A 54,731-nucleotide genomic window follows, 5' to 3' on the forward strand; every position below is an offset into this window, starting at 1 on the left:
GCACCTTCGGGGATCCCAGCAGCGCCTGCGCGAAGCCGAGCCGCTGGCGCATGCCCTTGCTGTACTCGCGCACGGCGCGGCCGGCGGCGTGGGTGAGGCCCACGAGTTCCAGCGCGGCGGCGCAATCTCCCAGCGGCGCGCCCTTCAGCCGCGCGAAGTAGTGCAGCGTTTCCGTGCCCGTGAGGTTGTCGTAGAGAACGACGTTTTCCGGCAGGTAGCCGATGCCGCGCCGTACGGCGCGGAAGCCGCGCCCCTGCACCGACGCGCCGTGGATGCGGATCTCGCCGTCGGTGGCGCGCACCAGCCCCAGCATCATCTTGAACAGGGTGCTCTTGCCGGCGCCGTTGTGGCCAATCAGGCCGAACACCTCGCCGTTGCCGATCTCCAGGTCCACCCCGTTGACGGCGTACACGGGGCCGTACAGCTTGACGGCGCCGCGCACGCTGATCGCGGGCGCCTCAGTGCGGGAGGGGCCGCTCTTTTCCATTCCAGTCGCTCCAGGTCTTGTGGGTGGGCTTCATGCGCGGCTTGGGCTCCACCACGCTCGGCACGCGCAGCAGCGGGAACTGCTGGCTCACCAGCCGCAGTGCCTGCACCGCGGGGCTGGCCAGCAGCAGGCGCGCCGCGGGGTGGCGCCAGATCATCCGGTCCACCAGGTCGTTGGCTTCGTAGGGGACGTCGCCACGGCCGTTGCCGTCGCGGTCCCAGCCCAGGTAGTTGCTCCAGTAGTTGCCCTGCTCGCCGCCCCAGGTCTCGTCGCGCGAACCGACGTAGCGCACCTGCTCGCGGTTGCCGATGAAGTCGTTGCCGTCCACCTTGTTGCGCGTGGACCCGGCGGCCAGGTGCACGCCCACCTGGTTGTTCACGACCAGGTTGCCCGCCAGGCTGGCGTACTCCACGTCGTAGATGAAGAAGCCGCGTGCGTTGCCGGCGACGACGTTGTTCTCGACCCGCGAGTCCTGCAGGGTGCGCAGCATGATGCCGTGGTCGGTGTTGCCCCAGGCGCGGTTGTTGCGCACCACCTGGTCGCGCACTTCCATGAGGGCCAGGCCGCCGCGGTTCAGGTAGCTGTCGTTGTCCTCCCAGAGGTTGCGGTAGGAGTTCATGTAGTGCGTGCCGTAGCGGCTGTGGTGCAGCCGGTTGCCGCGGAAGATGGCGTCGTGCGACACGTCCACGTAGAGCGCGTCGCGCACGAAGCTGATGTGGTTGCGCTCGATGCGCGCGCCGGTCGTGTTGTACAGCTGCACGCCGTTGCCCCGCTGCGAGGAGGCGTAGTCGCGCTTGCCGACGATGATGTTGTCCTCCACCCGCACGTCGTTGGCCTTCTCGATCCACAGGCCGAACAGGTTGTAGACCAGGTCGTTGCGGCGGACCACGGTGCGGTGCGCACCGGGTTCGACGTAGATGCCGGCGTTCTGCGCCAGCAGGCTGTCGCCCGAGTCGCGCACGATCAGGCCCTCGATCGTCACGTCGGCCGACTTGATGCGGATGGTGTCGCCCTGCATGCCGCCGCTGAGGGTGGGCTTGCCGATGCCGCGCAGGGTCAGCGGTTTGGAGATCACCAGGTTGCCCTCGTACCGTCCCGGCTGCACTTCGACCACGTCGCCGGCGGCGGCCCGGTCCAGCGCGGGCTGGATGGCCTCGCCGGCGCGCACCGGCCACGTCGCCGCCTGCGCGGCGCCGGCCAGGGCCAGGAGCAACAGGGCGAGGAGGCGCTTCATCCCGCCACCGGCCAGCCGAGCGCCTTCAAGGCCAGGAACAGCGAGGCGCCGATCAGCAGGTTCTTGAACGCCACGTAGCAGAGCATGTCCATCACCGACGCGACCCGGTAGCGGCGGCCCCACCAGGGACCGTCCTTCACGTAGCGCTTGGCGCGCAGGCGCACCAGCACCTCGTAGACGCTCCAGCCGAACCACCAGCCGATGATGCCGCCGGCGCGCAGCTCGCCCAGCGCGGCACCCACCCAGGCCAGCGTCACGGCCAGCGCCAGGGCGATGCCGGCGGCGCGCAGCAGTGTGTGCGGGGCGCCGACGCCGCGGCGCCAGGGCCACACGTGATCCCAGATCTCGGCGCAGATCCAGCCGCACAGGCCGGGCTGGCCGGCGGCGTACGCCGGCTGCGCGGGATCGGTGGGCATGCGGGGATCGACCATCAGAGCTTCTCCACCGGAATGATGGGGATGAAGTAGCCATCCCGATTGATCCTCGTCAGCGGCAGCCCGGCGACCTCGCGGCGCTTGCGTTCCTTTACCAGGGGCGGGCAGGCATGCGTGTCCGTGTACAGGACCATGCAGTCCAGGCAGTGCAGGCACTCGCGGTGGTCGATGCGCCCGTCGGCGTCGATCGCCTGGGCGCCGCAACCCTTGGCGCAGGCCTTGCACGTGCTGCACTCCTGCTTGCGGCGCAGGCCGAACCAGCGGAAGGTCGAGGGCATCGCCAGCGAGGCGCCCAGCGGGCAGAGGTACTTGCAGAAGGGCCGCTCGACGAAGATCGACAGGGCCAGCAGCCCCGCGGCGAACAGCGTGTAGGGCCAGGAACGCTGGAACCAGCCGACCAGGAAGGTGGTCTTGAACGGTTCCACCTCGGCGAGCATCTCCGCCGTGGTCATGGAGAACATCGAGACCGCCAGCAGGCCGAAGAACACGCCGTACTTGACCCACTTCAGCTTGTCGTGCAGCCGCTTGGGCAGCGCACGCTGGAAGCGCCTGAGCCCGATCGCGCCGGCCGCCTTGTAGATCAGCTCCGAGAGCGAGCCGAAGGGGCACAGCCAGCCGCAGAACAGGCCGCGGCCCCACACGAACACCGTGAGGATGATGAACACCCAGAACAGGAAGATGAACGGATCGCTCAGGAAAAGCGCCCACTCCCACTTGAACAGCAGCGCATGGAACCAGGTGAGCACCTGGGTGATGGAGGGCTGCGCCATCACGCCGAAGCCCACGAAGGCGATGCTCAGGATCCAGGCGGAATACTTGAAGATGTTGACCGGCCACTTGTTCTTGCGGGTCGCGCGCTTCGTCATCTGGTCGCGGAAGGCGTAGGCCGTCGCCACCAGCGCCAGCAGCAGGCCGAACAGCGCGATCTCCGGTGCCTTGGCCTTCCACACCTTCAGCCAGGCCGGCGGCGGCTCCTGCACTTCCGGCCGGCCGCCTTGCAGCGACCAGGCGGGTACCCAGTACTTCGCCTCGAAGCTGGCGAAGCTGCGCGTGCCGGTGGCGCGGTCGACCCGGTTGCCCAGCATCACCAGCTTCCAGGGATAGGCACCGGAAAAGGCGCCGGAGCGCACGATGAAGATCGCGGATTCGTTGTACGCGGGCGCGCCGGTGGCTTCCAGCCCGTACAGGTTCTGGTAGTCCAGGTCGCGGAAGGTGAAGGTGTCCAGGCCCTGGCGCAGCTGCACCCGGTCGTAGATGCCGCCGCGCACGAAGCCGGAGCCCTTGAAGGACTCCTTGCCTCCCGTGCGGATCACGAAGATGGCCTGCTCGTTCGGCTTGAGCTGGGACATCAGGCTCTCCCAGGCGGTCTTGCCCAGGAGCGAGCGGCCGATGTCCGGCGCGTTGAGCGCGCCGAACCACAGTTCGATGAAGGGCTCGGAGGAGCGCGGCAGCCCCACCTGCTCGGGCGCGACGGCCAGGCGCTGCACCGCGCCTTCCTTCGCCAGCGCGGCCCAGTCCAGCGTGCGGCCGGTGTCGGCGAACTTCGCCGGCTCGCGCACCGTGGGCGCGAGGATGCCGGTCTGGCGCGCGACGGCGCCGCCGGAGGTCATCATGACCTGGTTCTGCGCGATCACCGTGACGGTGGCGCCGGAAATTGCGTCGAGGCCCACCACGTCCTCCTCGGGACGGGAGCGGCCGATTTCCACCTTGTCGCCGACGAACTTCCCGAGGTATTGCTCGTTGAACTTCACCAGCGCGGATTCGGGAATGCCCAGCAGCAGGATGGGCTCCGAGTGCTTCAGGACCTTCACGCCGACGAAGCGGCCCTTGAGGTCCATGCCGATCAGCGTCACCACCGGCTTGCCGGAATAGGCCGGCGTGTCGGTGATGTCGGTGGACAGCATCACGTACCCCAGCAGCGCGGGCTTGCCCTGCGTGTCCTCGCCGTAAGCCTCCACGTAGGGCGGCTGGCCCTTGCGCTCGGAGAACGTCTTCGCGCCAGGGAACACCTGGGTGCAGGGGACCAGGTCGCACAGCCGCCGCGCGGTGTGGAGGTCCTCCGGCAGCTTGGCCTCGTAGGCATCGGCCCAGGCGAACCCCGGGACGAGCAATGCGGCAGCCAGCGCCCACAGGCGCATGAGATACGAGAACAGGGTCATGGTACGGCGGGAGCCCCGCGCGCCGGGCGCGGGGCTCGGGCGAGGCGTTACGCCTCGACGATCATGCGGGTGCGCATCTCCAAGTGGAGCGCGTGGCAGAAGTGCGTGCAGTAGCACCAGAACACGCCGGGCTTGTCGGCCACGAAGGTGACCGACTTCGTCTCCTGCGGGTTCACGATGAAGTTGACGTTGTGCTGCGGGATCGCGAAGCCGTGCGTGAGGTCCTCCACCTTGTCCAGGTTGGTCAGGATCAGCGTGACCTCGTCACCCTTCTTCACCTTGAACTCGCGCATGCTGAAGGCCGGCGCCTGCGACGTCATCTTCACGGTGACCTTCCGGCCGTTGCGCGTGACGCTGCTTTCCTTCGGGTCCTTCACCGCGATGGGCGAATCGTCCAGGTTGTAGACCTGCTTCGGCTTGACCAGCTCGCGCTTGAAGATGATGAAGTCGTGCGGCTCGCCGCGCACCGGGTGGTCGGCCATCAGCACCATCTTGTCGCCCGAGATGTCGATCAGCTGCTCGTTCTCGGGGTGCAGCGGGCCGGCGGGCAGGAAGCGGTCCTTGGAGAACTTGCAGCCCACGGCCAGGTACTTGCCGTCGGCGGCCCTGGTCTCGGACTGGCTCGCGTTCAGGTGGCCCGGCTGGTACTGCACGTCGATGCGGTCGACCACGTACTTGGCGTTCTTGTCGCCCTTGTGGAAGGCGATGGCCTTCTCGACGTTCCACTTGACCACCTGGCTGTCCAGGAAGAGCGTGGTGTAGGCATTGCCGCGGCCGTCGAAGGCGGTGTGCAGCGGGCCCAGGCCCAGCTCCACTTCGGCGACGATCGCCTCGTCGGCCTTGGCCAGCTTGCCGTCGAAGTACTCCAGCACCTTGGCCAGCTCGATCACGGTGCCCGTGGGCGACAGCTTGCCGGCGCAGATGAAGTACTTGCCGTCCGGGCTGGCGTTCACGCCGTGCGGGTTCTTCGGCACGGACACGTAGGCGGTGAGCGCCGTCTTGGGGTCCTTGTTGGCTTCGCGCGTGCCGTCCACGACCGGCACCTTGGAGGTGCCGATGGTCTTGAACTTGCCGGCCTTGACGGCTTCCTCGATGCGGGCGATGTTGAAGAACAGGCAGGCGTCGCGCTCGGCGGACATCATGTCCTCGTACTTGACGCCCATCTCCGTGTTGTACTGGTTGGTCGCGGCCAGCTTGCCGTCGTAGGACGTGGCCGTGAGGTCGCAGTTGCCGTCGATCAGGACCTGCCAGCGCACTTCCATCGTCTCGGCGTCCACGCAGGTGAACATCGAGCGGTACTTGGTGCCGTCCTCGATGCCGGCGTTGGGCAGGGGGACCGAGAACTCGGCGCCGCAGAACACGCGGGTCGTGTAGTTGATGTTGGCGTCGACCGGGTCGCGCTTGTCCGGGAAAATGCCGTGGAAGCCCTGCACGTTGGGCAGTTCGGTGATCTTGTCGCAGACGAAGTAGTCGAGGCGGATGCGCGCGATGCGGCTGTTGATCTTGTCGTTGATCCAGGCATAGCGGCCGTCGTAGTTGCCGTCCTTGTAGGAAGCGTGCACGTGGTGGGTGTCGGCCACGGTGTACTTCAGGCTGCCGTCGGCCTTCGTACCCATGATCTGCTTGGACTCGTTGGTGATGCCCCAGCCGACCAGCGCGTCGGGCACGAACACCGGGATGCGCATGATTTCGCGGCCCGAAGGCAGGCCCAGCACGCGCATGTCGCCGGTGTGGCCGCCACTCCAGAGACCGTAGTACGTATCCAGCTCACCCGGCTTCAGGTGCGCCGCATTGGCGTGCTCGCCGGGATTGGCGAGCGCCGGTGCAGAAGCCGCCTTGGCGGCCGGCGCGGTCGCCGGCTTCTCGGAGCAGGCCGCGAGGCCGACGCCGGCCAGGCCCGCCGCCGCAGCGGTGCCCAGGAAGCGACGGCGCGCGGGGGTGGGCTCGGGGTGCGAAAGATCTTTCGCTCGGTTCATGGATCAAGGTCCTCTGGTTACAAAATCGTTCGCGCACCGTGCATCGGCGCGCCTGTCTTTCTCGTCCCATGCGAATCATCGGCAGCTACGCAAAAGGTGTATTTGAGATGCATCAATCAAGGCCCATCTATTTCTCCACGCATGGGTCGCCCTCTCTAGAATCACCGCGCACTCCTTCGAAACGACGAGACCCCGAGATGAAATACCTGACCATTGCACTCCTCTTTGCGGCGGCCCTCGCCGGCTGCAGCAAGCAGGAGGCTCCCGCGCCCGCGGCGGCACCTGCCGCTCCGGCGGCTGCGCCCACACCGGCCGCAGCGCCTGCTGCAGCGACCACCACTGCAGCGGCCGACAACGCCGTCGGCAAGTCCCTGTATGGCAAGACCTGCGCGCTGTGCCATGCGGCCGGCGTGGCGGGCGCACCGAAGCCCGGCGACAAGGAAGACTGGGCGCCGCGCATCGCCCAGGGCATGGACGTCCTGGAGAAGCACGCCATCGAGGGCTTCACCGGCAAGAAGGGCCAGATGCCCCCGCGCGGCGGCTCCACTGCCTCCGACGACGAGATGAAGGCCGCGGTGCGTTACATCGTGGACCAGTCGCGCTGATGACTCCCGCCGATCCTGCGCGGCGCCGCCTGCTGCTGGCAGGCGCGTGTCTCGCTGCGTGGCCACTCGCCGCGAGCGCCGCGCGGGCGCCGCAGCGCGTGCGCGACTCGCGCGCCCTCATGGGCACGCGCTTGGACGTGGCGGCGCAGGGGCCGGACGCGGAAGCGCTGCAGCGCGCAATCGATGCGGCCTTCGCCCGCATGACGGCGCTGAGCGCGCTCATGAGCCACTACGCGCCTGCGAGCCAGGTCTCCGCGATCGGGCTCGCCGCCGGCCTGCAGCCGGTGGAGGTCGCGCCCGAACTGATGCAGGTGCTGCACATGGCGCGCGACGTGGCGCGCCGCACCGACGGCGCCTTCGATCCCACCGTCGGCGCGCTGGGCCTGTGGCATTTCGATGCGCCGCAGTCCTCGATCCCCACGGCGTCGGAAATCCGGCGCAGGATTTCCAGCGTCGACTGGCGCCATCTCGTGCTCGACGAGCGCCGGCAGACCGCGTACCTCACCGAGCGCGGCATGCGGCTGGACCTGGGCGGCATCGCCAAGCTCTCCATCCTGCAGTCCGGGCTGGACACCCTGCAGGCGCACGGCGTGGGCACGGCCCTGGTCAACGGCGGCGGCGACGTGGTCGCCTGCTCGCAGAGAGGGGATGCACCCTGGCGGGTCGGCATCCGCGATCCGCGCGCGCCGCAGCGGCTGCTCGCGACCCTCGAAGTCCGCAGCGGCTTCGTCGCTTCCTCGGGCGACTACGAACGTTTCTTCGTGCAGGACGGCCGGCGGTGGCACCACGTGCTGGATCCGCGCACCGGCCGGCCCACCGAGGGCGTGCGCGGCATCACGCTGGTGGCCGACTCGCTGGAGGCAGTGAACGGGCTGGGCACGGCCGGAATGGTGCTCGGCGCGCGCGCCGGGCGGGAACTGCTGCGGCGTGGCGAGGGCGTGGAAGCGCTCATCGCCTCGGCGGATGGCGGCCTCTGGATGACGGACCGCCTGCGCGCGCGGCTTGTGCCCGTGGCGGGTTGATCCTACGCGCGCCTCGCGGCCCGGCGCCACTGCAGCGTCTCGCCCAGCAACGCGCCCCAGGCCAGGTGGTCCGCGAACTGCGGCCAGAACGGCAGCGCTGCCACCGAAGGGAACAGCAGCGGCGCGATCACCCGCAGGTCCAGCCAGGCGACCGCCGCCGATCCCGCGAGCGCCCACAGGGCCACGCGGCGGCGCGGCAGCAGGCACGCGAACACCAGCGTCCAGAGCGCCGACACCGCGGGGTGCACCACCGCCGCAGCCGCGAACAGCACGGGGGTGGCGTTCGCGCCGGGCAGCAGCATGCGCCCGGCGGCGCGCGTCGCCTCGAGCGGGTCCGCCCCCGTGAGCAAGGCGTACAGCGTCGACGGCAGGCCGCTGAAGACCGTGGCCACCAGCCACGCCAGCGCCAGGTCGCGCAGGGGAAAGCGCAGGCTCAAGGCTGGATCAGGCCCCAGCTCAGCCCGATCAGCGTCAGCTCCGCCTGGTTGGCCACGCCCAGCTTCTGCTTGATGTTGTACAGGTGCGTGCCGACCGTGCTGCTGGCCAGCTTCAGCTGCTCCGCGATCTGGGGCACCGTGAAGCCCTGCGCCAGCTGGATGAACACGGCGAATTCGCGCTCGGACAGGACGTCCGACGGACTCGCCTCCCCTTCGACCTGGGCCTGCGCCATGCGGTGGGCGATGTCGGGATCGACGTAGCGCTCGCCCCGGGCGACGGTGCGCACCGCCTCGATCAGCGCATCCGGGGCGCTGCGCTTGGAGAGGTAGCCCAGCGCACCGCCATTGAGGGCGCGCTGCGCGTACGCGACCGCGTCGTGCGCCGACAGCGCCAGCACGCGCGCATCGGGCCGGTGCGCCAGCAGGCGGCGCAGCGCCTCCAGGCCGCCCATGCCGGGCATGGAGATGTCCATCACCACCACGTCCGCCAGCACCCGCGGATCGTCGCGGCAGGCCTGCTCCCCGCTCTCGGCCTCGGCCACCACCTCCATCTGCGCGGTCGCCAGCAGCATGCGGAAGCCCATGCGCACGACGGCGTGGTCGTCGACCAGCATCACGCGGATCATGCGGCCTCCGCCAGCGCCGGCGCCAGCGGCAGCCGCGCGCACAGTTCGGCGCCGCCTTCGGGCCGCCGCGACAAGCCCAGTTCGCCGCCCACGGCATCGGCCCGTTCGCCCAGCCAGCGCAGGCCGAAATGGCCGGGCCGGGACCAGTCGGCGGGCGGCCCCACGCCGTCGTCCTGCACCCGCACCACGAGGAAGTCGCGCTCGCGCGCCAGCTGCACGCGCACCCGGCGCGCGGACGCGTGCTGCAGCGCATTCGTGAGCCCTTCCTGCACGATGCGGTAGGCGGCCAGCGTCGTGGCCGGGGCCAGCTCCGGCGGCAGGTCCCGCAGGTCGTGCTCGATGGCCACCGCAGGGTGCGCGGAGCGCGCCCGCTCCAGCAGTTCGGCCACCGCCTCGCCCAGGCCCAGGGACTCCAGTTCCATCGGCGCCAGCCGCGGGATCATGCGGTGCATGGCGTCGTAGAGGCGGCCGGCCTCGTCGGCGATCACGCCCGCGGCCTGCGCCGCCTCGGCGTCGGCGTCCCCGCATCGGCGCGCGACCGACAGCGCCAGGCTGCGGATCGCCGTGACCGACTGCCCCAGCTCGTCGTGCAGGGCCCGCGCGATCTCGCGCCGTTCCGTTTCGATGTGGGTCTCGATCAGCCCGGCCAGCTCGCGCGAATCGGACAGCCGTCGTTCCGCCTCGAAGGCGCGCTGGCCGCTGGCGATGTTCTCCTGCAGCACGGCGGCCATGCGGTTGAAGGCGCCGCCGATGGCGGCCGCCTCCCGCCCCGGCAGCGCCGGCAGGGTCACGCCGAAGTCGCCGGCCTTCAGGCGGTCGAGCGCCGCCACGATCTGCGAGAAGGGGCGCAAGGCCCGGCCCACGGCCCAGAACACCAGCACGTTGATCACGAGCAGCCCGCCGGCGCCGATGGCCGCGAGCGTCACCACCTCGTCCCAGCCGTCGAGCACGGCGCGCGAGGGTTCGGCGTCGATGGTCATGCGCCCGCCGGGCAGCTCGATGATCTGGTGCGACGGCTGCGGGACGACCAGCGCCGCGAACCAGTCGGGCGCCTCCCGCCCCACCTTGTAGGTCGAGGGCGGTGAACGGTAGAGCACCTTGCCGGTGGAGTCGGTCAGGGTGATGTCGTTGGCGCGCACGCGCCCGAGCTGCTCGAGGAAGCGCACCAGCCCGAGGGGGCCGCCCTCGGCGTAGACCCGGCCCACCCGGTTCAGCAACTGCGTGGTCACGCGGTTGGCGGCCACGATCTCCTCGCGCACCGCGCTGCGCAGCGACACGAGCTGCAGGGCGATCATCGACGCGACCAGCACGGTGATCACGCCGGCCACGATGAGGTTGATGCGCAGGCTGAGGCTCACCGATGCGGTCCTTTCGCGGCATTCGGCCTGAAAGCGCGGCCGTTGGCAATCGGGCGGATTCATGAAAATCTGGAAGACGGTGGCGGGCCGCAGCCCCTAAGCTCGGGTCGGAACAAGGGGCGCTCAAGGCGCTCAGCGCCGATTCGCCGGGACGGCGCCTCCAATCCCGGCACCACCCCACGAGGAGACCTTGATGACCTGGACGACACCGCAAGCCATCGATTTCCGCTTCGGTTTCGAAATCACGATGTACGTCGCGGCCCGCTGACGGGCGCCAGCGGCACCGCGCCGCAACGCGCGGTGCCGCGCACCGACTGCCCATGCGCGTGCATGTCCTGGGGGCTGCTGCCGGCGGCGGCTTCCCGCAGTGGAACTGCAACTGCCCCAACTGCACGCGACTGCGTGCCGGCCGGCTGAACGGGCGAGCGCGCACGCAATCCTCGATCTGCGTGCAGGGGCTGCCGGGGCCGGACTGGGCCCTCGTGAACGCGTCGCCGGACATCCTTGCGCAGATCCGCGCCGCGGCCGTCCTGCAACCCAACCGCGCCGCGCGCGACAGCGGCATCGCCGCCGTGCTGCTCAGCGACGCGCAGGTGGACCACTCCACCGGCCTGCTGATGCTGCGCGAGAGCACCCGGCCGCTGCCGCTGTGGTGCACCGACCCCGTGTACGAGGACCTGACGCGCGGCAACCCGATCCTGGGCGTGCTGGGGCACTTCTGCGGCGTCGAACGCCGGGCCGTGCCCCTGGACGGCAGCCCGTTCACGATCGACGGGGTGCCGGGCCTGCAGGTTTCCGCGATGCCGCTGGCGAGCAAGGCGGCGCCCTACTCGCCGCATCGCGAGCACCCGGTGCCGGGCGACAACATCGGCCTCACCTTCATCGACACGGCCAGCGGCCGGCGCCTGTTCTATGCGCCCGGCCTCGGCGAGCGCACGGACGCGGTGGATGCCGCGATGCGCGCCGCGCAGTGCGTGCTGGTCGACGGCACCTTCTGGACCGACGACGAGATGATCGCCATGGGCCTGAGCCGCAAGACCGGCCGCAGCATCGGCCACCTGCCGCAGTCCGGCCCCGGCGGCATGCTCGAGTGGCTGGCGGAACTGCCGCAGTCCACGCGCAAGGTGCTGATCCACGTGAACAACACCAATCCCATCCTCGACGAGGACTCGCCCCAGCGCGCGGAGCTCCGGCAGCGCGGCGTCGAGGTGGCCTGGGACGGCCTGGAAATCGAACCATGACAACCGCACCGGGAGACCTTGCATGAGCGCCCTGATCGACTCCGCCCTCGCCCCGCCCCGCGCGCCCGACACGGAGCCGGGGTGGAGCCGCGAGGAATTCGAGGCCCGCCTGCGCGACAAGGGCGCCGGCTACCACATCCGGCATCCCTTCAACGTGATGCTCAATACCGGCAAGGCCTCGCGCGAACAGGTGCGCGGCTGGGTCGCCAACCGCTTCTACTACCAGATCGCCATCCCGGTGAAGGACGCCGCGGTGCTCTCGAACTGCCCCGACCGCGAGGTGCGGCGCGCCTGGGTGCAGCGCATCCTGGACCACGACGGCAGCGGCGACGACCCGGGCGGCATCGAGGCCTGGATCCGGCTGGGCATCGCCGCCGGCCTCGCGCGCGAGGAGATCACCGACCTGCGCCACGTGCTGCCGGCGCTGCGCTTCGCGGTCGACGCCTACGTGAACTTCGCGCGCCGGGCGCCGTGGCAGGAGGCCGTGTGTTCCTCGCTCACCGAGCTGTTCGCGCCGGACATCCACAAGCAGCGCCTGGCCGGCTGGCCCGAGTACTACCCCTGGATCGAAAGCGCCGGCCTGCAGTACTTCCGCAACCGCGTGAGCCAGGCCCGGCGCGACGTGGAGCAGGCGCTGGCGCTGACGCTGGACCACTTCACCACGCGCGGCCAGCAGCAGCGCGCACTGGACATCCTGCAGTTCAAGCTGGACATCCTGTGGGCCATGAACGACGCGATGGGGAAGCACTACGGGGTGGCGGCGTGAGCGCCGCACGGCCGCCCGAAGGCGCTCGCCCCCTCCGCTCGCGGAGGGGGGAGGCGAAGCACGCAGTGCGGAGCCTGGGGGAGGTTGCCCTATGAACCCGCCCGCCGTCGAAAGCCGCCCGCGCGTGGCGGCCGGGTTCCGGCTCCAATGGGAGCCGGCGCAGGAGTGCCACGTGCTGCTCTATCCCGAGGGCATGGTGAAGCTGAACCAGAGCGCGGGCGAGATCCTCAAGCGTTGCGACGGCGCGAAGGACGTGAACGCGATCGTCTCCGACCTCGAGGACAGCTTCGGGACCACCGGCCTGCGCGACGACGTGCTGGCCTTCCTGGCCATCGCGATGCAACAACGCTGGGTGGAGCTGGCATGAAGCCCGGTCCGCCCCTGTGGCTGCTGGCGGAGCTGACCTACCGCTGCCCGCTGCATTGCGCCTTCTGCTACAACCCGCTGGACTTCGCCAAGCACGAGGACGAACTGCCCACCGCGGACTGGCTGCGCATCCTGCGCGAGGCGCGCGCGCTGGGCTCGGTGCAGTGCGGCTTTTCCGGCGGCGAGCCGCTGGTGCGCGACGACCTCGAGGAACTGGTGGCCGAGGCCCACGCCCTGGGCTACTACACCAACCTGCTCACCTCGGGGGTGGGCCTCACCGAAGCGCGGGCGGCGGCGCTGAAGGCGGCGGGCCTCGACCACGTGCAGTTGTCCTTCCAGGACTCCACCCGCGAGGTGAACGACTTCCTGTCGCACACGCGCACCTTCGACCTGAAGCAGAAGGTCGCCCGCATCATCAAGGCGCAGGGCTGGCCCATGGTGATGAACTGCGTGATCCACCGCCTCAACATAGACCACGTCGACCGCATCATCGCGATGGCCGACGAGATCGGCGCCGAATACCTGGAGCTGGCCAACACGCAGTACTACTCCTGGGCCTTCGAGAACCGCGAGCACCTGCTGCCCACGCGGGAGCAGCTGCGGCAGGCCGAGGAGGTGACGGACCAGTGGCGCGTGCGCCTGGCCGGGCGCATGCGCCTGTTCTTCGTCGCCCCCGACTACCACGACGGCAAGCCGAAGCGCTGTGTCAACGGCTGGGGGACGACGCTGCTGACGGTGGCGCCCGACGGCGTCGCCCTGCCCTGCCACACGGCGCGCATGCTGCCGGGACTGCGCTTCCCCAGCCTGCGCGACACCAGCGTGAGCGCCGCCTGGTACGAATCGGAAGGTTTCGAACGCTACCGCGGCACCGGTTGGATGAAGGAGCCCTGCAGCAGCTGCGAATTCCGCGAACAGGACCTGGGCGGCTGCCGCTGCCAGGCCTTCCTGCTGGCCGGGGATGCGGCGGCGGCGGACCCGGTCTGCCCCAAGAGCCCGGAGCACGGGCGGGTGCAAGAGGCGCTTCAGCGGGCGGAGCGCGGCGAGCCGCCCGAGCGGCCGCTGGTGTTCCGCGACCGGCGCAGCCGCGTCACGACCTGAATCCCGTTCGGCTTCGGCCGCTTCCCGGCCAAGCCCGCCAGTCGGGGATCAGGGCGCGGCCAGTCCGTTCGCCTTGAAGGTCGCCTGCGTGTCCTCGCTCGCCAGCAGGATCAGCAGCGAGAGGGCGGCGTTCGAATTGGACGCCATGGTCGACACCGCTCCCGCGTAGACGCCGGCATTCGTCCGGCCCGGCAGGTCCCTGGCGAGCAGGATGATGGAGCCGTCGGACACGGCGCCGTCCTTCGCCAGCGCCTCCAGCAGCGCCGGCGGCAGCACCGCGAGGTCGAACTCCTCGCCCCGGCGGAGGCGCTCGGCCAGCGCGTCGACGCCCTCGCTGACCACCACCACCTTGTGGCCGGTGCGTTTCTCGAAGGCGGGGGCCACGGCCGTGACGACCGGCTGGAATGCCTTGGCGGCGAAGACCTTCACGTCGTCCGCCGCAGCGGCCAGCGAGAAGCTCCAGCCGAAGGCGAACGCGGCCAGCAGGACGGCCCGGCGCGGGAAAGCAGTGGGGATGCGCATGGTGCGATTCTAGAGACGCGTGCCGCCGGCATCGCGCACGGTCCCGTCGCCCCTCGTCCTCGCCTTGACCGAAAGCAACAAGCGTCACGCCGACGCGCCGCCCGTGGTGCGCCGACCGCAGCCGGGCCCGGGGCTCAGCCCTGCCCCTTCTCCTGCACCAGCAGGCCCAGCGCGGCCCAATCCAGCTCGCCGCGGCCGCTTTCGCACAACTCGTCGACGAGGCGTTCGGCCAGCACGGCGCCCTGCAGGCCGGCGCCGGCGCTGCGCGCGGTGGCCAGCGCGATGCGCAGGTCCTTGCGCATCAGGCGCGCCCGGAAACCGGGCTGGTAGTCGCCGTCGATCACGCGCTGGCCGTGCTTCTCCAGCACGAAACTGCGCGCAGTCCCACCGAGCAGGACCTCGCGCATCACCTTCGGGTCCACGCCCTGCGAGCGCGCCAGCGCGATCGCGTCGGCGACGCCCAGCAGTGCGCCGGCCACGGCGACCTGGTTGCAGGACTTCACCGTCTGGCCCGCGCCGACCTCGCCCACGTGCGTGATCGCCTTGCAGAAGGCGCCCATCACCTCGCGCAGCGCCGCCACCGCGTCGGCCGGGCCGCCGATCATGCAGGCCAGCGTGCCGGTCTCGGCGCCCTGCTGGCCGCCGCTGATGGGCGCGTCGAGGAAGGTGACGCCCCGCGGCGCCAGCCGCTGCGCGAAGGCGCGCGCCGAGCTCGCGGCGATGGTGCTGGTGTCGACCACGCAGCTGCCGGCGGCGAGCCCCTGGGCGAGGCCGGCTTCGCCGAACAGGACCTGCTCCACCGCCGCGTCGTCCGACAGGCACAGGAACACCAGCCGGCAGTCCCGCGCCAGCGCAGCCGGCGAAGGGGCGCGCTGCGCCCCGGCGTCGACCACCGGGCGCGCCGCCTCGTCGCGGCGCGCGAACACCTGCAGCTTCCATCCCTGGCGCAGCAGGCACTGCGCCATGCCGCCGCCCATCACGCCGAGGCCGATGAAGCCCACCGGCTGCTGCCTGTCGAAAACCTGGTCCATGACGTCTCCTCCGGCGGGCGGTGCGTCCGCCGCCGCCCCGGCATCATGCCTCGTCGAGGCCTGCCACCACGTCCTGCGTCACCTTGCGGAAGGAGCGGATCGCCGGCGTCTCGTGGCCCCGGCGCCACGCCAGGGCCACGTGCACCGGCTCGGCCTTGTCGGCGATCTGCACGAAGCGCACCTGGCGCGGATGCAGGTTGCGCCCGCTGGCCGGGACCACCGCCACCCCGAGCCCCGCGCCCACCAGGCCCACCACGGTGTGGATCTGGGTCGCATGCTGCACCACGTCGGGCGTGAAGCCCGCCTGCCGGCACATCGCCTGCACGCGGTCGCTCAGGAGGGGCGCGCTCTGCTCCGCGAACATCACGAAGGGATCGTCCGCCACGCTGCGCAGGCGCACGAGGCGGCGGTCCGCCAGCGGATGGGCGGCCGGCAGCGCCAGCACGAAAGGGTCCGACAGGATGGTGAGCACCTCCAGCTCCGCCGGCGCGTGCTGCACGCGCAGCAGGCCGACGTCGATGGTCCCGCGCAGCAAGGCCGTGTGCTGCACCGTGATCGGCATCTCGTGCAGTTCCAGCTCGATGCCCGGATAGAGCTGGCGGAAGCGCCCGATGATCGAGGGCAGCAGCCCGTAGGTGGCGGAGTGGATGAAGCCCAGCGAGAGCCGCCCCAGCTCCCCCGCGCCCGTGCGGCGGACGTCGTTGAGCGTCCGCGCCAGTTCCTGCTGGATGGCGCGGCTGCGTTCCAGCAGCAGCGCGCCGGCCGGCAGCAGTTCCACCCGCCGCTGCGTGCGCCGCAGCAGGGGCGTGCCCAGCTCCTCCTCGATCTGCTGGATCTGGCGCGACAGGGCGGGCTGGGCGATGGCCAGCCGCGCCGCGGCGCGGCCGAAGTGCAGTTCCTCGGCCACCGCCTGGAAGTAGCGCAGCTGGCGCAGGTCGATCATTGGCAATGCCGCACGGGTATCAATCTGCGCTCAATTATGTATTGGACGCCCAACTGCCCCGGCCCGACACTCGCGGGATGCCGATCGAGTCTTCCGCCGCCGGCGCCGCCGCGGCGCCACCGGCCTCCCCCCGGACCGCCGCTGCCGCACCCGCCCTCGCGCTGCCCGTGCGCCTGGGCCACCTCCTGTCCCTCGACGACTTCGAGGAGGCCGCGCGCCGCCACCTGCCGCGCCCGGTCTTCGCCTACATCTCGGGCGCCGTCGAACGCAACCAGTCGCTGGCGGCCAACCGCGACTCCTACGCCCAGTACGAGTTCGTTCCCCGCGTGCTGGTCGACATCTCGCGCCGCTCCACCGCGGCCCCGCTGCTGGGCCGGCGCTACGCGGCGCCCTTCGGCATCGCGCCCATGGGCATCAGCGCCCTCTCCGCCTACCGCGGCGACCTGGTGCAGGCGCAGGCCGCGGCCGCCGGGAACGTGCCCATGGTCATGAGCGGCTCCTCCCTGATCCGCATGGAGGAAGTGGCCCGCGCCAACCCCGACGCCTGGTTCCAGGCCTACCTGCCGGGCGACGAGCCGAACATCGTGGCGCTGATCGAGCGGGTGCGCGCGGCGGGCTTCCGCACGCTGGTGATCACGGTGGACACGCCGGTCAGCTCCAACCGCGAGAACAACGTCCGCGCCGGCTTCTCCACGCCGCTGCGGCCCAGCCTGCGCCTGGCCTGGGACGGCCTCAGCCACCCGCGCTGGCTGTTCGGCACCTTCCTGAAGACGATCGCGCTGCACGGCATGCCGCACTTCGAGAACAACTTCGCGCACCGCGGCGCGCCCATCCTGTCGCAGGACGTGGTGCGCGACCTGTCCGAGCGCGGCCACCTGGACTGGCAGCACTTCCGCACCATCCGCCGCATGTGGCCGGGCCAGATCGTGGTCAAGGGCATCCTCGATGCGCGCGACGCCCGCCTCGCGGTGGACCACGGCGCCGACGGCATCATCGTCTCCAACCATGGCGGCCGCCAGCTCGATGGCGCCGTGGCGCCGCTGCGCGTGCTGCCGCAGGTGGTGGCCGCCTGCCCCGACGTGCCAGTGATGATCGACAGCGGCATCCGCCGCGGCAGCGACGTGCTCAAGGCGCTGGCGCTGGGCGCGAAGTTCGTCTTCGTGGGGCGGCCCTTCAACTACGCCGCCGCCGTGGCGGGGGAGGCCGGCGTGCGCCACGCGATCGCCCTGCTGCAGCAGGAGGTCTCGCGCAACATGGCCATGCTGGGCGTGAACTCGCTGTCCGAGCTCGATGCCAGCTACCTGCGCAAGGCGGGCGCCTGAGCATCCGCCGTACATTCCGCATTCTTCCCCGAGAGAGAGACTCCAGAACATGGTCGGATTCCAGATCCTCAAGCGCCACCGCCAGGTGGACCCGCGCCACGTCCAGGCCTTCGCCGACATCCCGGTGGCGAACGTCAGCGACTGCATGACGCGCCTGACCGCTGGCGGACCGCGCCTGCGCCCCATGCACAAGGGCGGCCGCCTGGGCGGCCCCGCCCTCACCGTGAAGTGCCGGCCCGGCGACAACCTGATGATCCACAAGGCGCTGGACCTGGCCGTGCCGGGCGACGTCGTCGTGGTCGACGCCGGCGGCGACCTGACCAACTCGCTGTTCGGCGAACTGATGCTGTCCTATGCGATGCAGCGGCGCCTGGGCGGCATCGTCCTGAACGGCGCGGTGCGCGACATCGACGTGATCGCCGCGGGCAGCTTCCCGCTCTATGCCGCGGGCGTCACCCACCGCGGCCCCTACAAGGACGGCCCCGGCGAGATCAACGTGCCGATCGCCATCGACGGCATGGTGATCCATCCCGGCGACCTGGTGCTCGGCGACGCCGACGGCCTGCTGTGCGTGCCCTACGACGACGTGGAGCAGGTGCTGGCCGCCTCGCGCGAGAAGGTCGCGCTGGAGCAGAAGACCATCGCCAACATCCGCGGCGGCACGCACGACACCTCCTGGGTCGACGCGCGCCTGAAGGCCCTCGGCTGCGACCCGGTCCCGCGATGAGCAGCGGCATGGCGCACGGCAAGCACGTGGTCCGGTCGGACCTCTGGCTCAATCCGGTCTTCGACGCGCGGCTGGCGCGGGAAAAGGACATCTCCCTCGGCGTCTTCCCGGTGCGCGGCAACGCCGCCGCGGCCTGGGAGATCCTCGCCGGCGCGAACGTGTACCACGTCTCCGCGGCCAAGGACGAACTGCCGCACGAGTGGTTCGCGACGAAGGAGTTGATCGCGCGCTGCCCGCGGCTCTTCTGCGTCTCCTCCAGCGGCGCCGGCTACGACACGGTGGACGTGCCGGCCTGCACCGCCGCGGGGATCGCGGTGGTCAACCAGGCCGGCGGCAACGCCGACTCGGTGGCGGAGCACACGCTGGCGATGCTGCTCTCGCTGTCGCGGCACATGCTGCAGTGCGACCGCCGCATGCGCCGCGAGACCGGCTTCACGCGCGAGGACATCATGGGCCACGAGGCGCGCGGCCGCACGGTGGGTGTGGTGGGCATCGGCAACGTGGGCACGCGGGTGGCGCGGCTGGCCCGGGCCTTCGGCATGGAGGTGGTCGGCACCGACCCCTACGTGGACGCGGCGGAGATCGAGCGCCGCGGCGCCCGCCCGGTGAGCCTGCAGCAGTTGCTGGAGCAATCCGACTTCGTCTCGCTGCACTGCCCGCGCGACGCCAGCACGCTGAAGATGATCGACGACGCGGCCTTCGCCCGCATGAAGAAGGGCGCGATCTTCATCAGCACGGCGCGCGGCGGCATCCACGACGAATCGGCCCTGGTGCGGGCGCTGCAGTCGGGGCATCTTGCAGGCGCAGGTGTCGACGTGTGGGACCGCGAGCCGCCGCCACTGGACCACCCGCTGCTGGCCATGGACAACGTGTACTGCACCTTCCACAACGCCGGCGTGACGCACGAGGCGCGGCGCAACGTGGCGCAGATCGCGGCCGACCAGATCGTGGAACTGCTGGGCGGCGCCCGGCCGCCGCGGCTGGTCAACCCGGAGGTCTGGCCGGCCTACCTGGAACGGCGCGCCCGCGCGCTGGCTTGAGGCCCCGGAAGAACGAACCAAGACGGAGACAAAGTAGTCATGCAACGCATTCCCTCCCTCCTGCGCCGGCTGCTGCCGACGCTGCTGCTGGCGGCCGCGGCCGCCGCGCCCGGCCTGGCGCGCGCCGCCTATCCCGAGCAGCCGATCAAGATGGTGGTGGCCTACGCCGCCGGCGGCGGCACCGACATCATCGCCCGCGTGATGGCGCCCTACATCGGCAAGTACCTGGGCCCCGGCGCGAGCATCGTCGTGATCAACCGTCCGGGCGCGGGCGGCGGCATCGGCTTCGCGGAAGTCGCCAACGCGCCGCCGGACGGCTACACCATCGGCTTCATCAACACGCCCAACGTGCTGACGATCCCGATCGAGCGCAAGGCGCCCTTCACCTGGCAGAGCTTCGACCTGCTGGGAAACGTGATCGACGACCCGGGCAACTTCTCGGTGCACGCGGACAGCCCGGTGAAGAACCTGGCCGAACTGGTGGCCTACGCCAAGGCCAACCCGGGCGCGGTGAGCTACGGCACCACCGGCATCGGCTCGGACGACCACCTCGCCGCCATGATGTTCGAGCGCGCGGCCGGCGTGAAGCTGACGCACGTGCCTTTCAAGGGCGCGGCCGAAGTGCACAACGCGATCGCCAGCAAGCAGATCTACATGGCCTCCATGAACATCGGCGAGGCCCTGCAGTACCAGAAGGGCGGCACGCCGCTGCGGCACCTGGGCCAGATGAGCGCGAGCCGCACCAACCTGGCGCCCGGTGTCCCCACCTTCAGCGAGCAGGGCTACAGGATCGTGATGGCCTCCCTGCGCGGCATCGCCGCGCCCAAGGGCCTGCCGCCGGCCGTGCGCGAGCAGCTGGTGAACGCGGTCCAGAAGGCCGCCGCCGACCCCGAGTTCCAGGCCAAGGCCGCCGGCTACTTCGCGCCGCTGCGCTACCTGCCGCCGGCGAAGTACGAGGCGGAACTGCGCGAGGCGGAGATGGGCTTCCGGCAGATGTGGAAGGAAATGCCCTGGGGGGAGAACAAGTAGCTTGCGTCGTCACTCCCGCGCACGCGGGAATGGCGCAGTCGCGATTCAGCGACCGAACAAGGCCGCGATGGAGCCGCCGGCCTTTTCCAGGCGCTTGCGCGCGGCTTCCGCATCGAGGGACAGGCGCGACATCACGATCGCGGTCTTCACGTGGCCGCCCGACGCATCGAGCAGCTGCGCGGCCTCGTCGCGGGAAACGCCCAGCGTCTCCATCAGGATCCGCTCGCCCCGGTCCTGCAGCTTCTGGCAGGTCACCTGCAGGTCCACCATCAGGTTGCCGTACACCTTGCCGGTCTTCACCATGGCGGCGGTGCTGATCATGTTCAGCACCATCTTGGTCGCGGTCCCCGCCTTCATGCGCGTGGACCCCGTGATCACCTCGGGCCCCACCAGCGGCGCGATCACCACGTCATGGGCCTGCAGCAGTTCCTCGGTGGGGTAGGTGCAGAGCAGGAATCCGGTGCGGGCGCCCCGCTCGCGCGCGCGCTGCAAGGCGCCGTGCACGAAGGGCGTGGTGCCCGAGGCCGCGATGCCCAGCACGAAGTCGCGGCCGTCCACCTCGCGGTCGTCCATCGCTTGGGCCCCATCCTCGGGGATGTCCTCGGCGCCCTCCTGCGCGCGCAGCAGCGCCTCGTAGCCGCCGGCCATGACGCCCTGCACCAACTCCGGCTCGATGCGGTAGGTGGGCGGCATCTCGGAGGCGTCCAGCACCCCCAGGCGACCGGACGTGCCGGCGCCGACGTAGATCAGCCGGCCACCCTGGCGGAAGGATTCGACGACCAGGTCGATCGCGCGCGCGATGTGCTCGCGCTCGTCGCTCACGGCCGCGGCCACCAGCCGGTCCTCGCCGTTGACCAGGTCGACGATCTCCAGCGACGACATCTGGTCGACGCGCAGGCTGCGCGGATTGCGCTGCTCGGTCAGGCGCGCATCCAGCGGCGGCTGGGCGGGCGGGTTCGGCTTGCGCGCGGCGTCCATGGCGGTGGGGGCGGGCTCCAGCTTCAGGTCAGGCATGCGGATGTCCCATGGTAGAGGTGATCCCATCCTCGCGCCACCACGCCCGCCAGGCTGTAGGAGCTCCGGCCCAATCCGTGTCCCCTCCCAGTGGCGGCACGGCTACAAGGCGTCGGGCAGGAGGCAAGACCCCATGCCCAGCACCAGCGCGGGCGTGCGCATGAGCGTGCCGCCCGGGAACGGCAGGGGGCGGATCCGCGCCAGCACGTCGAAATGCTCGACCTAGCGAACGGCGGCCCACAGCAAGGTGAGGCCCGAGCACAGCATGAGCCCGTCGACCAGCGTCCGGTACGCGCCCGGCGTGAGCGCGAGCACGATCGCCCGGCCGACGAAGGAACCCGCCATCAGCGAGGAGCCGACGATCAGCCCGTCCAGCACCACCGGCGCCGGCAGTGCGCCCAGCGCCTGGAACGTCGCCACCTTGGAGGCGTACATGCCGATGGAGGCGGCCGCCTCGGTCCCCAGCAGGCCGCCCCGCTCCAGGCCGTAGAAGGTGAAGAGCGGCACGGTCATCGGCCCGGTCGACACGACCAGCCCGGTCAGCACGCCCATCGGCCCTCCGAGCAGCGCGAGGTGCAGGCGGGTCAGGCGGAACGAGCGCCGCGCCAGCCAGCGCCGCAGCGGGATCAGCGACAGGAAGAACACGCCCAGCGCGAGTTCGGCCACGCCCGGCGGGATGGCCAGCAGCAGGCTGGCCCCGAGCACCGCGCCGGGAACGGCCGTCGCGCAATAGGCCAGGCAGGCGCGCCAGTCGATGTCGCGGCGCCAGGCGATCACGCGGCCGGCGTTGCCCATGATCGCGGCGATCGCCATGATCGGCACCGCCTGCCGGGCGCCGAACAGGAGCACCAGCACCGGCATCAGCACGATCGACGAGCCGGTGCCGACGACGCCGCCGAGCGTGCCCGCCGCCAGCCCCACCACGAGAACGAAGAGGTATTCCACGGCCGCGCATTCTGGGGCCGGGCGGCCGGGGCCGCAAGGCACGCCGTGGCCGCGTCGCACTTGACTTTTCTCAAGCGCACCCCGGCCGCCCTCTGCATCATCTCGGCGATGAAATATTCCGCACTCGCGTGCCTGCTCGCGATGGGGCTCGCCTGCGCCGCCTCGGCGCAGCCGACCGCGGCCACTCCGGCGCAGCCGGCGGCGTCCCATCCGGCGGCCGTCCTCCCGCAGTGGGCGCAGGACAAGCTGGCCGCGGCCAAGGCAGACCCGAAGCTCCAGGAGCAGGCCTACCGGCAGGGCGCCAAGCTCGCCACCTTCTGTGCCAACTGCCACGGCCCCTCCGGCCAGAGCGTGCGGCCCGACGTGCCCAACCTGGCCGGGCAGAACACGATCTACGTGCTGAACCAGCTGAACAAGTTCCACGACGGCCGCCGCAAGGGCGCCTTCTTCATGGAAGGCCTGGTGAAGGCGATGAGCAACGAGGAGCGCTTCGCCGTCGCCGTCTATTACACGAACCAGGAAGCGCCCGCGGCGCGGCCGTCGGGCGACGCGAAGCTGGCCGCCCAGGGCAAGGCGGTGTACGAGAACGGCTGCAGGAAGTGCCACGGCGAGTCCGGCGCCGGCAGCGAGAAGAACTCGCGCCTCGCCGGCCAGCAGCCGAACTACCTGGAAACGGCGATCCGGCGCTACCGCGACAACGACGTGCGCACCGACGAGAAGATGTTCAAGTACACCAAGGGCCTGACGGATGCCGAGATCAAGGCCCTGGTCGCCTACATCGGCGCCCTGAGGTGAGCGCCGTGTGGAATCAGCCTTCGGCCCCCATGCAGCGCGCGTAGTCGGCCGCCGTGAACGACCACGCCTGCGCGAAGCCCCCCACCACGCGTAGCGAGCGCGGTTCGATCAGGAACAGCGAGAAGTCGGCGAAGCCGAACATCTCCTGGCTGTTCGGGAAGCGCGAGAGGTAGGCCTCCTTCGCCGCCGCGTACAGCGGCGCCTCGGGCGGGCAAGGCCGCGCGTCGCCCTGCACCGTGACGCGCGCCAGCGCCTGCGGGGGCACCTCGGGCGCGCGCTCGTCCATCACGAGCAGGCTGACGCCGGGGTGCTGCTCCATGTCCTTCGTGTGCGTGGCCAGCCGGCTCACGTGGATCACGAAGCCGCGACCCTGCGGCGCCAGCGCATAGGGCACCATGGAGACGAAGGGTTCGCCGTTGTGCAGCGTGCCGAGCGCGGCGATCTCCTGCCGTTCCAGCAGCTGGCGCAGGGCCCCCGCCTGGATTGCGTTCATGCCTGCTCCTTGCGTGCGGCGTCAGCCATTGGCTCTGGGCCGCAATGCGGCGCATTGTCGCGCGAGGGATTCGAGGCCGGCCTGGTCGGTGCGCAGCCAGGCGCCGCCGCGCAGGGCAGCGTCGACCGCGAGGCCCTTGCCGTCGGCCACCGCCTTCGGGAGGGTGGCGAACAGGGGCGGCCGGGCCGGCTCGCAAGCGGGCGCGGGCTTGCCGGCCAGCGCATGGCAGCCGCGCAGCACCAGGTTGCCCTCCTTGTCCTTTTGCGCCTGGCCTGCGGCCGCGTCCGCGCGGCCCCAGCTCGCCTCCCAGGCGCGCTCGCCCTTGCGCACGTCGACCAGCAGGTAGTTCTTCTCCGCCGTCCACCGCGGCTGGCACTGGAACCAGAGGCCGGCATACGCGGCGTGCGCGGACTGCGCCAGCACCGCCAGCGCAAGCATCCCCAGCCCACGGACCCTGTCTTTCATTCGCACCCGTCCTTCCATTCGCGCGCCGGAGATTACACGAGGCGCGCCCCGCGCGATGCGACACCGCGCAAGCTTCGCGTTGATGGGCATGCCCTCGTCCATTAGACTCGCGAAGGTGAGGAAGTACCGGATTCCCGGCGGCGACGAGCCGCCTTCGCCAAGGAGGCGAGCATGAGGCTGCGCCCCCTGCTCGCTTCGTGGCGGCCTGCCCTCCCCGGCCCCTCGGCGGAGAGTGGCCGCCCCTTCCAGCTGACCCGCTACTTCACCGCCACCAGCCTGATGGCGTTCGTCGTGCTGGCGATCGCGCTGTACCTGCTGGAGCTGGGCGAGCAGCGCTTCTTCGCCGCGACCCAGCGCGAACAGGGCAACTTCCTCGCCACCGTGCAGGCGCAGCTGCTGCAGGAACAAAAGGAAGCGGGCCGCAGCAACCTGGTCTCGGTCCACGAAGCCGGCCACGTCACGCTGGCGCACGTGTTCGCCAATGCGCTGTGGGAGTCGCACTTCGCCCCGCTGGTCGCCCGCGCCCAGGCGGTGCCGGTGGAGCGTTGCCGCGCATCGGCCCCGGACGTCCAGCGCGGCCCCGTCGCGGACGCGAAGGCCTGCACCGCGGAGCTGCGGCGGCAGGTGGCCGCCCTGCCCGGCTTCCCCGACGTCGACGCGCCGGTGCGCGCGCTCATGCGCCGCACCAGCGTGTTCAAGATCAAGGTCTACGACCTGCGCGGCCTCACCGTCTATTCCTCCGAGCTGGCGCAGGTCGGCGAGGACAAGGCCGAGAACCGGGGCTGGCGCTCCGCCGCGGACGGCCACCCGGCCAGCGAGCTGGTCCACCGCAATCGCTTCAGCGCCTTCGAGGGGGAAGTCGAGCACCGCGACCTGATCCAGAGCTACATCCCGGTGGACCTGCCGCGCGGCGGGGTGGGCGGCGTCTTCGAGATCTACTCGGACGTCACCCCGCTGCTGCAGCAGCTCGATTCCGCCGGCCTGCGGCTGGGCGACGTGACGAAGCGCAACCAGGAGCGCGTGCAGCAGGCCGCCGAGCGCAACCAGGCGACGATGGAGCGGTCCTCCACGCGACTGCTGCTGGTGAGCGCGGCGCTGCTCGTGATGGTGTACCTCGCGCTGCTCTATCTGGTGCGCAACGCCCAGCGCATCATCGACGCCGAGGCGCGCGCCCGCGAGCAGATGGCCGTGCGCGAGCACGAGTGGCACCAGGACAAGATGGCCACCATGGCGACCATGGCGGCCCACATCTCGCACGAGGTGGGCAACCCGCTGGCGATCATCTCCGGCATGGCGGAGGAGATCGAGCACTGGCGCACGCCGGCCGACATCCAGCCGGAGATGGCCAGGACCATCGTGCAGCAGACCGCCCGCATCTCCGGCATGACGCGCCGCATCAGCGACTTCGCCACGGCCGGCAGCGACACCCCCGAAGTGGTGAACATCAACCAGGCGGTGAGCTCGGTGTGCGATTTCCTGCGTTTCGACCGCCGCTTCCGCGGCACGCCGATCGAGCAGCGCCGCGGCGAGGGGCTGCTGGCCTGCGAGGCGATCCCGGACCAGCTCACCGAGGTGCTGATGGGGCTGCTGCACGCCCTGGAAGAGAACTGCGAGCGCTGCGGCGGCGCCGGCGGCACCCGGCTGGTGGTGAGCACGGAGGCGCTGCAGGACACGGTGCGCCTCCACATCGCCTGCCAATGCGGCCCGCACCAGCTGGCCTGCCGCATCCCGCCCGACGAGGGCCGCATGGCCGCGGCCCGCCGTCGCATCGAGGGCATGGGGGGCGATCTGGAACTTTCGCTGACCGGCGTCGAGATCCGGTTGCCGGCCTGGAAGCCGCCGTCCGTGTCCTGAGGCGCCGCGGAAGCCAGCGGCTCAGGCCAGCCCGCACCACTCGGCGATGCGATGGGCCAGGTCCATCCACAGCGCCCAGGCGGCGGTGGCGGCCAGCAGGCCGCCGGCGATGCGGGTGCCCCAGTCCTTGCGCAGGCGGTTGCCCAGGTCCTGCAGCTTGCGGAAGGCGGCCGGGGCGAGCCCCAGCGCGATGCCGCTGCCCAGGGCGAACAGGGCCATGCTCAGCGCGCCCTCCAGCGGGCCGCCGGAGAGCGATGCCACCAGCAACGCCGAATAGAGCAGCCCGCAGGGCATGAAGGTCCACAGCGCGCCGGTCACGACGAGCCCGCCGCGGCGCTGCGCCAGCGGCCGCACGCGCTGCCAGATCCCGCGGCCGGCGGACTCCACCCACTGCGGCTGGCGGGCCTGCGCCAGCAGCATCACGCCCCAGACGAGCACGGCGACGTGGAACAGCGTCCAGGCCGGGCGCAGGGCGGCGGTGTGGGAGGAGAGCCAGGCGAAGCTCTGCACGGCCAGTCCGGCCGCGGCGCCCGCCAGGCTGTAACCCAGCAGGCGGCCGGCCTGGAAGGTCCACATGCCGCGGGCCGGCTTCGCGCCGACGCCGCGGATCACGCCGCCGCAGGCGGCGCCGCACATGGCCAGGCAGTGGGGTCCCCCGACCAGCCCCATCAGAAAGGCGGTGCCGGCGAGGGTGAGCGTCATCAGATGATCCGGGAGAAGCGCGTCCGGTTGCGGTCGGCCTGCAGGTACTTGTCGAACTGCATGGCGACGGCGCGGACGAAGAACCAGCCCTGCGCGGTGACCTGGATGCCCTCGTCGTCGACGACGACCATGCCCTGCTCCTGCAGCTGGCGCATCTGTTCCATCTCGGCGGCGAAGTAGCTCTTGAAGTCCAGCAGCCAGGCCAGCTCGATCGACTCGAACACCACCTGCCCCTGGCACATCAGGGCCATGATCACCGCCCGCCGCGCCAGGTCGTCGCGCGACAGCGCCAGCCCGCGCACGACCGGCAGCCTGCCCTGGTCGAGCGAGTCGCAATATTCGTCCATGGTCTTGGCGTTCTGGCTGTAGGTGGCGCCCACCTTGCCGATCGCCGAGACGCCCAGGCCGATCAGGTCGCAGTCGGCCTGCGTGCTGTAGCCCTGGAAGTTGCGATGCAGGCGGCCCTGGCGCTTGGCTACGGCCAGCGCGTCGCCGGGCAGCGCGAAGTGGTCCATGCCGATGTAGACGTAGCCGGCGCTGATGAAGGCGGCCAGCGCCTGCGACAGCATGGAGACCTTGTTGGCCGCGCCGGGCAGTTCGGCCGCGATGATGCGCCGCTGCGGCTTGAAGCGCTCCGGCAGGTGCGCGTACGCGTACAGGGCGATACGGTCCGGCCGCAGGGTGGAGACCTGCTGCAGCGTGCGGGTGAAGGACTCGGGCGTCTGGCGCGGCAGGCCGTAGATCAGGTCCACGTTGACGGAGTCGAAGCCGATGCGGCGGGCATCTTCCATCAGGGCGGCGACCTGCTCGTAGGGCTGCACGCGGTGCACGGCCTTCTGCACGTCGGGGTCGAAGTCCTGCACGCCGTAGCTGATGCGGTTGAAACCCAGGTCGTACAGGAACTGCAGGCGCTCGGTGGTGACGGTGCGCGGGTCGATCTCGATCGAGGACTCGGCGCCGGGCGCGATCGCGAAGTTGCGGCGCAGCATGGCCATCAGCTGGCGCAGTTCGTCGTCGGTCAGGAAGGTCGGCGAGCCGCCGCCCAGGTGGAGCTGGCTGACCGGCTGCCCGGTGCCCAGCACCTCGGCGTGCAGTTCCACCTCGCGGGTCAGGTAGCGCAGGTAGGGCGCGGCCCGCTCGTGGTGCTTGGTGATGATCTTGTTGCAGGCGCAGTAGTAGCACAGCGATTCGCAGAACGGAATGTGCACGTACAGCGACAGCGGCAGGGCCATGGCCGCAGGGCCCTCCCGGCGCTGGGCCAGGGCCTGCTCGTAGTCGGCCGGTCCGAACGCCTCGACGAAACGGTCCGCGGTCGGATAGGAGGTATACCGGGGACCGGGAACGTCGTACTTGCGCAGCAGATCGGGGGAGATGGTGGTCGTCATTGGGGGGTCTTCTCTGGCGGTGAATCGTGCGCCCGGCCACTCCGGGCCCAGTTGATCTGAGTCAACCGGGGGGGAAACCCGCCCCTGACAATTTACCTGTCGATACGAGCACCCTTACGCCCGGAAAGTGCCCACCCTCATGTCCCCAGTTGCGAGAGAAGACGCGCCCAAGCTGAGCCCCACCACCATCAAGGTGGCGTGCTCGAACTGCAACCTGCGCGAACTATGCATGCCGATCGGCCTGAGCGACGAGGACCTGGCCCGCCTCGACGAGGTGATCACCTCGCGGCGCAAGGTACGGCGCAAGACGGCGTTGTTCCGCAATGGCGAGAAGTTCCACGCGCTCTACGCCATCCGCACCGGCGTGTTCAAGACCTGCGTGACGGCCGAGGACGGCCGCGACCAGGTGACGGGCTTCCAGATGGCGGGCGAGATCGTCGGCCTCGACGGCATCGTCAACGACCACCACACCTGCGACGCCGTGGCCCTGGAGGACGCCGAGGTGTGCGTCCTGCCCTTCGACCGCATCGGCGAGCTGTCGCGCGAAGTCGGCGCGCTGCAGCACCACCTGCACCGCGTGATGAGCCGCGAGATCGTGCGCGAGCACGGCGTGATGCTGCTGCTCGGGACCATGCGCGCCGAGGAGCGCCTCGCGGCCTTCCTGCTGAACCTCGTGCAGCGCCTGCAGGCCCGCGGCTTCTCGCGCTCCGAGCTGGTGCTGCGCATGACCCGGCAGGAGATCGGCAGCTACCTCGGCCTCAAGTTGGAGACGGTGAGCCGCACCTTCTCACGCTTCGCCGAAGAAAACATGATCGAGGTGCACCAGCGCCACGTGCGCATCGTGGACGTCGATCGCCTGCGCGGCCTGCTGGCCCAGCCGGGCACCGGCTTCTGACGGCCGCGCCGCCGGCGAGCCCTCTGCTGTAGGAGCGGGCGGACCCGCATTGCCGCGTTGCGCCCCTGTCGCGGCCACGCCTGCGCCCCAAGATGGTAAGCATCAACCATCCCAAGGAGGCCAGATGAACAAGCAGCAGATCAAGGGTGTCGCCAACCAGGTGACGGGCGAGATCAAGCAGAAGGTCGGGCGCCTGACCGGCGACAGCAGCACCACGGCGAGCGGCCACGCCCGCGAGATCAAGGGCCGCGTGCAGCAGGGCATCGGCAACGCGCGCGAGGACGTGCGGCAGGAGCGCGAACTGAAACGCGACATCGAGCGCGAGCGGCTGGACCGGCGTTGAGGTCCTGACGCATCCCATGAAAAAAGCCGGGACTGTCCCGGCTTTTTTTTTGCGCCGATCTCCCGGGGGGGTGATGGTCGGGGTTCATTTCCGCCGGATGAGGGAATCGCAGGTGCGCGCAGCGGCCTTCTTGCCGGACCAGAGCGGGGCTGTCCGTCTCTGCGACTGTCCCCCGGCGCGGGTGAGACGCGCGGCCCGGGGTGAGCGCCGCGCCCGCGCCTCCTCCTTTATGTCGCCGAGCCGGACAGCCCCGCTCTGGCCCTGCGCCGCGCCAGGTTCGTGCGCAGCGGCTTCGTTGACGCGTGCCGTATGCCGTCCCCCGCAAGAACCAGGTGCGCGAGGGAAGCTGCCGAATCGCGCGCTGCGCAGGACCAGGGCGGGCCTGTCCGCCTCGGCGACATAAAGGAGGGTGCGCGGGCGCGGCGAGCTTACGGGCCTGGACTCTCATCCGCGCCGGGGGACAGTCGCCGAGGCGGACAGGTCCGTCCTGGTCCGGGCCACTGGCAACGAAGCGAGTCAGCGTATGACCGCGCCAATTCGAACGACAGTGCCTCTCCGCCGAACACCCTTCACCCCTTTGCCCCGCCAAGGCCATTCACTCGCTGGGCGCCGACACGCTGCCGCTCGCCTGTCCCGCCGGTGCAGGGCTCGGGCTCGCATCGGCGCCCGACGGAACAGGCCCATTCGACTCGATCCGCGTGCTGCTGCCCGGCGACGTCCCCAGCGTGTCCGGGCGGCTGCCTCCGCCCGTAGTGGCCGTGGTATCGGGCCGGCTGCTCCCGCTCGGGGTGGAGGTCGTGGTCGTGTCCGGACGGTTGCTGCCGGCGGTGCCGCCGCGCATCGCCGTGCCGTCCGACCGCCCGTCCAGGTTCGTCGCCGGTTCCCGGCTGGTGGCGGGACCGCCGATACGGTCGTCCGCCCGGCTCGAGGGCCCGCCCAGCGTCGCCGTGGAGGAGCCGGTGCCCGCCGGTGGCGCCGTCCGCGCCGTCTGAGGAGGCGCCCGCACCACGTCCGGCGGCAGCGTCGGGTCGGGCGCATTCCGCGGCGTGTCGGGCATGCGGTAGACCTGCGTTCCCGGGATGGTGTCGATCGGCCGCGCGGGGGCGGGCTGCTCCAGCGGGCGCGGGAAGGCCGGGATGCGACGCGGCAGGTTGTCCGCGATCACCGGCGCATCCGGGGTCACCGCGGGCAGGGGCGCCGTCTCGGGCAGCGGCAGCGGCGGGGGCGCCACGGTGATCTGCTGCGGCGGCGGCTCGAGCACCGGCGGCTCCAGGTTGACCGGGGGCAGCGAGGCCACTTCCGGCTCGGACGCCGGCTCCGTGGGGATGTTGAACACGCTGTTCCACCAGTCGCCCATGCGATCCAGCAGGGGCTTCTCCTGGTCCCTCAGGCGCGGCGCGGCGAAGGCCGCCTTGGCATCGACCAGGTTCGCCTTGGTGGTCTGCTGCATGAAGTCGCCCACCAGCAGCAGCGCGTTGTGCGCGCCCTGCCCCCAGTAGGAACTGCGCATGGTCACGCGGTTGTCGTTGAAGCCGACCCAGGCGCCGGCCACCAGCTGCGGGTGCATCAGGATGAACCAGCCGTCGGTGTTGTCCTGGGTGGTGCCGGTCTTGCCGGCGAGGTCGCCGCTGAGGCCGAAGCGCGGCCGCAGGCCGGCGGCCGTGCCGTACTCGATCGTGCCGCGCAGCACGTCCAGCAGCGTCAGCGCGGCCTGGTTCTGCAGGGCCGGCTCGGGCGTGCGGGGCGCGAAGCTTTCCAGCACGTTGTGCTGGCGATCCTCCACCGCCGTCACGATCTGCGGCTCGATGTAGTTGCCGCCGTTGGCGATGGTGCCGAAGGACGCCACCATCTCCTTCAGCGTGACCGGGCTGGTGCCCAGGGCCAGCGAAGGCACTTCGTCCAGCTTGCTCTGGCGCACGCCCATCGCCCGCGCCAGGCCCGCCACGCGGGAGGGGCCGACCTGCATCATGAGCTGCGCGGTGATGGTGTTCTTGGACTTGGCGAGGCCGTCGCGCAGCGTCACGGGCAGGCCGGTCGGGGAGCCTTCGATGTCGCCCGGACGCCAGACCTTGTTGCGGTCGATCTGGATCTCCACCGGCTGGTCCATGAGGGTCTCGTTCGGCTGGTGCCCCATCTCGAAGGCGGCGCCGTACACGAAGGGCTTGAACGTGGAACCGGCCTGGCGCCGGGCCTGCTGCACGTGGTCGAACTTGTCCTCGGCGTAGTCGCGGCTGCCGACCCAGGCCTTCACGGCGCCGGTCTGCGGCTCGATCGCCAGGAAGCCGGCCTGCAGCAGGGTCTTCTGCCGCCGCAGCGCGCGCATGAATTCGGCGTTGGCCTGCAGGTCCTTGAGGGCCTGGGCCTCGCCCTGGCCCTGCTCGCGCGCCGCCTTGTACTCCTGCGAGTCCTTGATCCAGGCCTTCACCAGGTTCGGGTTGCTGTTCCAGAAGAATTCGAAGGGCGCGTACTTGCCGCGCGCCGCCGCGTAGTTGTTCGGATCGGACCCCAGCGCGACCAGCGCGCTGCGGCTCCACTCGACGTCCGCCACGGCCTGCAGCGCCCGGGTCTGGCGCTCCACCGCCTTCGTGGCCATCTCCTGCAGGCGGGAGTCGATGGTGGTCCGCACCACCAGGCCGTCGGCATAGATGTTGTAGTCGTGCCGGTCGGCCCACTCGATCAGCCAGCGGCGCAGGGATTCCGCCAGGTGCGGCGCCATGCCGTTGAATTCCGGCACCCGCTCGAAATCGAGCTTCATGGGCTGGGCCTTGAGCTGCTCGTAGCGCGCCTCGGGCAGCTTGCCCTCCTTGACCATCATGGCCAGCACCGTGTTGCGGCGCTGCAGCGCGCGTTCCGGGTTCATCACGGGGTTGTAGTAGGCCGTGCCCTTCAGCATGCCGACCAGCGTGGCGGCTTCCACCTCGTTGAGGTCTTTCGCGGACTTGTCGAAATAGGTCCGCGCGGCCATCTGGATGCCCCAGGCGTTGTAGAGGAAGGAAACGGAGTTGAGGTAGGTCTCCAGGATCTCCTCCTTGCTGTAGACCGCCTCGATCTTCAGCGCGGTGATCGCTTCCTTGACCTTGCGCGTGACCGTCTGCTCGCGCCCGATCTGTCCCGGGTACAGGTTGCGCGCGAGCTGCTGCGTGAGGGTGGAGCCGCCTTCCACGTCGCCGTTGAGCGTGTTGAGCACCGCCTTGGCCGTGCGCGCCACGTCGATGCCGTGGTGCTCGTAGAAGCGCTTGTCCTCGGTGGCGAGCAGGGCGTCCGTCACTTTCGGCGAGATGTCGGCAAGCTTCACCCAGTCGCGGTTGGCGCGCTTGAACACCGCCAGTTCCTTGCCGTCCGCCGACAGCACCACCGAGGGCTGTTCCTGCTTGGCCTTCTTGATGTCCCCGATGCTGGGCGTGAAGGGCAGCAGGGCCGCCGTGTACACGACGAGCGCCAGCGGCAGCGCGAGCGCGGCGCGCCATGGGTGCCGGCGGATCGCGCCGGCGATGCGCCGCAGGCCGGAGGCCGCGCGGCCCGTGACTCCCTCTGTCGCTCTTTTCATGATGCGGTGTTCCTCATGGGTGGAGGAATTAGGGCGGCACGGCGGTGGCGCGACTGTAGGACGGCTGCGCGGTGGGAACGGGGGCTTTGCCGCGTGCGGATTGCCCCTGCGGATGACGGAATGCGGGCGCGGTGGCCGGCCTTCGTACAGCCGTGCCGGAAGCCGTCCGACGAAAGGCCGCCCGCGGGCGGGCGGAACATGGATGCCCTATGCAATTCGCCCTCCAGCCGCCGGCTTTCGTCTCCCGCCTGTTCGCGCGCGCCGAAGCGCCGCCGCGCGTCACCCGCTGGTACGCGGCCGGGGTGCGCCAGGGCACCACGCGCGAGATTCCCCGCATGGGCCCGCGCCAGACCGTGCACTGCCGCGATGGCGAAGCCTGGATCACGCACGACGGCGACCCGCGCGACATCGTGCTGCAGCCGCAGCAGAGCTATCGCGTGGAGGGCCACGGCAGGCGCATGACGGTGCATGCGCTGCGGGGCGATTGCGTGCTGGAGATCGAGGTCGGCGACTGAGCGCCGCTGCCGGCACGGTCGCAGGACGCGGCTGCCGTCAGCCCGGATTCCCGCCTGCGCGGGAAGGACGGGTGTTCAGCTGAGCGGATCCGCCAGCCCGTGCTTCAGTGCATACCGCACCAGCTCGGTCTGGTTGCTCAGCCCCAGCTTCTGCATCAGGTTGGCCTTGTGCGTGCTGACGGTCTTCACGGACAGGTTCAGCTGGTGCGCGATGTCGGAGACCGCATCGCCCGCCACCAGCAGCCGGAACACCTCGAACTCCCGGTCCGACAGGCTCTCGTGCGGCAGCGTGTCGCTGCCCGGCATGGCGCCCAGCGCGAGCTGCTCCGCCACTTCGGCGCTGATGTAGGCGCCGCCGCCGGCGATCTTGCGGATGGCCTGTTCGAGCTGCGCCGGCGCGCTTTCCTTGGTGAGGTAGCCGCTGGCGCCCGACTTGATGGCCCGCACCGCGTACTGCGTCTCCTGGTGCATGCTCAGGACCAGGATGCGCAGCTTCGGCTTCTCGGACTTGACGAGCTTGATCAGCTCCATGCCGCTGCGCCCCGGCATCGACAGGTCCAGCACCAGGATGTCGAACTCCAGCTCGCGCACGGCCTTCATCACCTCGCCGCCGTCCGCTGCCTCGCCGGTGACCTCCAGGTCCCCGGCCCCGCCGACGATGCGCTTGAGCCCCTCCCGGACGATCGCATGATCGTCCGCGATGACGATGCGGATCGTCATGCGTCGGCCCTGGTCGTGGGGATGCGGGCCTCCACGCGCGTGCCCGCGCCGGGGCTGCTGTCCACGCGCAGTTCGCCGCGCATCAGCTGGGCGCGCTCTCGCAGGCCCACCAGGCCCAGCGACTGCGGCTTGCGCGGCTGCGAGGGCCGGAAGCCGATGCCGTCGTCCTGCACCCGCAGCAATAGGTAGTCTCCCTCGGAATTCAGTTCCACCTCCACCTGGGTCGCCTCGGCGTGCTTGGCCACGTTCTGGAGCGACTCCTGCACGATCCGGAACACGCCGGTGGCGAAGGGTTCTTCCAGTTCGAGGTCCTCGTCGACGATCAGCTCGCAGGGCACGTGGGTGCGCTGCATGAAGTTCTGCACCACCCATTCCAGCGCCGGCACCAGCCCGAGGTCGTCCAGCACCAGCGGCCGCAGGTCGGCCGCGATGCGCCGGGTGGAGGCGACGCAGGTATCCAGCATGCTCAGCATGGTGGCGATCTTGGACTGCGCCTCGGGGTCGGCGGACAGGTGGTCGCGCAGCCAGATCGCGTCCATCTTGGCGGCGGTGAGCGACTGCGCCAGTTCGTCGTGCAGTTCGCGGGCGATGCGCGACTTCTCCTGCTCGCGCACGCCGGCCGATTCGGAGGCGAAGGCCGCCAGTTCCTCGCGCGCCCGCTCCCGCTCCGTGATGTCCCGCAGGATCACGGTATAGAGCTTGCCCTCGGGGGTGTTCAGCTGCGAGATCGAGGCGTCGATCGGGAATTCGTCCCCGCTCTTGCGCCGCGCGTACAGCACCGTGGTGTCGCCCATGCGACGCGAGGTCGTGCCGGTGGCGCCGAAGCGGCGCACCTGCTGCGCGTGCAGCTGGTGGAAGCGCGTCGGAATGAGCATTTCCAGCGGCTGCCCGATCGCCTCTTCGGGTGGCCAGCCGAAGATCCTTTCGGCGGCGCGGTTGTACAGCACGATCTTCTGCGTGTCGTCGCAGCTGATGATCGCATCCATGGCGGACTCGAGCAAGCCGGCCAGCCGCTGCTTGGCGTTGGCGTCGGAGAGGAGCGAGAAGGTCACAGAATGTCGCCTGTCATAGCCCGCAAATTACAGCACAACCTGAGCGCCGCCAACATGGCTCGTCAGGCTCGATGCGGGGTCGAGGGCGCCAGGGTGCTGCCGCAATGGTCCTACACCCCGCCCCAAAGGGACCTGACAGGGGGGGCGCGGCCCCGGTCCGAGACTCTTCCACGTGCTGGCGCTCGAAGATCCCGTCACCCCCAACTCCGTCCCCCCAGCGGCCGGTGGCCCCGATGCGTCGCCCCAGCGCCTGCGCAGTCTCGCCCGGGCCGCGCAGCACGACATCCTGAGGCGCCTGACGCCGCCGCTGCGGCACGACATGGTGGTGCCCCTGCAGTCCCTGGGCATGATGGCCGAAGCGCTGGGCGCCCGCATGGACCGGGGCGCGGTCGCCCCGGACGATCTCCAGGCCGCCGTCTCCAGGCTCAACCGTCTGTCGCGCCAGGCCGTCGCGCGCTGCCTGGAGGTCTGCACCTGGATGCAGGCCGACGAGGACGATTCCGTCGAACTGCGCGAGGGCGTGTCGGAGGTGCTGCGGCTGCTCTCCACCAGCCTCAATTTCCGCGGATTCGACCTGCGCACCGAGCCGGGCGACGGCGATTTCGAGGTCTCGCGCAGCGCCGTGCGCTTCCTCCTCTCGGCGGCCCTCCTCACCCTGGCCGACGCGGCACCGGGCCCGGGCGAGCTGGTGGTGCGCACCGAGCGCTCCTCCTCCCACGGCGTGGTGGCGGTGGAATACCAGCCGCGGCCGGATGGCAGTTCCACCCAGCCGCACGAGCCGGGCGATTGCCCGCTGGCGTGGCCGGAGGTGCAGGCGCTGGCCGTGCAGCATGGCGTGGAACTGCTGCGCAACGGCCCGGCGATCATGCTGCGCCTGCCCCGCGCGGTGGTCACGAGCCCGCTGAAGATGGTTCCGGTGTGAGGCGCGCCCCGCCCTCGGCACGGTCGATGAAGGCCTCCAGGTCCGCGATCGGCAGCGGGCGGCAGAACAGGTAGCCCTGGTAGCGGTGGCAGCCCTGGCGGGCCAGGAACTCCCGCTGCGCCTCGGTCTCGACCCCCTCCGCGATCACCTCCAGCCCCAGGTTGCGGCACAGGCCGATGATCGTCCCGGCGATGGCGGCGTCGTTGCCGTCCGTGAGGATGTCCCGGATGAAGCCGCGGTCGATCTTGAGCTCGTCGATCGGCAGCCGCTTCAGGTACGACAGCGCGGAATAGCCGATGCCGAAATCGTCGACCGACAGCCGCACGCCCATGTCCTTCAGGTTGCGCATCCTGGCGATGGCGGCGTCGAGGTTGTCGGCCAGCAGGCTCTCGGTGAGTTCCAGCTTGAGCCTGCCGGGGGGCACGCCGTGGCGCCGAACGCAGTGCATCACCTCGTCGATGAAGTCGGGATGGCGGAACTGCCGCACGCTCACGTTCACCGCGATGCCCAGGTGGGCACGCCCGGGGTGCCGCGCCCACAGGGCCAGCTGCGCGCAGGCGGTTTCCAGCACCCAATGGCCGATCGGGATGATCAGGGACGTTTCTTCGGCGGTGGGGATGAAGTGGTCCGGCTGCACCAGGCCGCGGCTTGGGTGCTCCCAGCGCAGCAGCGCCTCCACGCCGGTCATGCGGCCGTCCATGCCGACCTGCGGCTGGTATTCGATGGCCAGGTGGTTGTCGCGCCAGGCCTGGCGCAGGTCGGCCGCCAGCGCCGCGTTCTCGCTCGCCACGGCCTGCATCTCGGGGTCGAAGAAGCGCACGGTATTGCGGCCGGCGGCCTTGGCCTGGTACATGGCCAGGTCCGCCTGCTTCAGCAGTTCGCTGACCCCCGAGCGGGCCGGGCCGAACACCGTCACGCCGATGCTGCAGGTGCTGTGGTGCAGGTAGCCCGGAAGCACGTAGGGTTCCCCCAGCGCGTCGAGGATGCGCTGGCTGACCGACTGCGCCGCCGTCAGCGGGTCCAGCGGCTTCTCCGGCGTGTTTTCCAGCAGCACCACGAACTCGTCGCCCCCGAGCCGCGCCACCATGTCGCCGCGAGCCACGCAGTTGCGCAGCCGGCGCGCCACCTGCTGCAGCAGCAGGTCGCCCTTCTGGTGGCCCAGGGTATCGTTCAGCACCTTGAAGTTGTCGAGGTCGATGAACATCAGGGCGCCGTCGCGGCCCGGCCCGCCCTCGCCGGCCGCCGCGCCCAGCCGCTCGAGCAACCGCTGCCGGTTCGGCAGCTCCGTCAGGGGGTCGTAGAACGCGAGGTACTGGATCTTCTCCTCGTCGCGCTTGCGCTCGGTGATGTCGCGGCCCACCGCCACCCAGTGCGTGAGGCGCCGCGATTCGTCCCACACCGGCGAGACGTCGAGGTCTACCCAGTAGGGCTCGCCACTGCGGGTGTAGTTGACCAGGTCGACGCGCACGCGCTCCCACTGCTCCAGCGCGGCGCGAATGCGATCGAGCTGGCTTCGCTGCGTGTCCGGCCCCTGCAGGAAGCGCGGCGAGTGGCCCAGGACCTCGTCGCGGGTGTAGCCGGTGCGCCGCTCGAAGGCCTCGTTGACGAACACGATGCGCGGGCCCGGCGCGCGGTACGGCGCCGCCTCGGTGATGATGACGATGTCGTTCAGCCGCGCGATGCTGCCTTCCAGCAGCATCAGGTGCTGCTGGGCGCGCCGGCGCGAGGACACGTCGCGCAGGTGCAGCGCCAGCCCCGAGCCGAAGGGGAAGCCGCGCAGCTCCAGCCAGTGGCGCACCTGGGCGTCGAGTTCCTCCAGCTCGATGGCCTCGCGCTGCTCCAGCGCCTGCATGAAGCGCTCCTCCAGGCCGAGCCGGGCGCGCTTCTGGAAGTAGCTCCAGATCTTGCGGCCCACCAGCGGCTCGCCGCCGGGGGCCAGCATCCGGGCCGCCTCCCCGTTGGCGTAGCTGATGCGGCCCTGGCGGTCGACGGTCGCGAAGGCCTCGCCGCTACCCAGCGCGCCTCCCATGCTGACGACGTGGCGCAGCAGCGTGCCGGGCGCGTAGCCGGAAGGCGCGATCTCCTGCACCAGGCCCTCGCAGCCGACGATGGCACCGCCGGGGTCGCGCAGCGCCTGCCCCACGCAGCGGACCCAGGTGCGGCGCCCCTGCATGGAGTGGAGCTGCACCTCGAGATCGAAGGGCGTGCCCTCCTCCAGGCAGGCGCGGATGCCCGCGCGCAGCTCCGACCGGTGTTCCCCGGCGTAGCGCGCCAGCGCGTCTTCCAGGGTGGGGGCGTAGCCCTCCGGGGCGTCGTGCAGGCGGGCGAGCTGCGCGGACCAGGAAGGGCGGCCCTCGCGCGCATCGAGCCGCCAGAAACCGAGGGAGACGCTTTGCTCCACCAGCTGCAGCAGCTGGCCGGGTTCGCGCGCGAAGACCGGGTCCATGGACATGCTCGTCGCCATCTTACGGGGCATGGCACGATCCCGGTTTCCGCGGTAGGCAGGCTCCTACATGCAAACGCGGGGGCCTCCGAAAAGAGGGCCTGGCTGAGCGGATAGAGTGCCTTACGCCTTGGAACCGACACCCACCCCATCGCCCGTGCAACTCGCGGTCTTCCTCGTCGAGGACAACACGGAGATCCATGAAAACCTCGTGGGCGCGCTCGAGGCACTCACCTGCGTCAAGGTGATCGGCGGCGCGACCACCGAGGAAGGCGCGCTGGCCTGGATCGCCGCGCGCACGGACTGGCACATGGTCATCGTCGACCTGTTCCTCCGGGGCGGCAGCGGCATGCGCCTCGTGCAGCGGGTGCAGCGCGCCCGCGCCGACCAGAAGATCGTCGTCTTCAGCAACTACGTGAACGCCAGCGTGCGCAAGCGCTGCGCCCAGCTGGGCGTGGATGCGGTGTTCGACAAGTCCACCGAGATCGACGCGCTGGTGGACTACTGCGCGCACCAGTGCAGCCTGCTGGCCGCGTCCGGACCTGCGGCCGGAGGTCCCCCGTGATCGAGCCCCTGGACCGAAGGGGAATTACACGACGCCCGTTTCGCCGGGACAGGCCGCGGGGCGCTGGTCGCGCGGATACGGGCAGGAATTGAATTCGGAGGGATCCATGCGCAGCAGGGTGGTCAGCGCGCAGGCGCCCATGCACACAACCCAGAACGTGAAGAACGACAGCGTGTACACCGCCTGCCGCGACCAGCCCAGGTTCTGGCCGGACCACTGCAGTTCGAGCGGGTCCACCACCGCGAACACCAGCAGTTCCAGCATGCAGGCGGCCATGAACGCCGGCCAGGCGATCCACATCAAGCGCGTGCCCATGTCCGTCTCGTCTCCCAGACTGGTGACCTGGCGCGCGTGTCAGGGCTGCTGCGTCGGCGCGGCGGCGTGGTTGCGCCCCTGCAGCGCCGGCAGGTTGGCCTTGTCTCGCGCGGCCAGGGTCTTGTTGATTTCGATCCCACGCCGATAATAGTCGGCTTCCACGACGGGATCAGGGCTTTTCACCGCGATCCAGGCTGTGACAAACCCTGCCACGACGACGGTGGCGGGCCCGGCGATCAGCAGCCACACGTGGCCGTACTTCCACCACGGGGCGCCGGCCTGCTTCTCGGTCTCGTTGCTCATGCGGGACTGCCTTTCGTTTCAGCGGGGGACCAGGAACACCGATTTCTCGCGCACGCGGGCATCGGCGCCGTTGTCGATCTCGAAGTGGATGGGATGCGAACCCGACGCGGCGGAGCCGTACGGGATCTGCAGCCGCACGGCGACCCAGCGCGATTCGGCCGGGCCGACCTCGACCACCCGCTCGGAGGCGATCGACAGGCCCGGCAGGCCGGAGGCGTCGAGGCGGTAGCGCTGCGGCTGCTCGCTCGCGTTCATGACCTGCAGCCGGTAGACGTTCTCCAGCATGCCGCCGGCCACGATGCGCGAGAGCGCTGCGCGGTCGCGGACCACGTCCACCTTCAGCGGCGTGCGCATCGCCAGGCTCACCATCACGGCGCACGTGAGCACCAGCAGGATCGACGCGTAGACGAGCACGCGCGGGCGCAGGATGCGCGCGACGATCGCGTCGCGGCCGCCGCCGGTGGCCATCGCGTTCTGCGTGGAGAACCGGATCAGCCCGCGCGGGTAGTTCATCTTGTCCATCACGCCGTCGCAGGCGTCGATGCAGGCGCCGCAGCCGATGCACTCGTACTGCAGGCCCTGGCGGATGTCGATGCCGGTCGGGCAGACCTGCACGCACAGCGTGCAGTCGATGCAGGAGCCGAGGTTCAGCGCCTTCGGGTCGGCCTTGCGGGCGCGCGAGCCGCGCGGTTCGCCGCGGTCCGTGTCGTAGCTCACGATCAGGGTGTCGCGGTCGAACATCGCGCTCTGGAAGCGCGCGTACGGGCACATGTACTTGCACACCTGCTCGCGCATGAAGCCGGCGTTGCCGTAGGTGGCGAAGGCGTAGAAGAAGACCCAGAAGATCTCCCACGAACCCATGCGGGTCTGCAGGAACTCCATCCCCAGTTCGGTGATGGGCGTGAAGTAGCCGACGAAGGTGAAGCCGGTCCACATCGCGAACATGCCCCAAAGCAGGTGCTTGAACGCCTTCTTGACGAACTTCTCCAGGTCGAGGCCGGAGCGATCGAGCTTCATGCGGGCGCCGCGGTCGCCCTCGACCTTGTGCTCGATCCACAGGAAGATCTCCGTGTAGACGGTCTGCGGGCAGGAGAAGCCGCACCACAGCCGCCCGGCGACGGCGGTGAAGAGGAACAGCGACAGGGCCGCGATCACCAGCAGCCCGGTCAGGTAGATGAAGTCCTGCGGGTACAGGACGTAGCCGAAGATGTAGAAGCGCCGCGCCCCCAGGTCGAACAGCACCGCCTGGCGCTCGCCCCACTGCAGCCAGGGCAGGCCGTAGAAGATGATCTGCGTCAGCCACACGAAGGCCCAGCGCCAGCGCGCGAAGATGCCTCTCACCCAGCGCGGGTAGACCTTGCTTTCGGACGTGTAGAGCCCCTGGATCTGGCCGTCTGCTGCGGCATCCACCGGGACGATCGGGATGACTTTCATATTTCGGGAATCATGCGGCGCGCAAGGAAGCCGTCAGTTGACTTTGATCAGACGCAAAGAAAAAGGGGGCGCCTCGGGCCCCCCCCCGCTTTCCCGACGACAATCCGAGAACTTTCGACCTATGGTTTCGCGCTGGCCGGCTTGTGCGACAGGCTCCAGACGTAGCTCGCGAGCACGTGGATCTGGGCTTCGGTCAGCTTGCCCTCCTGGGCCGGCATCTGGTTGGTCTTGCCGCCGGTCACCATGGCGACGATCGCGTTCTCACCCCAGCCGTGCAGCCAGATGTCGTCCGACAGGTTGGGCGCGCCGATCGCCTGGTTGCCCTTGCCGTCCGGCCCGTGGCAGGCGGCGCAGGCGGCGAATTTCGCCTTGCCCAGTTGGGCGCGCACGGAGTCGTGCGGGCTGCCCGACAGGCTCAGGACGTAGTGCGCCACGTTGCGCACGTCGTCGGGCGAGCCGACGGCGGCGGCCATCGGGGGCATCATGCCGATGCGGCCCTTGGTGATCGTTTCCTTGATCTTCTCGGGCGTGCCGCCGTGCAGCCAGTCGGCGTCGGCCAGGTTCGGGAAGCCCTTGCTGCCGCGGGCGTCGGAGCCGTGGCACTGCGCGCAGTTGTTCATGAACAGGCGCTCGCCGATCGCCATGGCATTCGGGTCGCCGGCCAGCTCTTCCGTCTTCTTCGCCGTGAACTGCGCGTACATCGGCTCGAGTTCCTTGTTGGCCTTGGCCACCTCGGACTCGTACTCGCCGCGGGTGCTCCACTTCAGTTCGCCCTCGTAGGAACCCAGGCCGGGGTAGGCGACCAGGTACAGCAGCGAGAAGACGATCGTGATGATGAACAGGCCCACCCACCACATGGGCAGCGGGTTGTTCATCTCCGTCAGGTCCTCGTCCCAGACGTGGCCCGTGGTGTTGTCGGCGCCCGGCTCGACCTTCTTGCGCGACGTCATCCACAGCAGAAGCGCGCAGCCGAAGATGCCGCCCAGCGTGATCGTGATGACCCAGAAGGACCAGAAGCTACTCGTGAAATCGCTCATGGTCTCCTCTTAGTCCTGCAGGAAAGGGATGCGGCCGGCTTCCTCGAAGCTGGCGCGGTTGCGGCGGGCCCAGGCCCAGGCGACGATGCCGATGAAGGTGGCGAACGAGACGACCGTCACGATCTCGCGCACGGTGTTGATGTCCATGCTCTTGTTCTCCTTACTTGAGGGCCTTGCCCAGGGACTGGAGATAGGCCACCACGGCGTCCATCTCGGTCTTGCCCTTGAGCTGCTCGGGGGCCTTGGCGATCTCTTCGTCGGTGTACGGGACGCCGACGGTGCGCAGCGCCTTCATGTGGGCGGAGATGGTGGACGCGTCGGCTGCGTTCTTCTCCAGCCACGTGTAGGCCGGCATGTTGGACTCGGGCACGACGTCGCGAGGGTTGTTCAGGTGGATGCGATGCCACTCGTCCGAGTACTTGCCGCCCACGCGGTGCAGGTCGGGGCCGGTGCGCTTGGAACCCCACTGGAAGGGGTGGTCCCACACGAACTCGCCCGCCACGGAGTAGTGGCCGTAGCGCATGGTCTCGGCGCGGAACGGCCGGATCATCTGAGAGTGGCAGTTGTAGCAGCCCTCGCGCAGGTAGATGTCGCGGCCGGCGACCTGCAGCGCCGTGTAGGGCTTCAGGCCGGCGACGGGCTCGGTGGTGGACTTCTGGAAGAACAGGGGCACGATCTCCGCCAGGCCGCCGAAGGCGACCACGACGAGGATCAGCACGATCATCAGGAAGTTGTTGGTCTCGATCTTCTCGTGGGAGAAGCCGGGTGCGGTCTTGTCGCTCATGGTGCTGCTCTTTCTGGTGTCAGGCGTGGGCGGCCACCGCGGGGATGCTGACGCGCACGGCGCGGCCGTTGGCAACGGTCATCCAGGTGTTCCAGGCCATCACCACCATGCCGGTCAGGTACAGCAGGCCGCCGAGCACGCGGATCACGTAGAAGGGATAGGTCGCCTTGACGCTTTCCACGAAGGTGTAGGTGAGCGTGCCGTCGACGTTGACCGCGCGCCACATCAGGCCCTGCATCACGCCGGCGATCCACATGGCGGCGATGTACAGCACGATGCCGATGGTGGCGGTCCAGAAGTGCAGCTCGATCGCCTTGACCGAGTACATCTTCTTCTGGCCGAACAGGCGCGGGATCAGGTAGTACAGGGAGCCCATGGAGATCAGGCCCACCCAGCCCAGCGCGCCGGAGTGCACGTGGCCGATCGTCCAGTCGGTGTAGTGCGACAGCGCGTTGACCGTCTTGATCGACATCATCGGGCCCTCGAACGTGCTCATGCCGTAGAAGGACAGCGACACGATCAGGAAGCGCAGCACGGGGTCGTCGCGCAGCTTGTGCCAGGCCCCCGAGAGGGTCATGATGCCGTTGATCATGCCGCCCCAGCTGGGCGCCAGCAGGATCAGGGAGAACATCATGCCGACCGACTGCGTCCAGTCCGGCAGCGCGGTGTAGTGCAGGTGGTGCGGGCCCGCCCACATGTAGGTGAAGATCAGGGCCCAGAAGTGCACGATGGACAGGCGATAGCTGTACACCGGGCGCTCGGCCTGCTTGGGGATGAAGTAGTACATCATCCCCAGGAAGCCCGCGGTCAGGAAGAAGCCCACCGCGTTATGGCCGTACCACCACTGCACCATGGCGTCCTGCACGCCGGCGTAGGCGGAGTAGGACTTCATGAAGCCGGCGGGGATCGCGGCGCTGTTGACGATGTGCAGCAGCGCCACCGCCAGGATGAAGCCGCCGTAGAACCAGTTGGCCACGTAGATGTGCCTGACCTTGCGGATGCCGACCGTGCCGAAGAACACGATGGCGTAGGCCACCCAGACGAGCGCGATCAGGATGTCGATCGGCCACTCGAGTTCGGCGTATTCCTTGCCCGAGGTGTAGCCCAGGGGCAGGCTGATGGCGGCCGCCACGATCACGGCCTGCCAGCCCCAGAAGGTGAACGACGCCAGCTTCGGCGCGAAAAGGGAGACCTGCGAGGTGCGCTGGACCACCCAGTAGGAGGTGGCGAACAGGGCGCTGCCGCCGAACGCGAAGATGACCGCGTTGGTGTGCAGCGGGCGCAGTCGCCCATAGCTGAGCCAGGGAATGCCCAGATTCAGTTCGGGCCAGGCCAGCTGGGCCGCGATGAACACGCCGACGAGCATGCCCACCACGCCCCATACCACGGCCATCAGCGAGAACTGCCGGACGACCGTGTCGTTGTACGTGGCAGAGGTAACGCTAGGTTCGTTCATGAAGCACCTTTTACAGATGCCCGAGAGTGTCCTGTCGGGGATCTGCGCCCCGGTTGATGAAGGTCAAGCGGCCCGGGTTTTCTTGACCCGCATCAAGTTTTGCGCGACGTCAATCTTCGCGCAGGATGCGTTCGCCCTCGGCCTCGATGCCGTCGAACTGCCCGCGCCACACGGCCCACCCGAGCGCGGCCAGGATGGCGAGCGCGAGCACGACCGACAGGGGAACCAGCACGAAGAGGATGTCCATACTTGTTACGTCCGCAGGCGCGCCAGGCGCGCCGCATTGAGTACGACCAACAGGGAACTGGCCGCCATGCCCAGGCCCGCGAGCCAAGGCGGCATCTGCCCCGCGATCGCGAGCGGCACGGACACCGCGTTGTAGAGGCCCGCCCAGAACAGGTTCTGCCGCACGACCGAGCGGGTGCGCCGCGCCTGCCGCAGCACCGCAGCCACGCCCTCCAGCTGCCCGCCCTGGATAATGAAATCGGCCCGCGCCTGGGCGACCGGCACGGCCTGCCCCAGCGCGATGGAGAGGTCGGCCCGGGCGAGCACCGGGCCGTCGTTCATGCCGTCGCCGACCATGGCGACGCGATGGCCATGCGCCTGCAGGCCGGCCACGTGATCGAGCTTGTGCTGCGGCGTCTGGCCGCCCAGGGCGCTGGAGAAGCCGAGCCGTTGCGCCAGCCGCTGCACGGCCGCGGGCTGGTCCCCGGACAGCACCTCGGGCTGCAGGCCCAGGCGCTGCAGGCCGGCCATCGCTTCCGGCGCGCCAGGCCGCAGGGTCTCCTCCAGCGCGAAGCTGGCGAGCCAGCCGCTCTCGTCCGCCAGGTGGACCTGGGGAAAGCCGGCCTGTTCCCCGGCCGCGATGCCGCAGAAGGCGGCGGAGCCCAGGCGCAGCGTGCGACTCGCGCCGGCTGCCTCCAGCCGGCCCTGGACGCCACGGCCGCCCTGTTCCTGCACGGCCTGCACCTGCGGCCCCGTCCCGGACGCCGCGTCGGCGAGCGCCCGCGAAGCCGGATGCAATGAATGCCGCGCCAGCGCGCCGGCCAGCGCGAGCGCTTCCTGTTCGGCGACGCCGTCCCGCGTGCGCACGCTGCGCACCGACATGCGATCCGTGGTGAGCGTGCCGGTCTTGTCGAACACCACCGTGTCGATGGAGGCGCCGGATTCGAGTGCGTCCAGCCGCTGCACCAGGATGCCGCGGCGCGCCAGCGCGCCGGCGGCGGCCAGCGTGGCCGCGGGCGTGGCCAGCGACAGCGCGCAGGGGCAGGTCACGATCAGCACGGCGACGGCCACGCCGAGCGCCTGGCCCGGGCCCTGGGGCCACCACCACCAGGCGGCGGCGCCGGCGGCGAACAGGACGGCCAGCAGGAAGGGGGTCGCCAGGCGGTCCGCCAGCCGCGCGATGGCGGGCTTCTCCACCGAGGCGCGCTCCATCATGGCCACGATCTGGCCATAGCGGGTGTCCGCGCCGGTGCGCTCCACCAGCACGACGATGGTTCCGCCGAGGTTGGCGCTGCCGGCGATCACGCCCTGCCCCGCCGCGCGCGGCAGCGGCGTCGACTCGCCCGTCAGCAGCGCCTCGTCGACCTGGGTCTCGCCCTCCAGGATGCGGCCGTCGGCCGGGAAGACCTCGCCGGCCCGCAGGCGGATGCGGTCGCCGGCTTGCAGGCGGCGCACCGGGACGCGTTCGGCGCCGCCGTCGGCGGCCAGGCGCTCCACCGTGTCCGGCAGGCGGCGCGCCAGGGCCTCCAGCGCGCCGGCGGTGCGGTCGCGCAGGCGCTGTTCCAGCAACCGGCCGGACAGCAGGAAGAACACGAACATGGTGACCGAGTCGTACCAGACTTCGCCGCCCATGGGCCCCTGGGGATCGAAGGTGACGGCGGTGCTCGCCCCGAAGGCGATCAGGATCCCCAGCGAGACCGGCACGTCCATGCCCACGCGGGCGTGGCGCAGGTCGCGCCAGGCGGAGGCGAAGAAGGGACGGCAGGAGAACACCAGCACCGGCAGCGTCAGCAGCCAGGCGGCCCAGCGCAGCAGCGCGGCCACGTCCGGCGTCATCTCCCCCGGGGCGGCGACGTAGGCCGGCACGGCGTACATCATCACCTGCATCATGCAGAAGCCGGCCACCAGCCAGCGCCACAGCAGCATGCGCTGGGCCTGCCGCCGCGGGACGGCCACGAGCTGGTCGCTCGCCGGCAGGCCGCGGTAGCCGGCGCGCTGCAGGGCCTCCAGCCACTGCGAAGGCCGGCCCCGCTGCGGCGTCCAGACCACGCGGGCGGTGGCGGTGGCGCCGTTCACCTGCACGTCCTCCACCCCGGGCAGGGGTTTCAGGGCGTCCTCGACGGTGAGCGAGCAGCCGGGGCAGTACATGCCCTCGATGGCCAGGTAGGACTCCCAGGCGTCGTCGCGGCCCTTGACCGGCCGGCTGAACGACTCCCACTCGGCGCGGTCGTCCAGCGCCGCCGCGTCCGCGCCGCGCGCGGGCGCTTCCGCGGCCTGCGGTGCGACGGACAGGGGAGACGGGAGGGCAGCAGCCTGCATGCGACGAGACTAAGGGCCGCCCCACGCCCGCCGGTTGATGCACGTCAATCGGCGCCGGGGGCCGCCGCCTAAGCTTGCCTCATCCATACAGCAACGACGGGAGCCGCCATGTACAAACGCATCCTGGTTCCGACCGACGGGTCCGCGCTGTCGAAGAAGGCCATCAAGAGCGCCGTGGAACTGGCCGCGGCGCTCGGCGCGGAAGTCGTGGCCCTCAACGTGGTGCCGCGCTATCCCCGCTCCTACTTCGAGGGCGGCGTGTCCGTCAGCGTCGCGGACGTGGCGCGCATCGAGAAGCAGTGGGCCGAGCAGGGCCAGGCGGTGGCCGACGAGGTCGGCAAGGCGGCCGCGAAGGCGGGCGTGCAGTCCCGCGCGACCACCGTGCGCTCCGACCTGGTGGCGGAGGCGATCCTCGCCGCCGCGCGCAAGAGCAGGTGCGACCTGATCGTGATGGCCTCGCACGGCCGCAGGGGCATCAAGCGGCTGCTGCTGGGCAGCGAGACGCAGCACGTGCTGACCCATGGCAACATACCGGTGCTGGTCCTGCGCTGACCGGCATCCCAATGGCAAAGAACAAGAGAGTGGAAGCATGAAGATCCTCCTCGCTGCCGATGGCAGCACCTACACCAAGAAGGCCCTCGCCTTCCTCGTCACGAATCACGAGATCGCCGGCGGGGACGGGGAAATCGTGGTCGTGAACGTGCAGCCGGCCATGCCGCCGCGCGTGAAGAGCATGGTCGGCGCGGCCGCCGTGCAGGACTACCACCGCGAGGAAGCCGAGAAGGTGCTCAAGCCGATCGAGAAGTTCCTGGAGCGCCACTCCATTTCCTACACCTCGCGCTGGGCGGTCGGCAATCCCGGCGTCGAGATCGTCAAGGCCGCCAAGAAGGACAAGGCGCAGATGATCGTGATGGGCACCCACGGCCACGGCATCCTGGGGCGCGCGATCCTGGGCAGCGTCGCCCAGAACGTGCTGACGCAGATCGAGATCCCGGTCCTGCTCGTGAAGTAGGGGCCCCGCGCCCCTGTTGACCGCCGTCAAGGCGCCTCGCCACCCGGCTCCTAAGCTGGGGGCAGGCGCGAGCTTGCGCCCGCCCCTTCGTGAAGCCGACCCTCACCATCACCGCCAAGCTGGTCGTCACCGCAATCGGCCTCCTGCTGCTGGCGCTGGTTTCCATCGTTCTCACGCTGTGGGTCACCTGGAACATGCAGGGCGGCGCCGCCGCGGTGAACGAGGCCGGCCGCCTGCGCATGCAGACCTACCGGCTGGCGCTGATCCTGCACACCTCGGGCAACGGCGCCGAAGCACGCCTGCTGGCCCGCGGCTTCGACGAGAGCGTCGCCCTGCTGCGGCAGGGGGACCCGTCGCGGCCCCTGTTCGTGCCCTGGTCGGAGGAGTCGCGCGCGCGCTTCGCGCAAGTGGGCACGCGCTGGGAAGCGCTGCGCGGGCGCTGGCTCGACGAGCACCCCGACCCGGACCTGGTGGCGGAAAGCGCCGGTTTCGTGGCGCTGGTGGACGGCTTCGTCGCCGCGATCGAGACCCAGATCTCCCGCTGGACCGCGGTGCTGCAGATGTTCCAGCTGGCGCTGGTGGGCCTGGCCGTCGCGAGCGCCATGGCCGCGTTCTATTCCGGCTACGTGTTCGTGCTGCAACCGCTCGCGCGCCTGAAGAAGGGCCTCGCAGCGGTGCAGGCGGGCGACCTGGGCACGCGCGTGGAGGTCGACAGCGGCGACGAATTCGGCGAACTGGCCGCGGGCTTTAACGCCATGACCGGCACCCTGCAGTCGCTCTACGGCGAGCTGGAGGGCAAGGTGCGCGAGAAGACGCAGCGGCTGGAGCGCGAGCGCCAGCGGCTGGCGGACCTGTACGAGATCAGCGCCTTCGTGGCCGACGCACCCACCCTGGACGCGCTGGCCCGGGGCTTCGCCGCCCACCTGCGCCGCATCGGCCGCGCGGACGCCTCGGCGGTGCGCCTGTGCGCGCCGGACCCCGGCCGCTTCGTGCTGGTCGCGCACGAGTGCCTGCCGCAGGAGATCGCTGCCGCGGGCGCCTGCATCGAGCGCGGTGACTGCTATTGCGGCGAGGTCACGGCGCACGGCCACACCCGCGTGATCCCGATCCTCGACGGCGGCCGCCCGACGCTGGGCCACTGCGGGCGGGCGGGCTTTTCGGCGATGGTGTCGGTGCCGATCCGCGTGCACGACCGCCTGCTGGGCGAAGTGAACCTGTTCTACCGCCACCCGGTGGAGCTGTCGCACGAGGACCGCGAGCTGCTGGACGCCCTGGCCAGCCACCTCGCCAGCGGCCTGGAGAGCCAGCGTGCCGCCGCCCTGGAGCGCGAGGCCGCCGTCGCCGAGGAACGCGGGCTGCTGGCGCGCGAGCTGCACGACTCCATCGCCCAGGCGCTGCTGTTCATGAAGATCCAGGTCGGCCTGGTGCGGCAGGCGGCGCAGCGCGGCGACCACGCCGCGGTGGAGCGCGGCATCGCCGAACTGGAGACCGGCGTGCGCGACTGTTATGCCGACGTGCGCGAGCTGCTGCTGCACTTCCGCACCCGCACCAGCGCCGAGGACATCGAGCCGGCGCTGCGCACCACGCTGCAGAAATTCGAGCACCAGACCGGGCTGCCGGCGCAGCTGCGCATGGAGGGCCACGGCGTGCCGCTGGCGCCCGACGTGCAGGTGCAGGTGCTGCACATCGTGCAGGAGGCGCTGTCGAACGTGCGCAAGCACGCGCACGCCCGCCACGTGGAGCTGCGCGTGTGCTCCGCTCCGCACTGGACCTTCGAGGTGCACGACGACGGCGCCGGCTTCGACCCGCAGCGCCCCGGCTCGGACGCCACCCACGTGGGCCTGCGGATCATGCAGGAGCGCGCGCTGCGCATCGGCGCGCGCGTGCGGGTGCACTCGGCGCCCGGCGCCGGCTGCACCGTCACCCTGGACCTGCCCGCCACGGGCCCGGCCGCAGCCCCCGCCCCGCTGGCGGAGGCGCTGGCCCGATAAGGAGAAAACGAGATGTCCCCCGTTCGCCTGCTGGTCGTCGACGACCACACCCTGTTCCGCCGCGGACTCGTCGCCCTGCTGGCGGCCGACCTCAGCGTCGAAGTGGTGGGCGAGGCCGCCGACGCACCCGAGGCCGTACGCAAAGCCGGTGCCCTGCAGCCGGACCTCATCCTGCTGGACAACCACCTGCCCGGCGCCACCGGCATCCAGGCGCTGGCGGAGCTGCGCGAGGCGGCGCCGCTGGCCAAGGTGGTGCTGCTCACCGTGAGCGAGGACGACCAGGACCTGCGGATGGCGCTGCAGGGCGGCGCCAACGGCTACCTGCTCAAGACCATCGAGGGCGACATGCTGATCGCCTGCATCCACCGCGTGATGCGGGGCGAGCCCGTGATCAGCCCGGAGCTCATGACCCGGCTGGTGACGGCGCTGCAGGCCGGCGGCGCGCAGGCCCTCTCGGCCCTGAGCGCCGAGCCGACCCCGCACCCGGAAGGGGCGGCCCTGCTCTCCCCGCGCGAGCAGGAGGTGCTGCAGGAGATCGCCCGCGGCGCCAGCAACAAGGAGATCGCGCGCGCGCTGCAGATCGCCGAGACCACGGTGAAGATCCACGTCCAGCACATCCTGCGCAAGCTCGGCGTGAGCTCGCGGGTGCAGGCAGCGGTGGTGGCGACGGCGGGACAGGCGCGCATGTAGGGGTGTGGCCGGCGATCGGCCGCCACTGCAACAACCGAACGCAGGGTGCGCAAAGGTGCAGAGAACGCAAAAGAACATCCTTCAAAGGTTTTTTTTGCGTCCTCTGCGTCCCTTTGCGCCCTCTGCGTCCGGATGTTGTAGTGAACCCCCATTACGCCCCGTTGCGTAAAGGTGTATTTGAAATAGACCTTTGACCCAGATCAAATCGGGTCTGCCCGGGCTCCGCGACATTAGGTGCATCCGAAATGCACCTTATCCAAGAGGAGCCCGCATGAGCCAGACCGCAGTCCGCATCGACGTCCAGTCCCTTCCGCCGCACGTGCGGCATTCCACGATCTTCGCCACCTTCGGCGAGCTGGCCACCGGCCAGGGGCTGGAGCTCGTGAACAACCACGATCCGCGCCCCCTGTTCTTCCAGTTCCAGAACTTCGTGCCCGGCCAGTTCGACTGGGCCTACCTGGAGCAGGGGCCGCAGACCTGGCGCGTCGCGATCAAGCGCATCAAGGACGGCGCCGCCTACGACGGCGGCAGCAGCTGCTGCGGCGGCGGCTGCGGCGGCTGAACCCCTCCTCCGCCCGAATCCATCGCCCTTCCTCTTTACGAGTCAAGATCCATGCGAAGCAACAACACTCTCTGGCGCTGGCTGGCACTGATCTTCGTGCTGTCCTTCGGCGTCCTCGGTTACCTGGGCTACCAGATCTACCTGACGGCCCCTCCCATCCCGCAGAAGGTGGTCAGCACCGATGGCCAGGTGCTCTTCACCGGTGAACAGATCCAGAAGGGCCAGCAGGTCTGGCTCGCCGCCGGCGGCCAGCAGCAGGGCTCCGTCTGGGGCCACGGCGCCTACGTCGCGCCCGACTGGTCGGCCGACTGGCTGCACCGCGAAGCGGTCGCCCTGCAGACCCTGCGCGCCAAGGCCATCGTCAGCGACCCCTCCGCCCTGAAGCCCGCCGAGCGCGGCGCCGTCGACGCGGCGGTGAAGGACGAGATGCGCCGCAATACCTACGACGCCGCCACCGGCGCCGTCTCGGTGTCCCCGGTCCGCGCCCAGGCCATCCGCGAAGTCACCGACCACTACACCGGCCTGTTCGGCAATGCCGCCTCGCTGTCCAAGCTGCGCGAGCAATACGCCATGCGCGACGGCACCGTGCCCGACGCCGCCGAGCGCCAGGCCCTGAGCGCCTTCTTCTTCTGGAGCGCCTGGGCCGCCGGCACCGACCGTCCGAACGACCCCGGCATTTCCTACACCAGCAACTGGCCGCACGAGCCGCTGATCGGCAACACCATGACGGCCTCGGCCGCGATGTGGTCGGTCGCCTCCGTGATCCTGCTGCTGGCCGGCATCGCCGCCCTGCTGTGGCTGCACGGCGCCGGCAAGCACGAGGAAGAAGCCGTCCCGCCCAAGAGCGACCCGCTGGCGGGCGCCAAGGCGACGCCTTCCATGAAGGCCACCCGCAAGTACTTCTTCGTCGTGATCGGCCTGATGCTGCTGCAGATCGCCATGGGCGCCATCACCGCGCACTACGCGGTCGAAGGCCAGTCCTTCTTCGGCCTGCCGATCGGCGACCTGCTGCCCTACGTGACCAGCCGCACCATCCACACGCAAGTGGGCATTTTCTGGATCGCCACCGCGTGGCTCGCCACCGGCCTCTACATCGCCCCGCTGCTCGGCGGCAAGGAACCCAAGCTGCAGAAGCTGGGCGTGGACGTCCTGTTCTGGGCGCTGATCGCGATCGTGGTCGGCTCCACCGCCACCGGCTGGCTCGGCACCCTGCAGCACCGCGGCGTCGACTTCGCCTTCTGGCTCGGCAACCAGGGCCTGGAATTCACCAGCATGGGCCGCGTCTGGCAGATCCTGCTGTTCATCGGCCTGCTGTTCTGGGCCTTCCTGCTCGGCCGCGCCCTGTGGCCCGCGCTGACCAAGCCCTCGGAAAGCCGCGGCCTGATCGCCATGGTGTTCCTGTCGGCCGTCTGCATCGGCGGCTTCTACTCCACGTCGCTGACCTGGGGCCAGAACACCCACTACTCGATGGTGGAGTACTGGAGGTGGTGGCTGGTGCACCTGTGGGTGGAGGGCTTCTTCGAAGTGTTCGCCACCGCGGTGATCGCGCTGATCTTCACCAAGCTGGGCCTGGTCCGCGCCGAGAGCGCCAACCGCGCCATCATCGCCGAGACCATCGTGTTCCTGTTCGGCGGCATCCTGGGCACCCTGCACCACCTGTACTGGACCGGCACGCCGGTGTCCGTGATCGCCGTCGGCGCCGTGTTCTCCGCGCTGGAAGTGGTTCCGCTGACGCTGATCGGCCTGGAAGCCCTGCAGACCTGGAAGCGCTCGCAAGGCATCGCCTGGCTGAACGCCTACAAGTGGCCCACCCTGTGCTTCGTCGCCGTGGGCTTCTGGAACACCGTCGGCGCCGGCCTGCTCGGCTTCGCGATCAACCCGCCGGCCTCGCTGTACTACGTGCAGGGCCTGAACATGACCGCCGCCCACGGCCACGCCGCCCTGTTCGGTGTCTACGGCATGCTCGGCATCGGCCTGATGCTGTTCTGCCTGCGCGGCCTCTATGCCCGCCACCTGCACGCCGACGGCTGGATCAAGCCCGCCTTCTGGAGCCTGAACATCGGCCTGGCCATGATGGTGTTCATGTCGCTGCTGCCCGCCGGCATCTACCAGGCGTACGCGGCGATCACCAAGGGCCTGTGGTTCGCCCGCTCGCCGGAAGTGATCCACTCCGGCGTGATGGAAACCCTGGTGTGGCTGCGCGTCCCCGGCGACATCGTGTTCGCCATCGGCGCGGTCCTGCTCGGCGTCTATGCCCTCAAGCTGCTGCGGCGCGACACCTCGCCGCAAGGAGTGGCTACGGGTGAGATGGCATCCGTGACGAGGTAAGCTGCGGAGGCCGGCGCAAGCCGGCCTTTGCCGTTGAGGGGACCCCCGATGAAACTGACCACCTTCACCGACTACAGCCTGCGCGTGCTGATCTACCTGGCCGCGCAACCCGCCGACCGCGCCACGATCGCGCAGATCGCCGGCGCGTTCCAGGTGTCCGAGAACCATTTGGTCAAGGTGGTGCACTTCCTCGGCAAGCAGGGCTGGCTGACCAACGTGCGCGGCAAGGGAGGTGGGATGGAACTCGGGATGCCCCCCGAGGCGATCGTCGTCGGCAAGGTGGTGCGGGAAACCGAAGGCCTGAGCCAGTTGGCCGAATGCTTCGGCGAGACCGACGGCGACTGCGCCATCGCCCCCGACTGCCGCCTGCGCGGCGTGCTGGGCGAATCCATCAAGGCCTTCTACGGCGTGCTGGACCGCTACACCCTCGCCGACCTGGTCGGCAACCGCAAGCAGCTCGCGCAGATCCTGTTCGTCGAGCGCGACGCCGCGCCACGCAAGGGAGCCCGCCCATGAGCGACGAAGACCGCTTCATCTACTCCGGCCCGCCGGAACTGCTGCCGCCCCTGGTCGAAGCGCTGGAACGCGTGGTGGACCCGGAGGTGGCCCTCAACATCGTCGACGTCGGCCTCGTGTACGGCGTCGTCGTCAAGGACAAGCGCATGGACGTCAGCGTGACGATGACCTCGGCCGCCTGCCCGGTCACGGACACGATCATCGACGACATCGAAACCCAGCTGGACCGGGCCCTGCCGCCCGACATGCTGATCCACGTGGAGCTGGTCTGGGAGCCGCCATGGACGCCCGAGCGCATGAGCGACAAGGCCCGCGGCTTCATGGGCTGGTGAACCCTCGTTCCGTCATCGCCGGCTCGCTGGTCGCCTGCGTGGCGGCGGCGCTGCTCTCCGGCATCGCCGGCGGCCTGCTGCGCGTGGGCATCACCCTGCCGGTGGCGGCCGACGCCCCCTGGCTCACCCGCGCCGCCCTCGCCCATGCCGCGCTGATGATGTGCGGCTTCATGGGCACCGTGATCTCCATCGAGCGTGCCGTCGCCTTCAAGCATCGCGCCGCCTGGACGGCCCCGTTCGCCTCGGGCGCCGCCGCCCTCGCCCTCCTGTGCGGCGCCCAGCTGCCCGCCGCCCTGCTGCTGGTGCTCGGCTCCGGCGCCTTCGTCCTCGTCAACGCGCTGCTGCTGCG

The 54,731-nt window shown here is 70.2% G+C and carries 55 protein-coding genes and 1 pseudogene (2 of these 56 cut by a window edge); 27 read left to right on the forward strand and 29 right to left on the reverse strand.

Translation table 11 applies throughout. The annotated features are described in order from the left end of the window. From JJ685_RS21825 to nosZ, 4 genes and pseudogenes are all read right to left on the reverse strand, one after another. Window positions 1-487, reverse strand: the 5' portion of a protein-coding gene (locus tag JJ685_RS21825) for an ABC transporter ATP-binding protein (RefSeq protein ID WP_201676449.1). 449 nt of this gene lie to the left of the window's left edge; only the first 487 of its 936 coding nucleotides appear in the window; its start codon is at window positions 485-487; its stop codon lies off the left edge, out of view. Beyond that, complete coding sequence (locus JJ685_RS21830) at window positions 459-1,721, reverse strand: nitrous oxide reductase family maturation protein NosD (RefSeq protein ID WP_201676450.1); 1,263 nt, start codon at window positions 1,719-1,721, stop codon at window positions 459-461. Before JJ685_RS21830 ends, JJ685_RS21825 begins: the two co-directional genes overlap by 29 nt. After that, a pseudogene (locus JJ685_RS21835) lies at window positions 1,718-4,293 on the reverse strand (4Fe-4S binding protein). Before JJ685_RS21835 ends, JJ685_RS21830 begins: the two are co-directional and overlap by 4 nt. A 68-nt stretch (window positions 4,294-4,361) precedes the next feature. Continuing rightward, a complete protein-coding gene (nosZ, locus tag JJ685_RS21840; RefSeq protein ID WP_201676451.1) occupies window positions 4,362-6,290 on the reverse strand; it encodes a TAT-dependent nitrous-oxide reductase in 1,929 nt (642 codons plus the stop codon). A 197-nt stretch (window positions 6,291-6,487) separates the two neighbouring features. Here nosZ and JJ685_RS21845 point away from each other — a divergent pair, with 197 nt between their 5' ends. Beyond that, window positions 6,488-6,895, forward strand: coding sequence for a c-type cytochrome (locus JJ685_RS21845; RefSeq protein ID WP_201676452.1), 408 nt, complete (start codon window positions 6,488-6,490; stop codon window positions 6,893-6,895). Beyond that, a complete protein-coding gene (locus JJ685_RS21850) occupies window positions 6,895-7,917 on the forward strand; it encodes an FAD:protein FMN transferase (protein WP_201676453.1) in 1,023 nt (340 codons plus the stop codon). The genes JJ685_RS21845 and JJ685_RS21850 overlap by 1 nt, the downstream gene beginning before the upstream one ends. Window positions 7,918-7,919: 2 nt before the next feature. On the opposite strand, the gene JJ685_RS21855 is transcribed toward JJ685_RS21850, so the two are convergent. From JJ685_RS21855 to JJ685_RS21865, 3 genes are read right to left on the reverse strand one after another with little or no spacing between them, the layout of a single operon-like run. After that, window positions 7,920-8,354, reverse strand: coding sequence for a hypothetical protein (locus JJ685_RS21855; protein ID WP_201676454.1), 435 nt, complete (start codon window positions 8,352-8,354; stop codon window positions 7,920-7,922). Then, window positions 8,351-8,980 (reverse strand): response regulator, encoded by a 630-nt coding sequence (locus JJ685_RS21860; protein WP_201676455.1) that lies wholly within the window; start codon window positions 8,978-8,980, stop codon window positions 8,351-8,353. The genes JJ685_RS21855 and JJ685_RS21860 overlap by 4 nt, the downstream gene beginning before the upstream one ends. Continuing rightward, complete coding sequence (locus tag JJ685_RS21865) at window positions 8,977-10,338, reverse strand: histidine kinase (RefSeq protein WP_201676456.1); 1,362 nt, start codon at window positions 10,336-10,338, stop codon at window positions 8,977-8,979. Before JJ685_RS21865 ends, JJ685_RS21860 begins: the two co-directional genes overlap by 4 nt. 193 nt (window positions 10,339-10,531) lie before the next feature. Here JJ685_RS21865 and pqqA point away from each other — a divergent pair, with 193 nt between their 5' ends. The 5 genes from pqqA to pqqE all read left to right on the forward strand — a co-directional run bounded on the left by pqqA (window position 10,532) and on the right by pqqE (window position 13,809). After that, window positions 10,532-10,606 (forward strand): pyrroloquinoline quinone precursor peptide PqqA, encoded by a 75-nt coding sequence (pqqA, locus tag JJ685_RS30480; RefSeq protein ID WP_201676609.1) that lies wholly within the window; start codon window positions 10,532-10,534, stop codon window positions 10,604-10,606. A gap of 52 nt (window positions 10,607-10,658) precedes the next feature. Then, window positions 10,659-11,579 carry a pyrroloquinoline quinone biosynthesis protein PqqB gene (pqqB, locus tag JJ685_RS21875; RefSeq protein ID WP_201676457.1) on the forward strand — a complete coding sequence of 307 codons (921 nt, stop codon included), beginning with the start codon at window positions 10,659-10,661 and terminating at the stop codon, window positions 11,577-11,579. Window positions 11,580-11,601: 22 nt separating this feature from the next. Further along, window positions 11,602-12,345, forward strand: a complete 744-nt coding sequence (gene pqqC, locus JJ685_RS21880) for a pyrroloquinoline-quinone synthase PqqC (RefSeq protein ID WP_201676458.1) — start codon at window positions 11,602-11,604, stop codon at window positions 12,343-12,345. Window positions 12,346-12,436: 91 nt separating this feature from the next. Further along, window positions 12,437-12,712 carry a pyrroloquinoline quinone biosynthesis peptide chaperone PqqD gene (pqqD, locus tag JJ685_RS21885; protein WP_201676459.1) on the forward strand — a complete coding sequence of 92 codons (276 nt, stop codon included), beginning with the start codon at window positions 12,437-12,439 and terminating at the stop codon, window positions 12,710-12,712. Continuing rightward, window positions 12,709-13,809 (forward strand): pyrroloquinoline quinone biosynthesis protein PqqE, encoded by a 1,101-nt coding sequence (gene pqqE, locus JJ685_RS21890; protein WP_201676460.1) that lies wholly within the window; start codon window positions 12,709-12,711, stop codon window positions 13,807-13,809. Before pqqD ends, pqqE begins: the two co-directional genes overlap by 4 nt. A gap of 48 nt (window positions 13,810-13,857) precedes the next feature. Here pqqE and JJ685_RS21895 read toward each other — a convergent pair whose 3' ends face one another. The 3 genes from JJ685_RS21895 to JJ685_RS21905 all read right to left on the reverse strand — a co-directional run bounded on the left by JJ685_RS21895 (window position 13,858) and on the right by JJ685_RS21905 (window position 16,305). Continuing rightward, complete coding sequence (locus JJ685_RS21895; protein ID WP_201676461.1) at window positions 13,858-14,331, reverse strand: molybdate ABC transporter substrate-binding protein; 474 nt, start codon at window positions 14,329-14,331, stop codon at window positions 13,858-13,860. 134 nt (window positions 14,332-14,465) lie between these two features. Continuing rightward, window positions 14,466-15,362, reverse strand: a complete 897-nt coding sequence (locus tag JJ685_RS21900; RefSeq protein WP_201676462.1) for an NAD(P)-dependent oxidoreductase — start codon at window positions 15,360-15,362, stop codon at window positions 14,466-14,468. 43 nt (window positions 15,363-15,405) lie between these two features. Further along, window positions 15,406-16,305, reverse strand: a complete 900-nt coding sequence (locus tag JJ685_RS21905; RefSeq protein WP_201676463.1) for a LysR family transcriptional regulator — start codon at window positions 16,303-16,305, stop codon at window positions 15,406-15,408. Window positions 16,306-16,382: 77 nt separating this feature from the next. Here JJ685_RS21905 and JJ685_RS21910 point away from each other — a divergent pair, with 77 nt between their 5' ends. Genes JJ685_RS21910 through JJ685_RS21925 form a run of 4 tightly spaced genes read left to right on the forward strand, consistent with a single transcriptional unit; the run spans window position 16,383 to window position 20,423 of the window. Continuing rightward, window positions 16,383-17,627, forward strand: a complete 1,245-nt coding sequence (locus JJ685_RS21910) for an alpha-hydroxy acid oxidase (RefSeq protein WP_201676464.1) — start codon at window positions 16,383-16,385, stop codon at window positions 17,625-17,627. A gap of 49 nt (window positions 17,628-17,676) precedes the next feature. Further along, complete coding sequence (locus JJ685_RS21915) at window positions 17,677-18,354, forward strand: RraA family protein (protein WP_201676465.1); 678 nt, start codon at window positions 17,677-17,679, stop codon at window positions 18,352-18,354. 8 nt (window positions 18,355-18,362) lie between these two features. Continuing rightward, window positions 18,363-19,394 (forward strand): hydroxyacid dehydrogenase, encoded by a 1,032-nt coding sequence (locus tag JJ685_RS21920; protein ID WP_201676466.1) that lies wholly within the window; start codon window positions 18,363-18,365, stop codon window positions 19,392-19,394. A gap of 39 nt (window positions 19,395-19,433) precedes the next feature. After that, window positions 19,434-20,423, forward strand: a complete 990-nt coding sequence (locus JJ685_RS21925; protein ID WP_201676467.1) for a tripartite tricarboxylate transporter substrate binding protein — start codon at window positions 19,434-19,436, stop codon at window positions 20,421-20,423. Between the two features lie 45 nt (window positions 20,424-20,468). Here the strand turns inward: JJ685_RS21925 and murQ are convergent, their stop codons facing one another. Both murQ and JJ685_RS21935 read right to left on the reverse strand, forming a co-directional pair. Next, window positions 20,469-21,437: an N-acetylmuramic acid 6-phosphate etherase gene (murQ, locus tag JJ685_RS21930; RefSeq protein WP_201676468.1), complete on the reverse strand. Its 969-nt coding sequence runs from the start codon at window positions 21,435-21,437 to the stop codon at window positions 20,469-20,471. Window positions 21,438-21,659: 222 nt separating this feature from the next. Further along, window positions 21,660-22,382, reverse strand: a complete 723-nt coding sequence (locus JJ685_RS21935) for a sulfite exporter TauE/SafE family protein (RefSeq protein ID WP_330901816.1) — start codon at window positions 22,380-22,382, stop codon at window positions 21,660-21,662. Between the two features lie 108 nt (window positions 22,383-22,490). On the opposite strand from JJ685_RS21935, the gene JJ685_RS21940 reads away from it, so the two are divergent. Next, window positions 22,491-23,177: a c-type cytochrome gene (locus JJ685_RS21940; protein ID WP_236599180.1), complete on the forward strand. Its 687-nt coding sequence runs from the start codon at window positions 22,491-22,493 to the stop codon at window positions 23,175-23,177. A gap of 13 nt (window positions 23,178-23,190) precedes the next feature. Here JJ685_RS21940 and JJ685_RS21945 read toward each other — a convergent pair whose 3' ends face one another. Beyond that, on the reverse strand, window positions 23,191-23,670 hold the full coding sequence (locus JJ685_RS21945; protein WP_201676471.1) for a HugZ family pyridoxamine 5'-phosphate oxidase: 480 nt from the start codon (window positions 23,668-23,670) through the stop codon (window positions 23,191-23,193). Window positions 23,671-23,691: 21 nt separating this feature from the next. Beyond that, window positions 23,692-24,135, reverse strand: coding sequence for a hypothetical protein (locus tag JJ685_RS21950; protein WP_201676472.1), 444 nt, complete (start codon window positions 24,133-24,135; stop codon window positions 23,692-23,694). Window positions 24,136-24,306: 171 nt separating this feature from the next. Here JJ685_RS21950 and JJ685_RS21955 point away from each other — a divergent pair, with 171 nt between their 5' ends. After that, complete coding sequence (locus JJ685_RS21955; protein ID WP_201676473.1) at window positions 24,307-25,989, forward strand: sensor histidine kinase; 1,683 nt, start codon at window positions 24,307-24,309, stop codon at window positions 25,987-25,989. A gap of 21 nt (window positions 25,990-26,010) precedes the next feature. On the opposite strand, the gene JJ685_RS21960 is transcribed toward JJ685_RS21955, so the two are convergent. Both JJ685_RS21960 and hemN read right to left on the reverse strand, forming a co-directional pair. After that, window positions 26,011-26,691, reverse strand: a complete 681-nt coding sequence (locus tag JJ685_RS21960) for a sulfite exporter TauE/SafE family protein (RefSeq protein ID WP_201676474.1) — start codon at window positions 26,689-26,691, stop codon at window positions 26,011-26,013. Beyond that, a complete protein-coding gene (gene hemN / locus JJ685_RS21965) occupies window positions 26,691-28,076 on the reverse strand; it encodes an oxygen-independent coproporphyrinogen III oxidase (protein WP_201676475.1) in 1,386 nt (461 codons plus the stop codon). Before hemN ends, JJ685_RS21960 begins: the two co-directional genes overlap by 1 nt. 172 nt (window positions 28,077-28,248) lie before the next feature. Here hemN and fnr point away from each other — a divergent pair, with 172 nt between their 5' ends. Beyond that, the gene (fnr, locus tag JJ685_RS21970; protein WP_201676610.1) at window positions 28,249-28,971 is read left to right on the forward strand and encodes a fumarate/nitrate reduction transcriptional regulator Fnr; all 723 of its coding nucleotides are present in this window, start codon (window positions 28,249-28,251) and stop codon (window positions 28,969-28,971) included. Between the two features lie 124 nt (window positions 28,972-29,095). After that, window positions 29,096-29,314, forward strand: coding sequence for a CsbD family protein (locus JJ685_RS21975; protein ID WP_201676476.1), 219 nt, complete (start codon window positions 29,096-29,098; stop codon window positions 29,312-29,314). Window positions 29,315-29,909: 595 nt separating this feature from the next. On the opposite strand, the gene JJ685_RS21980 is transcribed toward JJ685_RS21975, so the two are convergent. Beyond that, on the reverse strand, window positions 29,910-32,861 hold the full coding sequence (locus JJ685_RS21980; RefSeq protein ID WP_201676477.1) for a penicillin-binding protein 1A: 2,952 nt from the start codon (window positions 32,859-32,861) through the stop codon (window positions 29,910-29,912). 209 nt (window positions 32,862-33,070) lie between these two features. Here JJ685_RS21980 and JJ685_RS21985 point away from each other — a divergent pair, with 209 nt between their 5' ends. Next, the gene (locus tag JJ685_RS21985) at window positions 33,071-33,376 is read left to right on the forward strand and encodes a DUF2917 domain-containing protein (RefSeq protein ID WP_201676478.1); all 306 of its coding nucleotides are present in this window, start codon (window positions 33,071-33,073) and stop codon (window positions 33,374-33,376) included. A gap of 75 nt (window positions 33,377-33,451) precedes the next feature. Here the strand turns inward: JJ685_RS21985 and JJ685_RS21990 are convergent, their stop codons facing one another. Further along, entirely contained in the window at window positions 33,452-34,096 is a 645-nt protein-coding gene (locus JJ685_RS21990; protein WP_201676479.1) for a response regulator, read from the reverse strand. Beyond that, the gene (locus JJ685_RS21995; RefSeq protein ID WP_330901817.1) at window positions 34,093-35,148 is read right to left on the reverse strand and encodes a PAS domain-containing sensor histidine kinase; all 1,056 of its coding nucleotides are present in this window, start codon (window positions 35,146-35,148) and stop codon (window positions 34,093-34,095) included. The genes JJ685_RS21990 and JJ685_RS21995 overlap by 4 nt, the downstream gene beginning before the upstream one ends. 172 nt (window positions 35,149-35,320) lie before the next feature. Between JJ685_RS21995 and JJ685_RS22000 the strand changes: the two genes are divergently transcribed. Then, entirely contained in the window at window positions 35,321-36,070 is a 750-nt protein-coding gene (locus JJ685_RS22000) for a hypothetical protein (RefSeq protein ID WP_201676480.1), read from the forward strand. On the opposite strand, the gene JJ685_RS22005 is transcribed toward JJ685_RS22000, so the two are convergent. Next, complete coding sequence (locus JJ685_RS22005) at window positions 36,039-38,546, reverse strand: sensor domain-containing protein (protein ID WP_236599181.1); 2,508 nt, start codon at window positions 38,544-38,546, stop codon at window positions 36,039-36,041. The genes JJ685_RS22000 and JJ685_RS22005 overlap by 32 nt on opposite strands. A 124-nt stretch (window positions 38,547-38,670) precedes the next feature. Here JJ685_RS22005 and JJ685_RS22010 point away from each other — a divergent pair, with 124 nt between their 5' ends. Beyond that, the gene (locus JJ685_RS22010; RefSeq protein ID WP_201676481.1) at window positions 38,671-39,078 is read left to right on the forward strand and encodes a response regulator; all 408 of its coding nucleotides are present in this window, start codon (window positions 38,671-38,673) and stop codon (window positions 39,076-39,078) included. 24 nt (window positions 39,079-39,102) lie between these two features. Here JJ685_RS22010 and JJ685_RS22015 read toward each other — a convergent pair whose 3' ends face one another. From JJ685_RS22015 to JJ685_RS22055, 9 genes are all read right to left on the reverse strand, one after another. Continuing rightward, window positions 39,103-39,393 carry a hypothetical protein gene (locus JJ685_RS22015; RefSeq protein WP_201676482.1) on the reverse strand — a complete coding sequence of 97 codons (291 nt, stop codon included), beginning with the start codon at window positions 39,391-39,393 and terminating at the stop codon, window positions 39,103-39,105. Between the two features lie 39 nt (window positions 39,394-39,432). Further along, window positions 39,433-39,696 carry a FixH family protein gene (locus tag JJ685_RS22020; RefSeq protein WP_201676483.1) on the reverse strand — a complete coding sequence of 88 codons (264 nt, stop codon included), beginning with the start codon at window positions 39,694-39,696 and terminating at the stop codon, window positions 39,433-39,435. Between the two features lie 18 nt (window positions 39,697-39,714). After that, window positions 39,715-41,130 (reverse strand): cytochrome c oxidase accessory protein CcoG, encoded by a 1,416-nt coding sequence (gene ccoG / locus JJ685_RS22025; RefSeq protein WP_201676484.1) that lies wholly within the window; start codon window positions 41,128-41,130, stop codon window positions 39,715-39,717. A 119-nt stretch (window positions 41,131-41,249) separates the two neighbouring features. Continuing rightward, window positions 41,250-42,167, reverse strand: coding sequence for a cytochrome-c oxidase, cbb3-type subunit III (gene ccoP / locus JJ685_RS22030; RefSeq protein ID WP_201676485.1), 918 nt, complete (start codon window positions 42,165-42,167; stop codon window positions 41,250-41,252). A gap of 9 nt (window positions 42,168-42,176) precedes the next feature. Continuing rightward, the gene (locus JJ685_RS22035; protein ID WP_201676486.1) at window positions 42,177-42,314 is read right to left on the reverse strand and encodes a cbb3-type cytochrome oxidase subunit 3; all 138 of its coding nucleotides are present in this window, start codon (window positions 42,312-42,314) and stop codon (window positions 42,177-42,179) included. Window positions 42,315-42,327: 13 nt separating this feature from the next. Then, window positions 42,328-42,951 carry a cytochrome-c oxidase, cbb3-type subunit II gene (ccoO, locus tag JJ685_RS22040; RefSeq protein ID WP_201676487.1) on the reverse strand — a complete coding sequence of 208 codons (624 nt, stop codon included), beginning with the start codon at window positions 42,949-42,951 and terminating at the stop codon, window positions 42,328-42,330. Between the two features lie 19 nt (window positions 42,952-42,970). Beyond that, on the reverse strand, window positions 42,971-44,407 hold the full coding sequence (ccoN, locus tag JJ685_RS22045) for a cytochrome-c oxidase, cbb3-type subunit I (RefSeq protein WP_201676488.1): 1,437 nt from the start codon (window positions 44,405-44,407) through the stop codon (window positions 42,971-42,973). A gap of 109 nt (window positions 44,408-44,516) precedes the next feature. Next, window positions 44,517-44,654: a cbb3-type cytochrome oxidase assembly protein CcoS gene (gene ccoS, locus JJ685_RS22050; RefSeq protein WP_201676489.1), complete on the reverse strand. Its 138-nt coding sequence runs from the start codon at window positions 44,652-44,654 to the stop codon at window positions 44,517-44,519. 5 nt (window positions 44,655-44,659) lie between these two features. Further along, window positions 44,660-46,951 (reverse strand): heavy metal translocating P-type ATPase, encoded by a 2,292-nt coding sequence (locus JJ685_RS22055; RefSeq protein ID WP_201676490.1) that lies wholly within the window; start codon window positions 46,949-46,951, stop codon window positions 44,660-44,662. A 108-nt stretch (window positions 46,952-47,059) separates the two neighbouring features. On the opposite strand from JJ685_RS22055, the gene JJ685_RS22060 reads away from it, so the two are divergent. From JJ685_RS22060 to JJ685_RS22100, 9 genes are all read left to right on the forward strand, one after another. Further along, the gene (locus JJ685_RS22060) at window positions 47,060-47,503 is read left to right on the forward strand and encodes a universal stress protein (RefSeq protein ID WP_201676491.1); all 444 of its coding nucleotides are present in this window, start codon (window positions 47,060-47,062) and stop codon (window positions 47,501-47,503) included. Between the two features lie 37 nt (window positions 47,504-47,540). Continuing rightward, the gene (locus tag JJ685_RS22065) at window positions 47,541-47,963 is read left to right on the forward strand and encodes a universal stress protein (protein WP_201676492.1); all 423 of its coding nucleotides are present in this window, start codon (window positions 47,541-47,543) and stop codon (window positions 47,961-47,963) included. Window positions 47,964-48,052: 89 nt separating this feature from the next. Then, window positions 48,053-49,954, forward strand: a complete 1,902-nt coding sequence (locus tag JJ685_RS22070) for a type IV pili methyl-accepting chemotaxis transducer N-terminal domain-containing protein (protein WP_330901818.1) — start codon at window positions 48,053-48,055, stop codon at window positions 49,952-49,954. A 12-nt stretch (window positions 49,955-49,966) separates the two neighbouring features. Continuing rightward, a complete protein-coding gene (locus JJ685_RS22075; RefSeq protein WP_201676493.1) occupies window positions 49,967-50,644 on the forward strand; it encodes a response regulator in 678 nt (225 codons plus the stop codon). Between the two features lie 271 nt (window positions 50,645-50,915). Beyond that, window positions 50,916-51,206, forward strand: a complete 291-nt coding sequence (locus JJ685_RS22080; protein ID WP_201676494.1) for a DUF2249 domain-containing protein — start codon at window positions 50,916-50,918, stop codon at window positions 51,204-51,206. A 51-nt stretch (window positions 51,207-51,257) separates the two neighbouring features. Then, window positions 51,258-53,534, forward strand: coding sequence for a nitric-oxide reductase large subunit (locus JJ685_RS22085; RefSeq protein WP_201676495.1), 2,277 nt, complete (start codon window positions 51,258-51,260; stop codon window positions 53,532-53,534). Between the two features lie 48 nt (window positions 53,535-53,582). Beyond that, window positions 53,583-54,050, forward strand: coding sequence for an Rrf2 family transcriptional regulator (locus JJ685_RS22090; RefSeq protein WP_201676496.1), 468 nt, complete (start codon window positions 53,583-53,585; stop codon window positions 54,048-54,050). Further along, window positions 54,047-54,382 carry a metal-sulfur cluster assembly factor gene (locus JJ685_RS22095; RefSeq protein WP_201676497.1) on the forward strand — a complete coding sequence of 112 codons (336 nt, stop codon included), beginning with the start codon at window positions 54,047-54,049 and terminating at the stop codon, window positions 54,380-54,382. Before JJ685_RS22090 ends, JJ685_RS22095 begins: the two co-directional genes overlap by 4 nt. Then, window positions 54,379-54,731 carry the beginning of a hypothetical protein gene (locus JJ685_RS22100; protein ID WP_330901819.1) on the forward strand. The gene runs 757 nt beyond the window's last position, so only the first 353 of its 1,110 coding nucleotides appear in the window; the start codon lies at window positions 54,379-54,381; the stop codon falls past the right edge of the window. Before JJ685_RS22095 ends, JJ685_RS22100 begins: the two co-directional genes overlap by 4 nt.

Origin of the sequence: Ramlibacter monticola, from assembly GCF_016722785.1 — a bacterium.
GTDB lineage: Bacteria > Pseudomonadota > Gammaproteobacteria > Burkholderiales > Burkholderiaceae_C > Ramlibacter > Ramlibacter monticola.

Excerpts from the sequence above, each read along its gene's own strand:
- JJ685_RS21830 (WP_201676450.1), bottom strand. The coding sequence starts at position 1,721 with ATGAAGCGCCTCCTCGCCCTGTTGCTCCTGGCCCTGGCCGGCGCCGCG.
- nosZ (WP_201676451.1), bottom strand. The coding sequence starts at position 6,290 with ATGAACCGAGCGAAAGATCTTTCGCACCCCGAGCCCACCCCCGCGCGC.
- JJ685_RS21845 (WP_201676452.1), top strand. The coding sequence starts at position 6,488 with ATGAAATACCTGACCATTGCACTCCTCTTTGCGGCGGCCCTCGCCGGC.
- JJ685_RS21850 (WP_201676453.1), top strand. The coding sequence starts at position 6,895 with ATGACTCCCGCCGATCCTGCGCGGCGCCGCCTGCTGCTGGCAGGCGCG.
- JJ685_RS21860 (WP_201676455.1), bottom strand. The coding sequence starts at position 8,980 with ATGATCCGCGTGATGCTGGTCGACGACCACGCCGTCGTGCGCATGGGC.
- pqqB (WP_201676457.1), top strand. The coding sequence starts at position 10,659 with ATGCGCGTGCATGTCCTGGGGGCTGCTGCCGGCGGCGGCTTCCCGCAG.
- pqqC (WP_201676458.1), top strand. The coding sequence starts at position 11,602 with ATGAGCGCCCTGATCGACTCCGCCCTCGCCCCGCCCCGCGCGCCCGAC.
- pqqD (WP_201676459.1), top strand. The coding sequence starts at position 12,437 with ATGAACCCGCCCGCCGTCGAAAGCCGCCCGCGCGTGGCGGCCGGGTTC.
- pqqE (WP_201676460.1), top strand. The coding sequence starts at position 12,709 with ATGAAGCCCGGTCCGCCCCTGTGGCTGCTGGCGGAGCTGACCTACCGC.
- JJ685_RS21895 (WP_201676461.1), bottom strand. The coding sequence starts at position 14,331 with ATGCGCATCCCCACTGCTTTCCCGCGCCGGGCCGTCCTGCTGGCCGCG.
- JJ685_RS21900 (WP_201676462.1), bottom strand. The coding sequence starts at position 15,362 with ATGGACCAGGTTTTCGACAGGCAGCAGCCGGTGGGCTTCATCGGCCTC.
- JJ685_RS21905 (WP_201676463.1), bottom strand. The coding sequence starts at position 16,305 with ATGATCGACCTGCGCCAGCTGCGCTACTTCCAGGCGGTGGCCGAGGAA.
- JJ685_RS21910 (WP_201676464.1), top strand. The coding sequence starts at position 16,383 with ATGCCGATCGAGTCTTCCGCCGCCGGCGCCGCCGCGGCGCCACCGGCC.
- JJ685_RS21915 (WP_201676465.1), top strand. The coding sequence starts at position 17,677 with ATGGTCGGATTCCAGATCCTCAAGCGCCACCGCCAGGTGGACCCGCGC.
- JJ685_RS21920 (WP_201676466.1), top strand. The coding sequence starts at position 18,363 with ATGGCGCACGGCAAGCACGTGGTCCGGTCGGACCTCTGGCTCAATCCG.
- JJ685_RS21925 (WP_201676467.1), top strand. The coding sequence starts at position 19,434 with ATGCAACGCATTCCCTCCCTCCTGCGCCGGCTGCTGCCGACGCTGCTG.
- murQ (WP_201676468.1), bottom strand. The coding sequence starts at position 21,437 with ATGCCTGACCTGAAGCTGGAGCCCGCCCCCACCGCCATGGACGCCGCG.
- JJ685_RS21940 (WP_236599180.1), top strand. The coding sequence starts at position 22,491 with ATGAAATATTCCGCACTCGCGTGCCTGCTCGCGATGGGGCTCGCCTGC.
- JJ685_RS21945 (WP_201676471.1), bottom strand. The coding sequence starts at position 23,670 with ATGAACGCAATCCAGGCGGGGGCCCTGCGCCAGCTGCTGGAACGGCAG.
- JJ685_RS21950 (WP_201676472.1), bottom strand. The coding sequence starts at position 24,135 with ATGAAAGACAGGGTCCGTGGGCTGGGGATGCTTGCGCTGGCGGTGCTG.
- JJ685_RS21955 (WP_201676473.1), top strand. The coding sequence starts at position 24,307 with ATGAGGCTGCGCCCCCTGCTCGCTTCGTGGCGGCCTGCCCTCCCCGGC.
- JJ685_RS21960 (WP_201676474.1), bottom strand. The coding sequence starts at position 26,691 with ATGACGCTCACCCTCGCCGGCACCGCCTTTCTGATGGGGCTGGTCGGG.
- hemN (WP_201676475.1), bottom strand. The coding sequence starts at position 28,076 with ATGACGACCACCATCTCCCCCGATCTGCTGCGCAAGTACGACGTTCCC.
- JJ685_RS21975 (WP_201676476.1), top strand. The coding sequence starts at position 29,096 with ATGAACAAGCAGCAGATCAAGGGTGTCGCCAACCAGGTGACGGGCGAG.
- JJ685_RS21980 (WP_201676477.1), bottom strand. The coding sequence starts at position 32,861 with ATGAAAAGAGCGACAGAGGGAGTCACGGGCCGCGCGGCCTCCGGCCTG.
- JJ685_RS21985 (WP_201676478.1), top strand. The coding sequence starts at position 33,071 with ATGCAATTCGCCCTCCAGCCGCCGGCTTTCGTCTCCCGCCTGTTCGCG.
- JJ685_RS21990 (WP_201676479.1), bottom strand. The coding sequence starts at position 34,096 with ATGACGATCCGCATCGTCATCGCGGACGATCATGCGATCGTCCGGGAG.
- JJ685_RS22005 (WP_236599181.1), bottom strand. The coding sequence starts at position 38,546 with ATGCCCCGTAAGATGGCGACGAGCATGTCCATGGACCCGGTCTTCGCG.
- JJ685_RS22015 (WP_201676482.1), bottom strand. The coding sequence starts at position 39,393 with ATGGGCACGCGCTTGATGTGGATCGCCTGGCCGGCGTTCATGGCCGCC.
- JJ685_RS22020 (WP_201676483.1), bottom strand. The coding sequence starts at position 39,696 with ATGAGCAACGAGACCGAGAAGCAGGCCGGCGCCCCGTGGTGGAAGTAC.
- ccoG (WP_201676484.1), bottom strand. The coding sequence starts at position 41,130 with ATGAAAGTCATCCCGATCGTCCCGGTGGATGCCGCAGCAGACGGCCAG.
- ccoP (WP_201676485.1), bottom strand. The coding sequence starts at position 42,167 with ATGAGCGATTTCACGAGTAGCTTCTGGTCCTTCTGGGTCATCACGATC.
- JJ685_RS22035 (WP_201676486.1), bottom strand. The coding sequence starts at position 42,314 with ATGGACATCAACACCGTGCGCGAGATCGTGACGGTCGTCTCGTTCGCC.
- ccoO (WP_201676487.1), bottom strand. The coding sequence starts at position 42,951 with ATGAGCGACAAGACCGCACCCGGCTTCTCCCACGAGAAGATCGAGACC.
- ccoN (WP_201676488.1), bottom strand. The coding sequence starts at position 44,407 with ATGAACGAACCTAGCGTTACCTCTGCCACGTACAACGACACGGTCGTC.
- ccoS (WP_201676489.1), bottom strand. The coding sequence starts at position 44,654 with ATGGACATCCTCTTCGTGCTGGTTCCCCTGTCGGTCGTGCTCGCGCTC.
- JJ685_RS22055 (WP_201676490.1), bottom strand. The coding sequence starts at position 46,951 with ATGCAGGCTGCTGCCCTCCCGTCTCCCCTGTCCGTCGCACCGCAGGCC.
- JJ685_RS22060 (WP_201676491.1), top strand. The coding sequence starts at position 47,060 with ATGTACAAACGCATCCTGGTTCCGACCGACGGGTCCGCGCTGTCGAAG.
- JJ685_RS22065 (WP_201676492.1), top strand. The coding sequence starts at position 47,541 with ATGAAGATCCTCCTCGCTGCCGATGGCAGCACCTACACCAAGAAGGCC.
- JJ685_RS22075 (WP_201676493.1), top strand. The coding sequence starts at position 49,967 with ATGTCCCCCGTTCGCCTGCTGGTCGTCGACGACCACACCCTGTTCCGC.
- JJ685_RS22080 (WP_201676494.1), top strand. The coding sequence starts at position 50,916 with ATGAGCCAGACCGCAGTCCGCATCGACGTCCAGTCCCTTCCGCCGCAC.
- JJ685_RS22085 (WP_201676495.1), top strand. The coding sequence starts at position 51,258 with ATGCGAAGCAACAACACTCTCTGGCGCTGGCTGGCACTGATCTTCGTG.
- JJ685_RS22090 (WP_201676496.1), top strand. The coding sequence starts at position 53,583 with ATGAAACTGACCACCTTCACCGACTACAGCCTGCGCGTGCTGATCTAC.
- JJ685_RS22095 (WP_201676497.1), top strand. The coding sequence starts at position 54,047 with ATGAGCGACGAAGACCGCTTCATCTACTCCGGCCCGCCGGAACTGCTG.